Genomic DNA, 50,292 nt, shown 5'->3' with positions numbered 1-50,292 from the left:
CCCGCCCCCTTCGCTGCGCCCCGCGGGGTGGGGGTCGTGTGCGGCGTCCCGCACCCCGTTTCGCATGCCCGGGCGAACAGCCCGCGCACGGCCTCCGTGTGGGGTTCTGCACACTCTCCCCGCGCAGGTCAACGGCAAGTTGACGGCCCCGGAAGGGGCGTGGTGGACTGCCGGAGCCATGTACGACGGCAGAAGAGGAAGCCGGTGAGAATCCGGCGCGGTCCCGCCACTGTCACCGGGGTAGGTAGCCCCGGGAGCCAGGAACTCTCGCCGCCGGTCTCGTCGAACCAGGGCGTGGACACCCTGAGTGAGGACATATCGCCATGCTCGCCTGCCGTTTGAGTGCCTGCCGCGGGCAGGCTCTCAGGTACAGCCCAGGATCGCTGCCCGACCCCACGGCCGGCTGAGCCGATGCGAGCCGATCGCGTCTTCGCGTACGGCGCCGCCGCCGGACTCCTCGGTGACCTGCTCCTCGGCGATCCCCGCCGGGCGCATCCGGTCGCCGCGTTCGGGCGGGCCGCCGGCGCCGTGGAGCGGGTGCTGTGGCGGGACCACCGGGGGTGGGGCGCCCTGCACACCGCCGTGTGCGCCGGTGGCGCCTTGGCCCTGGGGGCCGCCGCCGAGAAGGTCGTACGCCGCTCCCCCGCCGGTTCCGTCGCCCTCACCGCCGCCGCCACCTGGGCCGTGGTCGGCGGGACCTCGCTCGTCCGGGAGGCCCGCACCATCGGGCGCGCCCTGGAGGCGGGTGACGTCGAGGGGGCGCGGGCCCGGCTGCCGCATCTGTGCGGGCGGGATCCGCAGGCGCTCGACGCCGACGGGATCGCACGGGCCGTCGTGGAGTCCGTCGCCGAGAACACCTCCGACGCCGTCGTGGGCGCCCTGGTGTGGGGTGCCGTGGGCGGAGTGCCGGGGCTGCTCGGGTTCCGGGCCGTCAACACCCTGGACGCGATGGTGGGTCACAAGTCGGCCCGCCACCGGCGGTTCGGGTGGGCCTCGGCCCGGCTCGACGACCTCGCCGGCTGGCCGGGGGCGCGGCTGACCGCCGTACTCGCCGCGGTGACCGGGGACGATCCCCGAGGCGCCGTACGGGCCTGGCGCCGGGACGCGGACCGGCACCCCAGCCCCAACGCCGGACCCGTCGAGGCCTCGTTCGCGGGGGCCCTCGGGGTGCGGCTCGGCGGGACGCTGGCGTACGGGGGCAGGGTCGAGCACCGGCCCGTGCTCAACGGGGAAGGACGCGCGGTCGCCACGGGCGACATCGAGCGGGCCGTACGACTCTCCCGGCGCGTCGGTCTGCTCGCGCTCGGCGTCTGTGTCGCCGGGCGACTCATCGCAAGGGGGCGCAGGTCATGAGCGGGGGTCTCCTCGTCGCCGGTACCACCTCCGACGCCGGCAAGAGTGTCGTCACGGCCGGGATCTGCCGGTGGCTGGTCCGCCAGGGGGTCGAGGTCGCGCCCTTCAAGGCGCAGAACATGTCGCTGAACTCCTTCGTGACGAGGGAGGGCGCCGAGATCGGGCGGGCGCAGGCCATGCAGGCGCAGGCCTGCCGTGTCGAGGCGACCGCGCTGATGAATCCCGTGCTGCTCAAGCCCGGTGGCGAGCAGAGCAGCCAAGTGGTGCTGCTCGGCAGGCCGGTGGGCGAGCTGAGCGCGCGGGGCTACCACGGGGGGCGGCAGCAGAAACTCCTCGGGACCGTTCTCGACTGTCTCGCCGAGTTGCGGGGCACGTATGACGCGGTGATCTGTGAGGGGGCCGGTTCTCCCGCCGAGATCAATCTCCGGCGGACCGACATCGTGAACATGGGGATCGCCCGCAACGCCGGGCTCCCGGTCCTCGTCGTCGGCGACATCGACCGCGGCGGGGTCTTCGCCTCCTTCTTCGGGACCGTCGCACTGCTCTCCCCCGAGGACCAGGCGCTCGTCGCCGGGTTCCTCGTCAACAAGTTCCGGGGGGACGTCTCGCTCCTGGAGCCGGGGCTCGACATGCTCCACGGGCTCACCGGGCGGCGGACGTACGGCGTGCTGCCGTTCCGGCACGGGCTCGGCATCGACGAGGAGGACGGGATGGGGGTCCGGAACTCCCGGGCCTCCGCCCCGGTCGGCGAGGACGTGCTGCGGGTGGCTGTGTGCGCGATCCCGCTCATGTCGAACTTCACCGACGTCGACGCGCTCGCCGCCGAGCCCGGTGTCGTCGTGCGGTTCGTGGACCGGCCGGAGGAACTGGCCGACGCCGACCTCGTGGTCGTACCGGGCACGCGCGGGACCGTCCGGGCCCTGGAGTGGCTGCACGAGCGGGGGCTCACGGACGCCCTGCGGCGCAGAGCCGCCGAAGGCCGGCCCCTCCTGGGTGTCTGCGGCGGCTTCCAGATCCTCGGCGAGCACATCGAGGACGAGGTGGAGAGCCGGCGGGGCCACGTCGACGGGCTCGGCCTGCTGCCGGTCCGGGTGCGGTTCGCCCGGGAGAAGACCCTCACCCGGCCGGTGGGGAAAGCCCTCGGCGAGACCGTCGAGGGGTACGAGATCCATCACGGGGTCGCCGACGTACAGGGTGGTGAGCCCTTCCTGGACGGCTGCCGGGTCGGGCAGACCTGGGGCACCCACTGGCACGGCTCGCTGGAGTCCGACGGGTTCCGGCGGGCGTTCCTGCGCGAGGTGGCGGCCGCCGCGGGCCGCCGGTTCGTGCCGGCCCCGGACACCTCGTTCGCCGCGCTGCGCGAGGAGCAGCTCGACCGGCTCGGCGACCTGATCGAACAGCACGCGGACACGGACGCGCTCTGGCGGCTCATCGAGTCGGGCGCGCCGCAAGGACTGCCTTTCATTCCACCGGGAGCGCCCGCATGAGCACTGTGTTGTTGTTGTCGACCGCCGACACCGATCTGCTGGCGGCCCGGGCCGCCACCGGCGCCGGGTACCGGATCGGCAACCCGACCCGCGTCGACGTCACGGACGAGCTGCCCGGTCTCCTGGACGGCGCCGACCTCGCCGTCGTACGGCTGCTCGGCGGCAAGCGGGCCTGGGAGGACGGGCTCGCCGCGCTGAAGGCGTCCGGGATCCCGACCGTGCTGCTGGGCGGCGAGAGCGTGCCGGACGCGGAGCTGATGGCCGAGTCGTCGGTGCCGGCCGGTGTGGTCGCGGAGGCCCTGCGGTACCTGGTCGAGGGCGGGCCCGACAACCTGACCGAGCTGGCGCGGTTCCTGTCGGACACCGTGCTGCTGACGGGTGAGGGGTTCGTCGAGCCGCGGAAGATGCCCGAGTACGGGGTGCACGGCTCCCGTGCGCGGGAGAGCGGCCGGCCGACCGTGGGCGTGCTCTTCTACCGGGCCCACGAACTGAGCGGCAACACCGGCTTCGTGGACACCCTGTGCGACGCGATCGAGGCGCGCGGCGCCAACGCCCTGCCCGTGTACTGCGGTTCGCTGCGGGGCGCGGACGCCGGGCTCTACGAGATCCTCGGCCGGACGGACGCCCTGGTCGCCACCGTCCTCGCCGCCGGCGGCACGCACGCCTCCGAGGCCTCGGCCGGAGGGGACGAGGAGGCCTGGGACATCGGCGCGCTGGCCGACCTCGACGTGCCCGTGCTGCAGGGTCTGTGCCTCACGTCGTCGCGCGCGACCTGGGACGAGTCGGACGCCGCCCTCTCCCCCATGGACGCGGCGATGCAGGTCGCGATCCCGGAGTTCGACGGGCGGCTCATCACCGTGCCGTTCTCCTTCAAGGAGCAGGGGCCGGACGACGTTCCGGTGTACGTCGCCGACCCCGAGCGGGCCGCGCGGGTCGCCGGAATCGCCGTACGGCACGCGCAGTTGAAGCACAAGGCGAACGCCGACAAGAAGCTGGCGCTCGTCTTCACCGCGTACCCGACCAAGCACTCGCGGGTCGGCAACGCGGTCGGGCTGGACACGCCCGCGTCGGCGGTGCGGGTGCTGGACGCGCTCAAGGACGCCGGCTACGACCTCACCGCGTACCCCTCCGAGGGCGACGAGCTGATCCACCGGCTGATCGAGGCCGGTGGTCACGACGTCGAGTGGCTCACCGAGGACCAGCTGGCCGCCGCGCCCGCGCGGGTGCCGCTCGCCGACTATCAGGCGTGGTTCGACAAGCTCCACCCCGAGCTGCGGGACGGGATGCTGCAGGCGTGGGGCGAGCCGCCGGGCTCGCTGTACGTCGACGGGGACGACATCGTGCTCGCGTCCCTGCAGTTCGGGAACGTCGTCGTGATGATCCAGCCGCCGCGCGGGTTCGGCGAGAACCCGATCGCGATCTACCACGACCCCGACATGCCGCCGTCGCACCACTACATGGCCGCGTACCGGTGGCTGGAGAACTCGTTCGGCGCCGACGCCGTCGTCCACATGGGCAAGCACGGCACGATGGAGTGGCTGCCCGGTAAGGGACTCGGGCTGAGTGGTGGCTGTGCTCCGGACGCCGTGCTCGGTGAGCTCCCGCTGATCTACCCCTTCATCGTCAACGACCCCGGCGAGGGCACCCAGGCCAAGCGGCGCGGGCACGCCACCGTCGTCGACCATCTGGTGCCGCCGATGGCCCGCGCCGACACGTACGGCGACCTGGCGAAGCTGGAGCAGCTGCTCGACGAGTACGCGCTCGTCTCCGACCTGGACCCGACGAAGGCCCCTGCCGTGCGGGCGCAGATCTGGACGCTGGTGAAGGCGGCCGAGCTCCACCACGACCTGCATGTGGACGAGCAGCCGGGCGAGGACGACTTCGACGAGTTCGTCATGCACATCGACGGCTATCTGTGCGAGATCAAGGACGTGCAGATCCGCGACGGGCTGCACATCCTCGGCGGCGGGCCGGTCGGCGAGCCGCGGGTGAACCTGGTGCTGGCCGTGCTGCGCGCCGCGCAGGTGTGGGGCGGGCAGGCGAACGCCCTGCCGGGGCTGAGGGCCTCGCTGGCCGCCCATTTCGGGCTGGTCGAGAAGGAGTTGCTGGCCGAGCCGGGCGCGCCGGTGAAGGTGCCGGTCGAACTGTCCGACCTCGTCGAGGGCCCGGCGCGGACGGCGGCCGACGCCATCGACCTGCTGGAGCAGCTGTGCCGGCGGGTCGCGGAGGGGATGGAGGAGCGCGACTGGACGGTCGCGGAGAGCCGTTCCCTCGCGCGTGAGGTGCTGGGCGCCGAACTCCCGGACGCGGTCGCCGTGCTGGAGTTCGCGTGCCGCGAGGTGGTGCCCCGGCTGGCGAGGACCACCGACGAGATCGGCCACATCCTCAAGGCCCTCGACGGCGGTTACGTCCCCGCCGGCCCCTCCGGCTCGCCGACCCGCGGTCTGGTCAACGTCCTGCCGACCGGCCGGAACTTCTACTCCGTCGACCCGAAGGCCATTCCGTCCCGGCTGAGCTGGGAGGTCGGGCAGTCGCTCGCCGACTCGCTGGTGCAGCGGTATCTGCAGGACACGGGCGCGTATCCGAAGTCCGTCGGGCTGACGGTGTGGGGTACGTCGGCCATGCGGACCCAGGGCGACGACATCGCCGAGATCCTCGCCCTGCTGGGCTGCCGTCCCGTGTGGGACGACGCCTCGCGCCGGGTGACCGGCTTCGAGGTGGTCCCCCTGGCCGAGCTGGGGCGCCCGCGGATCGACGTCACGGTCCGGATCTCCGGCTTCTTCCGGGACGCGTTCCCGCATGTGGTGGGGCTGATCGACGACGCCGTGCGCACGGTCGCCGAGCTGGACGAGCCCGCCGAGAGCAACTTCGTGAAGGCGCACGCCGACGAGGACACCGCCGAGCACGGCGACCGGCGGCGCGCGACGGCCCGGGTCTTCGGCTCCAAGCCGGGGGCGTACGGGGCCGGTCTGCTGCCGCTGATCGACGCCCGCAACTGGCGCTCCGACGCCGACCTGGCCGAGGTGTACGCCGTCTGGGGCGGCTACGCCTACGGGCGCGGGCTCGACGGGCGGGCGGCGCGCGGGGACATGGAGACCGCGTTCAAGCGGATCGCCGTCGCCGCCAAGAACGTCGACACCCGTGAGCACGACCTCGTCGACGCCGACGACTACTTCCAGTACCACGGCGGCATGGTCGCCATGGTCCGGCATCTGACCGGCGCCAGCCCCGAGGCGTACGTCGGCGACTCCGCCGTACCGGACCAGGTGAAGACCCGCACGCTGGGCGAGGAGACCCACCGGGTGTTCCGCGCCCGGGTGGTCAACCCGCGCTGGATGGCGGCCATGCGCCGACACGGCTACAAGGGCGCCTTCGAGATGGCGGCGACCGTCGACTACCTGTTCGGCTACGACGCGACGGCGGGCGTGGTCGACGACTGGATGTACGAGAAGCTCAGCGCCGAGTACGTCTTCGACCCGGAGAACCGGGACTTCATGAAGAAGTCCAACCCGTGGGCCCTGCGCGGGATCACCGAACGCCTGCTGGAGGCCGCCGAGCGCGGGCTGTGGGCGGAACCGGACGCCGACACCCTGGAGCGGCTGCGGGCCACCTATCTGGAGCTGGAAGGCGACCTGGAGGGCGACCAGTGAGCAGCAACCCCTTCCCCTTCACGGCCGTCGTCGGCCAGGACGACCTGCGGCTCGCGCTGCTGCTGAACGCCGTGTCACCGGCGGTCGGCGGGGTGCTGGTGCGCGGCGAGAAGGGCACCGCCAAGTCCACGGCCGTACGCGCCCTGTCGGCGCTGATGCCGACGCTGGACGTGGTCTCCGGCTGCCGGTTCTCCTGCGACCCCGGCTCCCCCGACCCGGCCTGCCCGGACGGGCCGCACGAGCCGGGCGCCTTCGAGACCCGGCCGGCGCGGATGGTCGAGCTGCCGGTCGGCGCCTCGGAGGACCGGCTGGTGGGCGCGCTCGACATCGAGCGGGCGCTCGCCGAGGGCGTCAAGGCCTTCGAGCCGGGACTGCTGGCCGACGCGCACCGCGGGATCCTCTACGTCGACGAGGTCAACCTCCTCCACGACCATCTGGTCGACCTGCTGCTGGACGCGGCGGCGATGGGCGCGTCGTACGTGGAACGCGAGGGTGTCTCCGTACGGCACGCCGCGCGGTTCCTGCTCGTCGGGACCATGAACCCCGAAGAAGGCGAACTGCGGCCGCAGTTGCTCGACCGGTTCGGGCTGACCGTGGAGGTGGCCGCCTCGCGCGAGCCCGACCAGCGGGTGGAGGTCGTACGGCGGCGGCTCGCGTACGACGACGATCCCGCGGGTTTCGCCGCGCGGTGGGCGGACGAGGAGGCCGCCGTACGGGCGCGGATCGTGGCGGCGCGGAAGCTGTTGCCGTCAGTGCGGCTGGGCGACGGGGCGCTGCGGCAGATCGCGGCGACCTGCGCGGCCTTCGAGGTGGACGGCATGCGGGCCGACATCGTGATGGCCCGGACCGCGACCGCGCTGGCGGCGTGGGAGGGGCGGACCGAGGTGCTGGCGGAGGACGTGCGCCGGGCGGCGCTGCTCGCGCTGCCGCACCGCAGGCGCCGCAACCCCTTCGACGCGCCGGGGCTCGACGAGGACAAGCTGGACCGGACGCTGGAGGAGTTCTCCGGGGAGGACGAGGACGACACGGATCCCGACCCCGACGGGCCCGGTGGGGGCGGCGGACAGCCGACGCCGGACGCCGGTCCGCAGGGCGGGGACTCCGGCGCGCGGCCCGAGGCGGGTGAGGACGGGCAGCCGCAGCCCTCCGGCGCGGGCGAGCAGTCGGCCGTACGGGCCGCCGAGCCGTTCCGCACCAAGGTGCTGAGCGTGCCCGGGATCGGGGAGGGGGCCGCCGGGCGGCGGTCGCGGGCGCGGACCGAGCACGGGCGGACCACCGGGGCCCGGCGGCCCCGGGGCACGCTGACCAAGCTGCATCTCGCGGCGACCGTGCAGGCCGCCGCCCCGCACCAGCGGGCGCGCGGTCGGTCCGGACCGGGACTGGTGGTGCGCCGGGACGATCTGCGGCAGGCGACCCGGGAGGGGCGCGAGGGCAACCTCGTGCTGTTCGTCGTCGACGCCTCCGGATCGATGGCGGCGCGGCAGCGGATGAGCGCCGTGAAGGGCGCCGTGCTGTCGCTGCTGCTCGACGCCTATCAGCGCCGGGACAAGGTGGGGCTGGTGACCTTCCGGGGGGCGGCGGCGGACGTCGCCCTGCCGCCGACCTCCTCGGTCGACGCCGCCGCGGCGCGGCTGGAGTCGCTGCCCACCGGGGGGCGTACACCGCTCGCCGCCGGGCTGCTCAAGGCGCACGACGTGCTGCGGGTGGAGCGGCTGCGGGATCCCGCGCGGCGGGCGCTGGTCGTGGTCGTGACGGACGGGCGGGCCACCGGCGGTCCGGAGCCGGTCGCGCTGGCCTCCAGGGCGGCCCGGCTGTTCGCGGCCGACGGGGTCGCGTCCGTGGTCGTGGACTGCGAGTCGGGGCCGGTGCGGCTGGGGCTCGCCGGAGAGCTCGCGGGTGAACTGGGCGGGACGGCGGTGACGCTCGACGAACTGCGGGCGGACTCCATCGCCGGGCTGGTGAAGGACGTACAGAGGAGGGCCGCGTAATGCCGCAGGGACAGCCGAGTGTCGTGCCCGATGACGGTCTGACGACCCGACAGCGGCGCAACCGGCCGCTCGTCGTGGTGCACACCGGGATCGGGAAGGGGAAGTCCACCGCCGCCTTCGGGCTCGCGCTGCGGGCCTGGAACCAGGGGTGGCCCATCGGGGTGTTCCAGTTCGTCAAGTCGGCGAAGTGGAAGGTCGGCGAGGAGAACGCGCTGCGGGTGCTGGGCGCCTCCGGCGAGGGCGGGTCCGTCGACTGGCACAAGATGGGCGAGGGCTGGTCCTGGGTGCAGCGCGACCTCCAGGGCGACAACTTCAGCAACGAGGAGAAGGCCCGGGAGGGCTGGGAGCAGGTCAAGCGGGACCTCGCCGCCGAGACGTACCAGCTGTACGTGCTCGACGAGTTCGCGTACCCGATGCACTGGGGGTGGGTGGACACGGACGAGGTCGTCGACGTGCTGCGGAACCGGCCGGGGACCCAGCATGTGGTCATCACCGGGCGGAACGCGCCCGAGAAGCTCGTCGAGTTCGCCGATCTCGTCACCGACATGTCCAAGGTCAAGCACCCGATGGACGCGGGGCAGAAGGGGCAGAGGGGCATCGAGTGGTGATGTCGTCCATCCCCCGGCTGGTCGTCGCCGCGCCGTCGTCCGGCAGCGGCAAGACCACCGTCGCCACGGGGCTGATGGCCGCGTTCGCCGCGCGGGGGCTCGCCGTGTCCCCGCACAAGGTCGGGCCGGACTACATCGACCCCGGGTATCACGCGCTCGCCACCGGGCGACCGGGGCGCAACCTCGACGCGTACCTGTGCGGGCCGGAGCTGGTCGCTCCGCTGTTCCTGCACGGGGCGCGCGGGTGCGACCTCGCGGTCGTCGAGGGCGTGATGGGGATGTACGACGGGGCCGCGGGGGAAGGAGAACTGGCGTCCACCGCTCAGGTCGCGAAACTGCTGGGGGCGCCGGTGGTGCTCGTCGTGGACGCGTCTTCGCAGTCGCGGTCGGTGGCGGCGCTGGTGCACGGGTTCGTCTCCTGGGATCCCGGGGTGCGGGTGGGGGGCGTGATCCTGAACAAGGTCGCGTCGGAGCGGCACGAGGAGTTGCTGCGGGAGGCGTTGGAGTCGGCGGGGGTGCCGGTGCTCGGTGCCTTGCGGCGGGCCGCGCAGGTGGCGACGCCCTCTCGGCATCTCGGGTTGGTTCCTGTTGCCGAACGGCAGTCGGCTGCGGTGGAGGCTGTCGCCTCCATGGGGGCGCAGGTTGCCGCGGGGTGTGATCTCGGCGCGTTGGAGGCGCTTGCCCGGGGTGCCGGTCCCGTACCAGGGGTCTCTGCCCCCTGGACCCCCGGCTTGCCCACCCACGGCCACCCGTCTCGGTTGGGCGAGAAGGCGGCCGACCAAGAGCGCAGGCCCGTTGTCGCCGTTGCCGGTGGGGCCGCGTTCAGTTTTTCCTATGCCGAGCACACCGAGCTGCTCACCGCCGCCGGCGCCGACGTCGTCCTCCTCGATCCGTTGCGGGACGAGCGGCTGCCCGACGGGACCGCCGGGCTGGTCATCGGGGGCGGGTTCCCCGAGGTGTACGCCGCCGAGCTGTCGGCGAACGAGCCGTTGCGGAAGGCCGTCGCCGCGCTCGTGGAGGCGGGGGCCCCCGTCGCCGCCGAGTGTGCGGGGCTGCTGTATCTGTGCCGGGAGCTCGACGGGCAGCCGATGTGCGGGGTGCTGGACGCCACCGCCCGGATGTCGGAGCGGCTGACCCTCGGCTATCGGGACGCGGTCGCCGTGAGCGACAGTGTGCTGGCGGCCGCCGGGACACGGATGCGGGGGCACGAGTTCCATCGGACGGTCGTGGAGCCGGGGGCCGGGGCGACCCCCGCGTGGGGCGTACGGACCCCGGAGCGGCGCGTCGAAGGCTTCGTACAACAAGGTGTGCACGCGAGTTATCTGCACACGCACTGGGCGGCCGAGCCCGGCGTGGCCCGTAGGTTCGTGGAGAGGTGCCGGACGTCATGAGCGAGCGCAGCAGGCTGGTCGGGGTCGGGGTGGGTCCCGGGGATCCGGAGCTGGTGACCGTGAAGGGCGTCAACGCGCTGCGGGCCGCCGATGTCGTCGTCGTGCCCGTGATGGACACCGGGGAGCAGGGGCGCGCCGAGGCGACCGTGCTGCACTACGTGGAGCGGGAGAAGGTCCTGCGGGTGGTGTTCGCGCTGAACGAGCGGACCGACCGGGGGCGGCGGGAGGCGGCCTGGGACGCGGCCGGGGAGCGGGTCGCCGAGCTGTTGCGGCGGGACGGGAGCGTCGTGGCGTTCGCGACCATCGGGGATCCGAACGTGTATTCCACGTTCACGTATCTCGCGCAGACGATCGCCGAACTGGTGCCGGGGACGGACATCGAGACCGTCCCGGGGATCACCGCCATGCAGGACCTCGCCGCGCGCTCGGGCGCCGTGCTCACCGAGGGCACCGAGCCGCTGACGCTGGTGCCGGTCACCGCCGGGTCGGCCGTGCTGAAGGACGCGCTGGCCGGGCCGGGGACGGTCGTGGCGTACAAGTTCGGGCGGCAGGCCGCCGAGGTCGCCGAGGCGCTGCGGGAGACCGGGCGGATCGAGGACGCGGTGTGGGGGTCGGCGCTGGGTCTTGAGCAGGAGTCCATCCGGCCGGCCGGTGAGCTGGACGGGGAGCCGCTGCCGTATCTCTCGACGCTGATCGCGCCCGCGCGGCGCGAGGGCGGGCGGGGCGGCAAGCTGTGAGAGCGGGCAGCTCAGGCCGCCAGGCCCACCACCAGCCAGATGAAGGCCGCGCCCGCGATCGTGCACAGCACGGTCGAGCGGGCGGGGTGTTCGTGGTGGGCCTCGGGGAGGATCTCGGCGGCCGCGAGGTAGAGCAGCGCGCCGCCGAAGAGGCCGAGATAGCCGCCGAGCAGTTGCTCCGGGACGGTGACGACGGTCGCCGCCGCCGCGCCGGCCACGGGTGCCGCCGCGTCCGCGAGCAGCATGAGCTGGGCTCGTCGGCGCGCGTTCCCGTACAGGCTCGTGATCGTGTAGGTGTTGAAGCCGTCCGCGAAGTCGTGGGCGATCACCGCCACGGCCACCGCGAGGCCCATGCCGCCGCCGACCTGGAAGGCCGCGCCGATCGCCACGCCGTCCATGGCGCTGTGGCCGACCATCGCCGCCGCGGCCGTCAGGCCCACCTCGGGGGTGCGGCCGTCGTGTTCGTCGGCGCCGTGCGCCGCCTGCCGCACGGCGAGCAGGCGTTCCACCAGATGGGCCAGCAGGAAGCCCGCCACGAACAGCAGGAGCGCCGCCGGGACGCCGAAGACCTCGGTGCCGGCCGCCTCCAGGGCCTCCGGCAGCAGGTCCAGGCCGACGACGCCCAGCATCAGGCCGCCGGCCAGGCCGAGGACGAGGTGGCGGCGGTCGGTGACACGTTGTGCCGTCCAGCCGCCGGCCAGCGTCATGAGGAACGCGCCGAGCGCGACGAAGACCGCCATGGGCCCTTCGTATCCGATCACCCCCCGGCCGCGCACATCCGGCCACTGCCCTGACCCGCCCGACGCCCCGTTGTGCCCCGTAGTGCCCCGTTATGAGTCGTGACCTGTGATGAGAGGACCCGAAACCATGGCCGATGCCCCCGCCGGCAAGGTGACCTTCGTCGGTGCCGGCCCCGGCGCCGCCGATCTGCTGACGTTCCGCGCCGCGCGCGCCATCGCCGAGGCGGACGTCGTGATCTGGGCCGCGAGCCTGGTGCAGGCCGAGGTCCTGGACCATGCGCGGGAGGGTGCGGAGATCCTCGACTCGGCGGCGATGTCCCTGGAGGACGTGGTGGCCGTGTACGAGCGGGCGCTGCGGGACGGGCTGAGGGTGGCCAGGATCCACTCCGGCGACCCCGCCCTGTGGGGCGGTACCCAGGAGCAGCTCGACCGGTGCGACGCGCTCGGGATCGCGACCGAGATCGTGCCGGGCGTGTCGTCGTTCTCGGCGGTGGCCGCGCTCGCCCGGCGGGAGCTGACGATCCCCGAGGTCGCGCAGTCCGTGGTCCTCACCCGGCTGGGCGGCGGCAAGACGCCGATGCCGCCCGGTGAGGAGGTGCGGGAGTTCGCCCGGCACGGCACCACCATGGCGGTGTTCCTGTCGGCCGCGCGCAGCGGGCAGCTGGTGCGGGAGCTGCTGGAGGGCGGCTATCCGACGGACACCCCGGTCGTGGTCGCGTATCAGGCGACCTGGCCGGAGGAACTGGTCGTGAAGTGCACGATCGGGACGCTGGAGGAGACGGTCAAGGAGCACAAGCTCTGGAAGCACACCCTCTTCCTGGTCGGCGCGGCCCTGGACGCGCACGGCACCCGCTCCCACCTGTACCACCCGGGTCACTTCCACGGCTTCCGCAAGGCCGACCCCGAGGCGCGGCGGGCGCTGCGCGAGCGGGGGGCGAGTACATGATCACGGTCATCGGCACGGGTACGGGCGCCCCGCCGGGCCCCGGGGAGCTGGCCGGCGCCGAGCTGGTCGTCGGCGGGCGGCGCCATCTGGACGCCGTACGGCTGCCCGCCGGGGCCGAGCGGATCGTCCTCGGTCCGCTCGCGCCCGCCCTGGAGACGATCGCGGAGTACGACGCGAAGGACCGGCCGGTGGTGGTGCTGGCCTCGGGCGATCCGGGGTTCTTCGGGATCGTGCGGGCGCTCGCCGAGCGGTTCGGGCCGGCCCGCCTCGAGGTGCGTCCCGGGGTGTCGTCGGTCGCCGCCGCTTTCGCCCGGCTGGGGCTGACCTGGGACGACGCGGTGGTGGTCAGCGCCCATGGGCGGGATCTGCGCACGGCGGTCCATGTGTGCCGGGCGCATCCGAAGGTGGCCGTGCTGACCGGTCCCGGCGCCGGGCCCGGTGAACTCGGGGCCGCGCTCGCGCGGTCGGGGCGGACGCTCGTGGTCGCCTCCGCGCTGGGCGACCCGGAGTGCGAGCGGGTGGTACGGGTCTTTGCCGCCGAGGCCGCCGAACGGGAGTGGGGTACGGCGGTGAGTGTCGTCCTCAGCCTGGACGAGAGCCGGGTCCTCTCTCCCGTGCGGACGCTCGCCGGGCCCGCCGTCCGCCCGGCCGGGTGGGCACTGGCCGAGGACGGCTTCGCGCACCGCGACTCGATGATCACCAAGTTCGAGGTGCGGGCGCTGGCCCTGGCCCGGCTCGGGCCGCGCCCCGGCGACCTGGTGTGGGACGTCGGCTCCGGCTCGGGCTCGGTGGCCGTGGAGTGCGCCCGGCTCGGGGCCGCCGTCGACGCGGTGGAGCGGTCGGCGGACGGGGTGGAGAGGATCCGCGCCAACGCCGACGGGCACGGGGTGTACGTCGACGTCGTGCACGGCAGCGCGCCGGACGCGCTGGCCGCCCTCGACGATCCCGACGCCGTGTTCGTGGGCGGCGGGGGGCGTGAACTGGCCGACATCGTGGGCGTGTGCGCGCGGCGGGCGCGGCGGACGGTGGTGGTCGCCCTGGCCGCACTGGACCGGGTGCCGGCCGCGCGGGCCGCGCTCCTCGACGCCGGGTACGACGTCGACGGCGTCCTGCTCCAGTCCGCGCGGCTCGCTCCCCTGCCGGGGGACGTGACCCGGCTAGCGGCGACCAATCCCGTTTTTCTGCTGTGGGGTGTGCGCACCCCCGTGTCCAGTGAAGGAGTTGCTCTGTGATCGGCCTCATTTCCGCCACCGCGGCGGGAGCGGCGGCGCGGGACCGGCTGGCCGTGGCGTGGCCGGACCGCACGCGCGTGTACGACGGGCCCGTGGGGGACGCCGTCCGGCGGGCGTTCGCGGAGTGCGGGCAGCTCGTGTGCTTCCTCGCCACGGGGGCCGTGGTGCGGCTCGTCGCCCCGCTGCTCGGCGACAAGGCCGCCGACCCGGGCGTGGTCTGCGTCGACGAGGGCGGACGGTTCGCCGTGCCGCTGCTCGGCGGGCACGCGGGCGGCGCCAATGACCTCGCCGTCGAGGTGGCCGAGGTGCTGGGCGCCCTGCCGGTGGTGACCACGGCGACCGACGCCGTCGGCATCCCCGGCCTGGACACCCTCGGGCTGCCCGTGGAGGGCGAGGTCGCCGCGGTGACCCGGGCCCTGCTGGACGGGGAGCCGGTGGCGCTGGAGGCGGAGCTGGCGTGGCCGCTGCCGCCGCTGCCCTTCACGGAGTCCCCCGCTCCGGGCGGGTACACCGTGCGGGTCACCGACCGTGCCCTCGCACCCGGCGCCCGGGAGGTGCTGCTGCGGCCGCCGTCGCTCGTCGTCGGCGTCGGCGCGTCCAGGGGCGCCCCCGCCGAGGAGGTCCTGGAGGTGATCGGGGGCACCCTGCGGGAGGCGGGACTGTCCCCTCGTAGCGTCGCCTCGCTCGCCACCGTGGACGCCAAGGCCGAGGAGCCCGGCATCCTGGAGGCCGCCGCGCGGCTCGGGGTGCCCGTGGTGACGTACTCCGCCGAGGACCTGGCCGCCGTGGCGGTGCCGAACCCCTCCGACGCGCCGCTCGCCGCCGTCGGCACGCCCTCCGTCGCCGAGGCCGCCGCCCTGCGCGAGGGCGGCGAACTCCTCGTGCCCAAGCGGAAGTCGGGCGGCTCCCCCGCGATGGCGACCTGTGCCGTCGTACGGCGTCCGGGGCGCGGGCGGCTCGCGGTGGTCGGGCTCGGGCCGGGCGCCCGGGACCTGCTCACCCCGCGCGCGAAGGACGAGCTGCGGCGCGCCTCCGTGCTCGTGGGACTCGACCAGTACGTCGACCAGATCCGCGATCTGCTGCGGCCCGGCACCCGGATCCTGGAGTCGGGTCTCGGCGCCGAGGAGGAACGCGCGCGCACGGCCGTCGCGGAGGCCCGCAAGGGCCACGCGGTCGCGCTGATCGGCAGCGGGGACGCCGGGGTGTACGCCATGGCCTCCCCGGCGCTCGCCGAGGCCTCCGCGGACATCGACGTGGTCGGCGTGCCCGGGGTGACCGCCGCGCTGGCGGCGGCCGCGCTGCTCGGCGCGCCCCTCGGCCACGACCATGTCTCGATCAGCCTGTCCGATCTGCACACGCCGTGGGAGGTCATCGAGCGGCGGGTGCGGGCGGCGGCCGAGGCCGACCTCGTCGTGACCTTCTACAACCCGCGTTCGCGGGGCCGCGACTGGCAGCTGCCCAAGGCGCTCGCGATCCTCGCCGGGCACCGGGAGCCGGGCACGCCCGTCGGGGTCGTGCGCAACGCCTCCCGCCCGGACGGCACCGCCCGGGTGACGACCCTGGCCGGCCTGGACCCGGCGACGGTCGACATGATGACCGTCGTGACCGTGGGCAACACCGCGACCCGCACCGTCGCGGGCCGCATGGTGACGCCCCGCGGCTACCGCTGGCAGGAGGAACCGAAGTGACCGGCCCGCTGCCCGACCAGACCCTTTCGAAGCACCCCGTTCCCGCTGAGGAGAAACAGTGACCACCCCGCCGCCCGCCCTGCTCATCGCCGGCCACGGCACCCGGGACGAGGCCGGAGCCGAGGCGTTCCGCGACTTCGTACGGGAGCTGGGGCGCCGCCACCCGGAGCTGCCCGTCGCGGGCGGATTCATCGAGCTGTCGCCTCCCCCGCTGGGCGAGGCCGTGACCGAGCTGGTGGAGCGCGGGGTGCGCCGGTTCGCCGCCGTCCCGCTGATGCTGGTGTCCGCCGGGCACGCCAAGGGGGACATCCCGGCCGCGCTGGCCCGCGAGAAGGAACGGCACCCGGGGATCTCGTACACCTACGGCCGTCCGCTGGGCCCGCACCCGGCGCTGCTGAACGTCCTGGAGCGACGGCTCGACGAGGCGCTGGGAGCTGCGGCGGGGCGCACCCCCGACGACCGGTCCGACGTCACGGTCCTGCTGGTCGGGCGTGGTTCGACGGACCCGGACGCCAACGCCGAGGTGCACAAGGCGGCCCGGCTGCTGTGGGAGGGGCGCGGATACGCGGGCGTGGAGACGGCGTTCGTGTCGCTGGCCGCGCCGGACGTGCCGAGCGGCCTGGACCGGTGCGTACGCCTGGGCGCACGCCGGATCGTCGTCCTGCCCTACTTCCTCTTCACCGGCATCCTGCCGGACCGGGTGCGCCGGCAGACCGAGGGCTGGGCGGCCGCGCACCCGGAGGTGGAGGTCCGCTCGGCGGACGTCATCGGGCCCGAACCGGAGCTGCTCGACCTGGTGATGGAGCGGTACGAGGAGGCGCTCAAGGGCGATCTGCGGATGAACTGCGACTCGTGCGTGTACCGGATCGCGCTGCCCGGGTTCGAGGACAAGGTGGGCCTGGCGCAGCAGCCGCACTTCCACCCCGACGACGACGGCCACCACCACGGGCACCACCATCACGGCGGACACGCCCATGCGCACTGACGGGCACGACCTCCGCCACCACGGGGACGCCGAGGTGCGCGACGACGGCTCCGCGCTGGTCGACCTCGCGGTGAACGTGCGCGCGGACACGCCCCCGCACTGGCTGCGCGAGCACATCGCCGCCTCCCTGACCGGCCTCGCGGCCTACCCGGACGGGCGGGCCGCGCGGGCGGCGGTGGCGGCGCGGCACGGGCTGCCGGTGGAGCGGGTGCTGCTGACGGCGGGCGCGGCGGAGGCGTTCGTGCTGCTGGCGCGGGCGTCGAAGGTGCGCCGGCCGGTGGTGGTGCACCCGCAGTTCACGGAGCCGGAGGCGGCGCTGCGGGACGCCGGGCACAGCGTGGACCGGGTGGTGCTGCCAGCCGAGGACGGTTTCCGGCTGGATCCGGCGGCCGTGCCCGAGGAGGCCGACCTCGTGGTGATCGGCAACCCCACGAACCCCACCTCGGTGCTGCACCCGGCGGAGACGATCGCCCGGCTGGCCCGGACGGGGCGGACGCTGGTGGTCGACGAGGCGTTCATGGACGCGGTGCCCGGCGAGCGCGAGGCCCTCGCCGGGCGCACGGACATACCCGGGCTCGTCGTGCTGCGCAGTCTCACCAAGACCTGGGGGCTGGCCGGGCTGCGGATCGGATACGTCCTCGCCGCCCCGGAGACGATCGCCGCGCTGGAACGCGCCCAGCCGCTGTGGCCGGTGTCCACGCCGGCGCTGGCCGCGGCGGAGGCGTGCGTCTCCCCCCGGGCGCTGGCGGAGGCGGCCCACGCCGCGCACCGGGTCGCCACGGACCGGGCCCATCTCGTCGCCGGCCTCGAGGAGTTCGCCTCCGACGGGGTGCGGGTCGCCGGACCGGCCGAGGGCCCCTTCGTGCTGATCCGGCTGCCGCGCGCGTCCGCGGTGCGCCGGCACCTGCGGGATCTGGGGTTCGCGGTCCGGCGCGGGGACACCTTCCCCGGCCTCGACGAGGAATGGCTGCGCCTCGCGGTCCGGGACCGGACGACGGTCAACTCGTTCCTCCAGGCCCTGGACCGATCGATGACCCTGGCGGACCGCTGACGGAGCCGGGGCTGGGGCCGGGGCCGGGGAGACCGGGCCGGGGCCGGCAAGACCGAGGCCGGGGCCAGGAAGACCGGGGCCGGGGCCGGGGGGAGCTCGTCCTGGCTCTCAGCCGCGGTGTCGGCGGGTCAGGGCCGTCGCTGCCGCGCCCGCCGCCAGCAGCGCCGCCGCTCCGCCCGCGAGGTAGGGGGTGAGCGGGCTGCCGCCGGTGCTGGCGAGGTCGGCCCCGGCGGGCGCGCTCTGCGGCTTGACGTCGGGCTCGGGGGCCGCGGGCGGGGCCTCGCAGCGCGCCTCCGCCAGGGTCACCGTGCCGGTGACCTCGGCGACGTTCAGCTTCAGCGGGTTGACGGAGACGGTGAGCCGCAGGGCGGTCGCGGCGGCCGTGCGCGAGGTGGTCTCGCGCTGGGACCACGCGAGCCGGACCTCGCCCACGCCGGGCACCTTCACGTCCGTGGGGCCGCCCGCGGTCACCGAGACCTTCTTGCCGAGGACCGTCACCGAGCCGGGGAGGCGGGAGGTGGCCACCGGGGTCCTCCCCGCCTCGCAGGTCGCCGTCGAGGTGACCGCGTCGACCTCGATCAGGGAGAGCAGGGGCAGACCGGGGACGTGCAGCCGGGCGCGGGCGAGCCGGGTGGAGGCCTCGGCCTTCGTGTCGTCGACGGCGGCCCTCGCCTCGGCGACGTCGGCGCGCAGGACACCGAAGGACTCTCCGCCGTCGACGCCGTCCAACCGGGCCGTCAGCGCGGTCTTCTCCTCGGTCCTCGCGGTGCGCTGCGGTGCGCGTACTTCGTTGAGGGAGACGGCGAGGGGCATCTCGACCGTTCTGTCGACCAGGGCCACGTCGAGGCCGGTGCGCAGGACGGCGGCGCTCGCGCTGCCCTCGGCGGCGGTGGCGTGCGCCGGGCCCGCGCCGGCGAGGGCGGCGGCCGCCGCGACGGCGGCGAGACGGAGTGCGGGCATGCGGAAGGACAGGGTGCTCATGGGCGGGACCCCCGGAAGAGACGCTTCGGGACCCCGCAAGAATTACGTACGAGGGGTGAACGGTCAGCGAGCCGACGGGAGTTCACTCCAACGTGAGTTTGTCGTACGTGTCTTCGACTCGCGTGACACGGATGTTCAGCCCACGACCCTGCCGTTGACCACCACCCGGCGGGGTGCCGCGAGGACGCGGACGTCGGCGCGCGGGTCGGCGTCGTAGACGACGAGGTCGGCCGGGGCGCCCTCGTCGAGGCCGGGGCGGCCCAGCCAGCGGCGCGCGTCCCAGGTGGTCGCGGCGAGCGCCACCAGGGGCGGGAGGCCGGCCCCGGTCACCAGCTCCGCCACCTCGGCGGCCACCAGCCCGTGCGGAAGGGTGCCGCCGGCGTCGGTGCCGACGAAGACCGGGATGCCGGCGTCGTGGGCGGCGCGCACGGTGTCGTAGCGGCGCTCGTGGAGCCGGTGCATATGGGCCGACCAGCGCGGGAACCTGGCCTCGCCGCCCGCGGCGAGCTGGGGGAAGGTCGCGATGTTGACGAGGGTGGGGACGATCGCGACGCCGTGTTCGACGAAGAGCGGGATCAGCTCCTCGGTGAGGCCCGTCGCGTGCTCGATGCAGTCGATGCCCGACTCGACGAGGTCGCGCAGCGAGTTCTCGGCGAAGCAGTGGGCGGTGACCCGGGCGCCCAGACGGTGTGCCTCCGCGATGGCCGCCTCGGCCGCCTCCCGGGGCCAGCTGGGGGCGAGGTCGCCCGCCTCGCGGTCGATCCAGTCGCCGACGAGCTTGACCCAGCCGTCGCCGCGCCGCGCCTCCTGGGCGACGTACGCGACGAGGTCCTCGGGCTCGATCTCGTGGGCGTAGCCCCGGATGTAGCGGCGGGTGCGGGCGATGTGCCGGCCGGCCCGGACGATCTTCGGGAGGTCGTCGCGGTCGTCGACCCAGCGGGTGTCGGAGGGCGAGCCGGCGTCGCGGATCAGCAGGGTGCCGGCCTCCCGGTCGGTCAGCGCCTGCTTCTCGGCGACGTCCGCCGCGACGGGGCCCTCGGGTCCGAGGCCGACATGGCAGTGGGCGTCGACCAGGCCGGGCAGGGCCCAGCCCTGGACGGTCCGCACGTCGCGGGCGCCGGCCGGACGGTCGTAGGAGATCCGGCCGGCGACGACCCACAGTTCGTCGCGGATGTCGTCGGGTCCGGCCAGGACCCTGCCCTTCACGTGCAGCACCGCGTGATCGCTCATGGGCGTCAGCCTAGGACGACGGGCAGTCCCTCATCGATACGGGCCAGCAGTCGGCCGCCGTGCACCCTCGGGGCGTCGAAGCAGCGCAGCTCGTCGGTATCGTCCTCGCCGTCGGCGCGGAGCACCTCGGGGACCAGGAGGGCGGCCGGGTCGACGTCCTGGGCGAGGTCGAGGTAGGCGGGCGCGAGGACCGGGCCGTGCAGGGTGCCGCCTATCAGATCGGGTTCGAACTCGCTCGACAGCACGGTCACGGCGGCCTTCAGATCGCCCTCGATCATCACCAGCTTGTCGGTCATGTTCCCGATGAAGGCGCCCTCCACCGTGACCGAGCCCAGCACCAGCAGCTTCACATCCCCTTCGAGGTAGACGTTGGCCGCCTTGAGGTCGCCGAGGACGATCAGCGCGGGGCAGCCGTCGTCCGTGTTGAGGAGATTGCCCTCGACGGTGAGGTCGCCGTCGACGACGACGCCCGTGTCCTCCGTCCAGCCCTCCGCGTCCAGGTCGAGCGCGCCCCGGATCGTCAGCGGGCCGGGGCGCAGTTCGTAGGTCTCGTCGTGGAGGTTCTCGTACGACGACTCGGGCAGGCCCCGGCGCTCGAACACGGCGACGGTCTCGTCCCATTCGAGAGAGGTGATCTCGGTCATGCTCCGCAGCCTGTCACAGAGCACTGACAATCGGCCCCCGTCAGGACTTTCCCTCCTCCACCTCCGCCATCGCCGGGTCGAGCAGCCGGGAGAGGAAGTGACGCGTGCGCTCGTTCCGCGGGCTGCCGATGACCTGGGCGGGGGTGCCGTCCTCGACGACCACGCCGCCGTCCATGAAGACGACCCGGTCGGCGACCTCGCGGGCGAAGGTCATCTCATGGGTGACGACCATCATGGTCATCCCCTCCCGGGCGAGCATCCGCATGACCGCGAGGACGTCCCCGACCAGTTCCGGGTCGAGCGCCGAGGTCGGCTCGTCGAACAGCATCACCTCGGGGCCCATGGCGAGCGCGCGGGCGATCGCGACGCGCTGCTGCTGGCCGCCGGAGAGGGAGGCGGGGTAGGCGTCGGCCTTCTCCGAGAGCCCGACGCGTTCGAGGTTCTCCGCGGCGGTCCGGGCGGCACTCGCCTTGTCGCGCCGCAGCACCCGGCGCTGCGGCAGGGTGAGGTTCTCGGTCACCGTCAGGTGCGGGAAGAGGTTGAACTGCTGGAAGACCATGCCGATCCGGCGGCGTACGGCGTCGATGTCGACGTCGGGATCGGTGAGTTCCGTGCCGCCGACGAAGACCTGGCCCTTGCTCGGCTCCTCCAGCAGGTTCACGCACCGCAGCAGGGTCGACTTGCCGGAGCCGGAGGGGCCGATGACGCAGACGACCTCGCCCTGGGCGATCTCCAGGTCGATGCCGCGCAGCACCTCGTTGGCGCCGAAGGACTTGTGCAGGCCCTTTACCTGGATCTCCGGTCGGCTCATCGCACGGCCTCCTGGGCCTTGGCCTCCATACGGCGCACGACGAAGCCGAGCGGGATGGTCACCAGCAGGTAGCACAGGCCCGCGACCAGGATGGGGGTGGAGTTGGCGGTGGTGCTGGCGAGGTCGCGGCCGTACTTGGACAGTTCGCGCTCCTCCAGGGTGACACCGAGGAACAGCACCAGCGAGGAGTCCTTGAAGAGCAGGACGAGTTCGTTGGTGAGCGGCGGCAGGATGATCCGGAAGGCCTGCGGGATGATGATCGAGACCATGGCCCGGGCGGGCGAGAAGCCCAGCGAACGGGCCGCCTCCAGCTGTCCCTTGGGGACGGCCTGGATGCCCGCGCGGATCGTCTCCGCCATGTAGGCGGCGGCGACCAGGCCGAGCGCGAGGGCGACCTTGCCGTACGTCCCGCCGACGATCTCCGTGCCGGGGAAGGCCAGCGGGACGGCCACCCCGATGAAGATGAAGATCAGCAGGGCGGGCAGTCCGCGGAAGATCTCGATGTAGATCCCGGCCAGCCAGCGGTAGGGGCCGACGGAGGACAGCCGCATCAGTGCGATCAGCATGCCGAGCGCCAGTCCGACGGCGAAGCCGGACACCGTGTACAGCACGGTGTTCTTCAGGGCCAGCGTGATGACGTCCGGGAACATCTGCTGCGCGATGTCCCACTGGGCGAACTGGTTCTGCAGCCGGTCCCAGTCCGCCGAGACCGCGAAGGCGATCACGGCGGCGACGAAGACGACGTACTGCGCGCCCCGGGACAGTCTGCGCTTCTGGCGCCGGGTCAGGCCCTTCTTCTTCGGCTGGAGCGGTACGTCCGCGGCGGTCATGACGCGGACGGCGACGCGGCCGACTCGTCGTAGGGGCCGATCCACTGCTCGTAGAGCTTCTTGTACGTGCCGTCCGCCTTGGCGTCGGCGAGCGCCTTGTCGATGGCGGCGAGCAGCTTGGTGTTGCCCTTCTTCACCGTGAAGCCGTACTGCTCCCCCGTGTTGAGGTTGTCGACGACGGTGAAGGCGTCCGCGTTGGCCTTGTCCTTCAGCCAGCCCTGGACCACCGGGTAGTCGATGACGACGGCCTTGACCTGGCCGGTGCGCAGTCCGTTGAGGACGGCGTCGGAGGACTCGAAGGAGACCGGGTCGAAGCCCTGCTCCTTGGCGTAGTCCTCGCCGGTGGTCTGCGCCTGGGCGCCCAGCTTGACGTTCTTGGACTTCACGTCGGCGAGGGAGTTCACCCCGGCGTTCTTGTCGACCAGGACGGCCTGGGTGGCGTCGAAGTACGGGTCGGAGAAGTCGACGTTCTTCTTGCGCTCCTCGGTGATGGTCATGCCGGCCGCGGCCAGGTCGCACTCACCGGCGTTGAGGAAGGCGCCCGTCTTGAAGTTCTCGAACGGGGTGTCGAGGATCTGCTGCTTCACTCCGAGGTCCTTGGCGACCAGGTCGATCAGCGAGACGTCGAAGCCCTGCACCTTGCCGTCGATCTCCGACTGGAACGGCGGGTACGGGAGGTGGGTGCAGGTGGTGAGCTGTCCGGCCTTGACCAGCTCGACCCCGCCGGCGGCGGTCTTGGAGCCGCTCGAGCCGTTGTCGCTGGAGGTGCAGGCGGACACGAGCACCAGCCCGGCCGTCGCGGTGAGGGCGGCCAGGACGCGGGGCAGGGCGCGGGCCCGGCGGCCGGGGACGGTGTTCACGAGGACCTCCTGTGAGGGAACTATGGGTTCCGATTATAAGGAGATGTTTGGGTCTCTCAAACCAAACCGATGGCTACGGGGCCGTTCGGCCTGAGAAGTCATCGGTCGGGGGTCGGGGTGGGGTCGCGGTTACTCTCGTGACCTCATACCCCGTGAGTGAGAAGAGAGCACCGCCGTGACGCACCCGTTCCTGGACCTGGCCCCGCTGAGCGCCGCCCGTTTCGCGTCGATCGAGGACCGGGTGGCGCGGCTGCTGGGCACCGAGCAGGACGTCGTGATCATGCAGGGCGAGGCGCTGCTGCCGCTGGAGGGGGCGATCCGGGGGACGGCGGGTCCGGGTACGACCGCGCTGAACGTGATCACCGGTCCGTACGGACAGACCTTCGGCGACTGGCTGCGGGACTGCGGCGCCACGGTGATCGATCTGGCGGTGCCGTTCCACACGGCGGTGACGGCGGCGCGGATCCGGGAGGCGTTCGCCGAGCACCCGGAGATCGACTTCGTGTCGCTGGTGCACGCGGAGGCCGCGACCGGCAACACCAACCCGGTCGCGGAGATCGGTGAGGTGGTGAAGGAGCGGGGCGCGCTGTTCTATCTGGACGCCGTGGCCTCCGTGGGGGCCGAGCCGGTGCTGCCGGACGCGTGGGGCGTCGACCTGTGCGTGATCGGCGCGCAGAAGGCGATGGGCGGGCCCGCGGGCGTGTCCGCGGTGTCGGTCAGTGAGCGGGCGTGGGCGCGGATGGCGGCGAACCCGCGGGCGCCGCGGCGGTCGTACCTCTCGCTGCTGGACTGGAAGGCGCGGTGGATCGACGGCGGACGCGCGGCGCTGCCGCACGCCCCGGCGCAGCTGGAGATGCTGGCGCTGGAGGCGTGCGTGGAGCGGATCGAGGCGGAAGGGCCGGAGACCGTGATGCGCCGGCACGCGAGAGCCGCGGCGGCGACCCGGGCGGGGGCGGTGGCGCTGGGCGGGGGTCTGGAGCCGTACGTCGACCGGGCGGCGGAGGCGGCACCTGTCGCCACGACCCTGCGGGTCCCCGCGGGTGTGGTGGCGTCGGAGCTGGTGGGCCGGGCGCTGGCGGTGGACCCCGCGCTGCCGCTGGCGGCGGGCGGGGGTGCGCTGGCCAAGGAGATGGTCCGGGTCAACCACTACGGGGTGGACGCGACACGGGGTGCGGTGCGGGGAGGCCTGGTGGCCCTGGGCACCGCGCTGACCGAGTCGGGCCTCGAGGTGGACATGACGGCGGCGCTGCGGGCGGTGGAGGAGGCCTGGGCGTAGCGGGGCCTGACGAGTACGCCCGGCACAACGGTCACGCGGACATTCTCCGGGAATATATCGACGGAGTTACCGGCGTCTGAATTCAGGGAATTCCCAAGTTCTTCTGCCCGCATTTCCCCTTGCTAAACCCGGGAGTTTTTTCACCCCTTCGACTTGCGTGACGTATTGCACAGGCAGGGCGTTTTGCGGCTTTTTTCCTATCGCAAAAGCCGCAAAACAGCTTCGCACTCCGGCTGCATCACGGAATCCCCACGGCCTCTCCATGCGTTATTGAATTCGCCTGGGTAAGTTCCTTCCGCATGACTGCCGCACCAGCAGACCTCCTCATCGACCGCCCGTCCGTGGCCGACGGCGCCGCACTCTGGCGTATTGCCAAGGAATCCGGAAGCCTGGATCTGAACTCGTCCTACAGCTATCTGCTGTGGTGCCGCGACTTCGCCGGCACCTCGGCGGTGGTGCGTGCGGAGGGCGGGGAACCGGTCGGGTTCGTCACCGGGTACGTCCGGCCGGCGGACCCCCGCACCCTGCTGGTCTGGCAGGTGGCCGTGGACACCGCGTACCGGGGCCGCGGTCTGGCCGCCGCGCTGCTCGACGGACTGACGGCGCGGCTCGCGGCCGAGGGCCCGATCACCGCCGTCGAGACCACCATCACCCCGGGCAACACCGCCTCCGAGCGGCTGTTCACCTCGTACGCCGCCCGGCACGGCGCCCAGGTCGGCCGCGAGGTGCTGTTCGGCGCCGGGCTGTTCCCGGACGGGCCGCACGATCCCGAGGTGCTGTACCGCATCGGCCCCCTGTCCCACCCCCACCCCCACCCCCACCCCCACCTCCACCCCCACTCCCACTCCCGCTGATCCCTCAGTCCCCCACACCGAGGAGCGATTCGTCGTGACCATCACCCAGCCCGACCTCAGCGTGTTCGAGACCCTCGAGTCCGAGGTGCGCAGCTACTGCCGCGGCTGGCCCGCCGTCTTCGACCGTGCGCAGGGCAGCCTCATGTACGACGAGGACGGCCACCGGTACCTCGACTTCTTCGCCGGCGCCGGATCCCTCAACTACGGCCACAACAACCCCGTACTGAAACGGGCGTTGATCGACTATCTGGCGCGGGACGGGGTCACCCACGCGCTCGACATGTCGACCGTCGCCAAACGGTCGTTCCTGGAGACCTTCCAGCAGTTGGTGCTGCGGCCCCGCGACCTGCCGTACAAGGTGATGTTCCCGGGGCCGACCGGCACCAACGCGGTGGAGTCCGCGCTGAAGCTGGCGCGGAAGGTGAAGGGGCGCGAGGCGATCGTGTCGTTCACCAACGCCTTCCACGGCATGTCGCTCGGATCGCTGGCCGTCACCGGGAACGCCTTCAAGCGGGCCGGGGCCGGGATTCCGCTCGTGCACGGCACGCCGATGCCCTTCGACAACTACTTCGACGGGACCGTCCCGGACTTCCTGTGGTTCGAGCGGCTCCTGGAGGACCAGGGGTCCGGGCTCAACAAGCCGGCCGCGGTGATCGTGGAGACCGTGCAGGGCGAGGGCGGCATCAACGTGGCCCGGACCGCGTGGCTGCGCGCCCTCAAGGAGCTGTGCGAGCGGCAGGACATGCTGCTGATCGTCGACGACATCCAGATGGGGTGCGGGCGCACCGGCGCGTTCTTCTCCTTCGAGGAGGCCGGGATCACGCCCGACATCGTCACCGTCTCGAAGTCCATCAGCGGGTACGGGCTGCCCATGTCGCTGTGTCTGTTCCGGCCGGAGCTGGACGTGTGGGAGCCGGGCGAGCACAACGGCACCTTCCGCGGCAACAACCCGGCGTTCGTCACGGCGACGGCCGCGCTCGAGGCGTACTGGGCCGACGGGCCGGTGATGGAGAAGCAGACCCGGGCGCGCGGCGAGCAGGTGGAGGAGGCGCTGATCTCGGTCACCGAGGAGAACCTCGCCGATGTGAAGGAGTACCGGGGGCGCGGTCTCGTGTGGGGGCTGGAGTTCCATGAGAAGGAGCGGGCCTCGCGGGTCGCGCGGCGCGCCTTCGAACTGGGGCTGCTGATCGAGACCTCCGGCCCGGAGAGCGAGGTCGTCAAGCTGCTGCCGGCCCTGACCATCACCCCGGAGGAGCTGGACGAGGGGCTCAGCGTCCTCGCCCGGGCCGTCCGGGAGACCGTCCGGCGGGGAGGGACACGATGATCGTCCGTTCGTTCGAGGACATCGAGGACACCGACCGGCATGTGCGGGCCGCGTCCGGCACCTGGGAGAGCAAGCGGATCGTGCTGGCCCGGGAGCGCGTCGGATTCTCCCTGCACGAAACGATTCTGTACGCCGGCACCGAGACGTCGATGTGGTACGCCAACCACATCGAGGCCGTGGTCTGTGTGGAGGGCGCCGCCGAGCTCACCGACCACGAGACCGGGAGGTCGTACACGATCACCCCCGGAACCATGTACCTCCTGGACGGGCATGAGCGGCACACGCTGCGCGCCCTGGAGGACTTCCGCTGCCTCTGCGTGTTCAACCCGCCCGTGACGGGCCGGGAGGACCACGACGAGAACGGCGTCTATCCCCTGCTCACCGAGCCCGAGCCCACCGCACCCGAGGAGGTGTGACCGTCATGACCACCGTCACCGATCTCTATCCCACCCGCGGCACCACCGAGGTGTCCGTCCCCCGCCGGGACCCCGTCGTCTGGGGCTCCCCCAGCACCCCGGGCCCGATCCCGGCGGCCGAACTCCAGACGTACGAGCGCGACGGCTTCCTCACCGTCGAACAGCTCATCAGCGACGACGAGGTGGCCGTCTGCCGGCACGAGCTGGAGCGGCTCGTCACCGACCCGGAGATCCGGGCCGACGAGCGGTCGATCGTGGAACCCCGCTCCAAGGAGATCCGCTCGGTCTTCGAGGTGCACCGGCTGAGCCCGGTGTTCGCGGCGCTGGTGCGGGACGAGCGGGTCGTCGGGCGGGCCCGGCAGATCCTCGGCTCGGACGTGTACGTCCACCAGTCCCGGATCAACGTCAAGCCGGGCTTCGGGGCCGGCGGCTTCTACTGGCACTCCGACTTCGAGACCTGGCACGCCGAGGACGGGCTGCCGGGCATGCGGACGGTGTCCGTGTCGATCGCGCTGACCGAGAACCTCGACACCAACGGCGGCCTGATGATCATGCCGGGCTCGCACCGGACGTTCCTCGGCTGCGCGGGCGCCACCCCGAAGGACAACTACAAGAAGTCGCTCCAGATGCAGGACGCGGGCACCCCGTCGGACGAGGCGCTGACCGCGCTGGCGGGCGCGTACGGCATCCGGCTGTTCACCGGCCGGGCGGGTTCGGCGACCTGGTTCGACTGCAACGCGATGCACGGCTCGGGCGACAACATCACGCCGTTCCCGCGCAGCAACGTCTTCATCGTGTTCAACAGCGTGGAGAACGCGGCGGTGGAGCCGTTCGCGGCGCCGGTGCGGCGGCCGGAGTTCATCGGCGCCAGGGACTTCACACCGGTGCAGTGAGGGCCGGGGTCACAGCCACGCCAGCGACGCCGTCCGCTCCAGTACGTTCCGTACGGCGGCGGCGTCGCCCGTGGCCGTGTGCACCGCCGTGGCCGGGGCGCGTCGGCCGCCCGCCAGGAAGCAGAACTCGACCGGTTCCAGGGCGAGTTCGGCCCGCACCTGACCGGTGCCGGCGTCGGCGCCGCCCAGGGTCCACTCACCGATGCCGGTGACCGTGAGGCGCACGGGCGGCGCGGCGGGGCCCAGGATCTGGCCGAGGGCGCCCACCGCCAGCCCTACCAACCACGCCAGCTGCGGCGCGGGCGGCGGCGGAACGTGCAGGCCGAGGGCGCGGCCGATGTCGTCGGTGTGGATCCAGGTCTCGAAGGCCCGGACGGCGAAGTGCTCGGCGACGGGCAGCCGCATCCCCATCAACTCCACCGGCCGCGCCGCGCGTTCGGGGTCGTGGGCCTCGGGTGCGGCGAGCAGCGCCGCCGCCTGGGCCTGCCAGGCGGCGCTCGTGTGCTCGGGTGGGTACCGGAGTTCATGGCGGACGGTGTCGGCCGTGCGCCGGTTCCAGTACGTCTCCCAGTGCTCGCCGTCCACGAACGGTGACGGCGGCACCCGCGGCTCCACTCCGAGCCGCACCGCGAGCTGTTCGTCGGCGGCGAGGAGATGGGCGAGGGTGGCCTGGACGTTCCAGTCGTGCACGACCGGGACCTTCCAGCGGCCGGGTCCGCCGGTACCGTCCACCTCGGGCAGCAGTGCGGTGAGGGCGGCCACGGCTCCGGCGTAGGCGGCGGCGTGCTCGGCCACCGGCGTGGCCGGCGGGCGGGACGTACGCCCCGGGCGACGACGGCCGTGAAACAGCCCGGCCACCACGTCGTCGGCCACTGTCCCGGCCCCGGTCCCGGTGCCGTCCCCGGGCGGCACGTCCAGGAGGCGTACGGTCTCGCGCAGCCGGTCCGCCTCGGCCGCGCACTCGGCGCAGTCGCCCAGGTGCCGCGCCATGCTCTCCCGCTCGGCGGGCGTGACGGCGTCGAAGGCCGCGGCGGCCACCAGGTCGCGCAGCGCGTCGTGGTCGTCTGCGTCGTCGTGGTCGTATGCGTCGTCCTGCCCGCTGTGGGTGCTCACCGGTCGCCTCCTTCCGCCGTCTCGGCCCTCTCGGCCGTCTTCGCCATCTCCAGGGTCTGCGCCGTCTCCACGGCCTGCGCCGTCCGCGCCGTCGCCCTCATGCGCCTCGCTCCAGGGACGGTTCGGGCGGGTCGGCCAGGGTCTCGGCCAGTCTGCGCAGGGCCGTGCGCAGCCGGGTCTTGGCGGTGCCCTCGGGGATGCCCAGTTCGGCGGCGGCCTCGCGGTAGGTGCGGCCCGCGAAGTAGGCGAGGTGCACCACCTCCCGCTGGGGCGGCGGGAGTTCGGCGAGCGCGGAGTGCAGCAGCAGGGAGCGCTCGCGGTCCATGACCGTCTCGTCGGGGCCGGGCGCCCCGTCCGGGAGGGTGTGCAGGGCGCTGTCGTCGGCGGGGCCCGCCTTGCGGTGCCGTGCCTCGTGGCGCACCCAGTCCACGGCCCGCCGGTGCGCGAGCATCGACAGCCAGGTGCGCAGGCTGCCCCGGCGCGCGTCGTAGGCGTACGGCCTGGACCACAGTTCCGTGAAGACCTCCTGGGCGATGTCCTCGACGGCGGCGGGGCTGCGGGTGACGCGCAGGGCGATCCGTCGCACCAGCCCGCCGTACACGGCGTACGTCTCGGCCAGCGCGGCCGCGTCCCCGTACACCAGCCGCCGGTGCAGTTCCGCCCCGGCGGCCGGCGGCAAGGACGTACCGTCCGTCTCCGTGTCCGTGTGATCCACCGGCACCACCACCCCTGGTGCCTTCCTAGCGTCCCGGGCGCGTGGGCGGCAAGGGGGTCTTCACCTGCTGGCCCTTGAGATCGAGTAAGTGAGCGTAACCATGCATGAGTGAGTGTCGTTGTCGGAGTGTGAACCTGACGGAATGGGCGAAGACGCAGGGCGTGCATCCGCAGACCGCGTATCGCTGGTTCCGTGAGGGGACGTTGCCGGTACCGGCTCAGCGGGTCGGGCCGCGCACGATCCTGGTGAACATCGAGACCGGCACCGCTCCGGAAGCGGTGGGTGGCCTGGGGCTGTATGTCCGCGTCTCCTCGCACGACCAGAAGGGCGATCTGGAGCGGCAGTTGGCCCGGTTGTCCGGATGGGCGGCCAAGGCGGGCGGCAAGGTCGTCCGGGTCGAGTGCGAGATCGGCTCGGGTATGGACGGCAGTCGCAGCAAGGTCCGTCGCCTGTTGGCCGATCCGGACGTGACCTGCGTGGTCGTGGAGCACAAGGACCGGCTCGGCCGCATGAACGTCGAACTCGTCGAGGCTGCCCTGTCCGCACACGGCCGCCGTCTCGTCGTCCTGGATGACGACGAGGCCGAAGACGACCTCGTGCGTGACATGGTGGAGGTGCTGACTTCGCTCTGCGCCCGCCTGTACGGCCGCCGGTCGGCGAAGAACCGTGCCCGCAAGGCGTTGGAGGCCGCCGAGCATGGCTGACTTTGCACTCCGCGAGATCGCGCCGTCGTTCGTGTCCCTCGGCCCTGCCGGTGTGGCGATCCGGGACCGGCTGGGGCACCTGGCCGCCGAGGATGAGGAAGTTCTCCGTCTGGTCGGCGCGCACATGGGTTCGCTCGCGTCGAAGGACCTCGTGGCCCGCTGCCGGGATGGTCTGGAGCACTCCACCGATACGTGGGCCGCGCGGAAACGCTCGCTGACGCCGAAGTCGTCGGCGCGCTGGGCCGGCGCTGTCACCAAAGCCACTCACGATCAGTGGGCGCTCTCGCGTCGCGGCCAGCTCGCGCACATCCAGAATCTCGAAGCCGGGATCAGGACGATCGCGCACCGCCTGTCGCAGCCGATCGGCGCGAAGGCCACGAAGAAGGCCCCCGGCGGCTACCGTTCCCAGGGCGAGTGGTTCCACAAGAGGCGCCGCCTGCGTGTGCTCGAAGACCGGCTGGAGCGCGAACGCGCCGACCGTGGACACGGCCGCGTGCGCGTGGTGCGGGGCGGCAAGCGGCTTGCCCGGGGCAGGCACAACCTGGCTGCCGCCCAGCTCACCGCCGAGCGGTGGCGGGAACGCTGGGAGGCGGAGCGCTGGTTCCTGGCCGCCGACGGCGAGAGCGGGAAGCGGTTCGGCAACGAAACGATCCGCATCACCCCGGACGGGGAGGTGTCGATCAAGCTGCCCGCCCCGCTGGCTCATCTGGCCAACGCCCCACGCGGCCGGTATGTCCTCGCGGGCAAGGTCTCCTTCCCGCACCGCGGCCCCGAGTGGGCCGACCGCGTCGAAGCCAACCGGGCCATCGCGTACCGCATCCACTTCGATGCGGACCGGGGCCGCTGGTACATCACCGCGTCCTGGCAGTACGCCCCGACGAAGACCATCCCGATCACGTCCGCCCTGGCCGACGGGGTGATCGGTGTCGACACCAACGCCGACCACCTCGCCGCCTGGCGCCTCGACACCCACGGCAACCCGACCGGCCGGCCGCGCCGCTTCTCCTACGACCTGTCCGGCAATGCCGACCACCGCGACGCCCAAGTCCGCCACGCCCTGACGCGCCTGCTGAACTGGGCCAAGGCCTGTGGCGTGAAGGCCATCGCCGTCGAAGACCTGGACTTCACCGCCGAGAAGACCCGCGAGAAGCACGGCCGCCGGCGCCGCTTCCGACAGATCATCTCCGGCATCCCCACCGGAAAACTTCGCGCCCGCCTGACCTCGATGGCCGACCGGACCGGTATCGCGATCATCGCCGTGGACCCGGCCTACACCAGCCGCTGGGGCGCCCAGCACTGGCAGCAGCTCCTCACCTCGAAGAACCGAAAGACCACCCGTCACGATGCCGCGAGCATCGCGATCGGACGACGCGCCCAAGGGCACCCGATCCGGCGACGGACGGCACCGCCCCCGCACGACCAGAGTGATCGTGCGGGGCATCGGACCGTCCAGGCCCGACCGGCCACCCCAAGGCGTGAGGGAACCCGCCCCCGTATTCCCGGACCACGGACACGATCCGTGCAGCCAGATACAGAGCGAAAGCGGGAGACCAGGACATCCAGAACCGTTCGGGATGTCCGCAGTGCACAGGCTTGGGTCCAAGACTCACTCCTGCTCACTGATTAGGAACGGTCTCAGCCCGAGAGCGCGTCCAGCAGGCGGTCGACGTCGGCGGGCGTGTTGTAGAGGTGGAAGGAGGCGCGCAGGTTGCCCGCGCGGTTGGACACCTCGATGCCGGCCTCGCTCAACTCGGGCTGACGCGCGCCGAGTCCGGGCACGGAGACGATCGCGGAGCCGGGGGCGGGCACGGGCTCGTGGCCCAGGGAGGCGAGTCCGGCGCGGAAGCGGTCGGCGAGGGCGAGGTCGTGGGCGCGTACGGCGTCCACGCCGAGTTCCTCGAGGAGTTCGAGGGAGCGGCGCAGGCCGGCGTAGGTGAAGAGGGCGTGGGTGAGGTCGAACCGCCGTGCCGAGTGGGCGAGTTCGGTCACGGGTCCGTAGCAGCTGTCCCAGGGCCGCTCGCCCGCGACCCAGCCGGCCAGCACCGGGGTCAGCCCGCCGAAGTCCTCCGGGAGGACGAGGAAGGCCGCCCCGTGCGGGCCGAGCAGCCATTTGAAGGAGACGCTGGCGGTGTAGTCGTACGCGCCGGCGTCCAGGGGCAGCCAGCCGGCGGCCTGGGAGAAGTCGACGTAGGTGCGGGCCCCGTGGTCGCGGGCCGCCTCGCGCAGCGCGGGCAGGTCGGCGATCCGTCCGTCGGCGGACTGGGCGGCGCTGACGGCGACGAGCGCGGTGCCCGGGCGGACGGACTCGGCGATCCGCTCGAGGGGGACGGAGCGCACCTTGAGGTCGCCGCGGACATGGAACGGGTTGAGGACGGAGGTGAAGTCGTCCTCGGCGGTGAGCACCTCGGCGCCGGCGGGCAGCGAGGCGGCGATCACCCCGGTGTGGGCGGCGACCGAGGCCCCGGCCGCGACCCGCTCGACGGGGACGCCGGCCAGCCGGGCGTAGGCGGCGCGGGCCGCCTCGACGTCGGCGTACAGCGAGGTCAGCGGCCTGCCTTCGGCCCGCACCAGGGCGGCCTCGTGCAGGGCCGCCACGGTACGGGCCGGCAGCAGCCCGTTGCTCGCGGTGTTCAGGAAGGTGTTCTTCGGGGCGAACTCGGACCGGACGAGGCTCTCGAAGGTTTCCATGGCACCACTGTGCGGCCGGGCGATGTCCAAGTCCATTGCGGATTTCTGCGCGGAACTCCTAAGGAACGCTTATACGTCCGCCCCGACCTGCGTTTCTCAGTGCCGGGGCACCGCGCACCCGTCCGGGCCGCAGGCCTCGGCGCCGCCGTCGTCGATCAGCTTCAGCGGGGAGCGGTCGCCCCAGGCCTGGGTGAGCGCCTGGGCGAAGACCTCGGCGGGCTGGGCACCGGAGACGCCGTAGGCGCGGTCCAGGACGAAGAAGGGGACGCCGTTGGCGCCGAGCTGGGCGGCCTCGCGCTCGTCGGCGCGGACGTCGTCGGCGTACCTCGTCCGGTCGGTGAGGACCTCGCGGGCGGCGTCGGCGTCCAGACCGGCCTCGACGGCCAGCTCCACGAGCCGCTCGTCGCCCTCGGTGAAGACGGACCGCTCCTCGGCGAAGTTCGCCCGGTAGAGGAGCTGGATCAGCTCGTCCTGGCGGCCCTGCTCCTTGGCGAAGTGCAGCAGGCGGTGCATGTCGAAGGTGTTGCCGTGGTCACGGTCCCGGGTCCGGTACGCCAGCCCCTCGGCGGCGGCCTGCGTGCCCAGGTTCTCCTCGCCGGCCTGGGCCTGCTGCTCGCTCATGCCGTACTTCTTGGTGAGCATCGTGATCACGGGCTGGACGTCGCCCTTGGCGCGTCCCGGGTCGAGCTCGAAGGAGCGGTGCACCACCTCGACCTGCTCGCGGTGCGGGAAGGCGGCGAGGGCCTTCTCGAAGCGGGCCTTGCCGACGTAGCACCAGGGACAGGCGATGTCCGACCAGATCTCGACGCGCATCTTCTCGGCTCTCTCCAGCTCGTACGGGGGACGGAGACTCCCTCCGCCGAGTGCATGAACGTTCAAGCAGCAGGGTTCATTCCCCGCCCCGCCCCCCTCCCACGGAGAAGCGCAGGTACAGGTGGTGGTCGTCCTCCGCGGGCGGGTTCTCCGGGTCCGGGACCCAGTCCTGACGCGCGTAGAAGGCCTGGGCGCGGCGGTTGTCCACATGCACGTCGAGCACGGCCGTACGGCGGCCGTCGGCCCGCCACTGCTCCACACAGGCGGTGTGCAGGGCCGTACCGACGCCCGCCCGCCAGTGGTCGGGGTCGACATGGAACTGGAACAGCTTGACCGTGTCCGCGCCGGCGCCCTCCGGCACCCGGAAGGAGGCCAGGGCGACGATCCGCCCCTGCTCCACGACGCACAGCACCTGTCCGTCGGGCCGGGCGAGGGCGGTGCGCCAGGTGGCGAGCCAGTCGGTGCCGTCCTGCGGGACGCCGTCGGGGTAGTAGGTGGCCCGGGCCCGCGCGTGCAGCGCGGCGACGGCCTCCGCCTCGGCGGGCACGGCGGTGCGGATGACGCGGCTCGGGGTGGGGGTTTCTCCGATCATGCCCCGGAGGACGTGGCGGCGGCCGGACCGGTTCCGCCCCCGCTCAGCTGCCGTCCCGGAGATCGTCCGGCCAGCTGTCCCGGAACTCGATGTGGTCGTATGTCACCACACAGCCCTCGCCCATCGGCGACTGGGTCATGAAGCCGACCAGGGCGGCGCCGGTCTCCTTCTCGTCGCCCAGCGTGAACAGCCGGACGAAGGTCCAGCGCTTGCCGTCCCGGGAGGCGTGGAAGGCGAAGGCCCGCCCGGTCCTGCTCACCCGCAGCCAGACCGAACTCCCGTCCACGGTGAAGGAGTTGGCGTCGTCGGAGTGCCCCCGGGTGACGACCGTGCAGACGGTCGCCACATCCGGCGAGTACTCCAGACAGAGCTTGGCCCAGGCGCGTTCGCCGACCTGGACGTACAGCACCCCCGCGTCGAACGCCCAGTTGAACCCCACGGTGACCCGGGCGATCAGCTGGAAGTCCCCCTCGGGCGCCCCGAGCAGCCGGGGCGCGTCCCCGGCGGGCTCCAGCGCCTCCCCGGTGGGCGTGACGAACCGATCCTGCCGGGGCCCGGCCCAGGCACTGAGCACCCCGTCCTCATGGGCCCAGTGCCCATCGGGACCGTACGTACGGAGGGGGAAAGGCAGTTCGGGAAGCGAGACGTCCATGATCTGATTATCCAGGCGACCGGAGTACCTCAGGGGCGCGGGGAACTGCGCGACCGGCCACAGCCGGCCCGCAGCCCGCAAGCGACCGCACCCCTACGGCGTCATCGTTCCAAACTCCCGTTGAACCGCCGCGGCAGCCCCAGCTCGTTCTCGTCCCGAAGCTCCACCGGCAGCAGCGCGGCCGGGGTGTTCTGGTAGACGACGGGCCGCAGCCACCGCTCGATCGCGGTGCCGCCCACGGAGGTGGACGTGGACGTCGTGGCCGGGTAGGGCCCACCGTGGTGCTGGGCGGCGGCGACGGCGACGCCGGTCGGCCACCCGTTCACCAGCACACGCCCCGCCAGCGGCGTCAGCTCGGCGAGGATCTCCCCGCCGCGCCCCTCCCCGGCGGCCTCCTCGTCGGACAGCTGCACGGTCGCCGTGAGGTTGCCCGGCAGTCGCGACAGCACCGCCCTGACCTCGCCGTCGTCCTCGTAGCGGGCCACCACGGTGACCGGCCCGAAGCACTCCTCCAGCAGCAGGTCGTACGCACCCTCCTCGGCCAGCCGCGCCGCCGGCACCGTGAGGAAGCCCGCGCTGACGGTGTGCTCCGAGCCCGCGCCGGGCGTCACCGGCGACTCGACCTCGGGCAGCTCCGCCCGCTCGGCCACCCCGGCGATGAAGTTGTCCCGCATCCGGTGGTCGAGCAGCACGCCCGCCTCGGTGGCGCTCACCGCGTCCGTGAGCGACTTGACCAGCCCGTCGCCGGCCGCGCCGGACGGTACGAGGACCAGTCCGGGCTTGACGCAGAACTGGCCGACGCCCAGGGTCATCGAGCCGGCGAGGCCCGTGCCGATGGCCTCCGCGCGCTCGGCGGCGGCGGCCTCGGTGACCACGACGGGGTTCAGCGAGCCCAGTTCGCCGTGGAAGGGGATCGGCGCCGGCCGGGCCGCCGCCGCGTCGAACAGCGCGCGTCCGCCCCGGATGGACCCGGTGAAGCCGGCCGCGGCGACCAGCGGGTGCTTGATGAGCTCGACGCCGGCCTCGAAGCCGTGCACGAGACCGAGGACGTCCTCGGAGATGCCGTGCGCGGCTGCGGCCGTGCGCAGGACCTTGGCGACCAGCTCGGACAGGGCCGGGTGGTCGGGGTGCGCCTTGACGACGACCGGGTTGCCCGCCGCGAGCGCGCTCGCGGTGTCGCCGCCGGCGACGGAGAAGGCGAAGGGGAAGTTGGAGGCCGAGTAGACGGCGACGACGCCCAGCGGCACCTTGTAGCGGCGCAGGTCCGGGATCGGCGGGGTCGCGGTGTCGTCGGGGTGGTTGACGACGACGTCGAGGAAGGCGCCCTCGTCGACGATCCCGGCGAACGCGCGCAGCTGGTAGCAGGTGCGGGCCAGCTCGCCGTTCAGCCGCACCGGGCCGAGCGCGGTCTCCGCGTCGGCGACCTCGACCAGCTGTTCCCTGGCCGCCTCCAGCTTGTCGGCGGCGGTGCGCAGGAAGGCGGCGCGGACGGCACGGTCGGCGAGGGAGCCGCGCGTGGCGTGCGCGGCGCGGACGACGGTGTCCACCTCCTGGGCCGTGGCCTCCACCGCAACCTGTTCACGCTGCTTCCCGGTTCGGGGGTCGACACTCCAGACTGGTGCTGCTGCCACCGCGGGTCCCTCCACGCTTGCTACTGGCCACGTTTGGTACTGGCTGATTCACCAGGGATGTTCGATATACTGAACAGCGTTTCTCATGGTGAATATGCTGTCGGAGACTATTTCCCGTCGAACGAAGGGGTCAAGGGCGATGTCGGCTGGCGAGACGGGGGGCGGGGCGCAGGTCAAGTCCGCGGTGCGGACGGTTGAGCTGCTGGAATACTTCGCCGGCCGCCCCGGGATGCACTCCCTCGCGGCGGTCCAGGAGGCCGTGGGTTACCCCAAGTCCAGTCTCTACATGCTGCTGCGCACACTCGTGGAGCTCGGCTGGGTGGAGACGGACGCGACGGGCACGCGGTACGGCATCGGGGTGCGGGCGCTGCTCGTCGGCACCTCCTACATCGACGGCGACGAGGTCGTGGCCGCCGCCCGGCCGACCCTGGACCGGCTCTCGGACGACACCACCGAGACCATCCACCTGGCCCGGCTCGACGGCACGAACGTGGTCTACCTCGCCACCCGCCAGTCCCAGCACTATCTGCGCCCCTTCACCCGCGTCGGCCGCCGGCTGCCCGCCCACTCCACCTCCCTGGGCAAGGCGCTGCTGAGCACGTACACCGACGAGCAGGTCCGCAAACTGCTCCCGGAGACGCTCCCGGCGCTCACCGAGCACACCCTGACGGACCGCGAGGAGCTCATCGAGGAGCTGCACCAGGTGCGCGAGCAGGGCTTCGCCGTGGACCGCGAGGAGAACACGCTCGGCCTGCGCTGCTTCGGCGTGGCGATCCCGTACCGCACCCCGGCCCGGGACGCGATCAGCTGCTCGGTGCCGGTGGCCCGCCTCACCCCGGCGCACGAGCAACTGGTGAAGGACGCCCTGTTCGACGCGCGCGACCGGCTCACGCTCGCCACCCGCCGCCTCTGACCCCACCGTCGCCCCCGGTCGGCGTAGGCTCGGACGATGGAGATCGCCCTGCGCCCCGTCCACGACAGCGATCTGCCGGTGTTCTACCGGCAGCTGAACGACCCCGAGGCCCTGCGGATGGCCGCGTTCACCCCGGAGGACCCCGCCGACCGGTCGCGGTTCGAGGACCACTGGAAGCGGGTCAGGTCCTCCTCCGCGCTGGTCCGGACGGTCCTCACCGACGGGGACGTCGTCGGTCACGCGGCGGTGTACGGGGAGCCGGGCGAGCGCGAGGTGACGTACTGGGTGGACCGCGCGTACTGGGGCAAGGGCATCGCGACGGCGGCCCTGCGGGCGCTGCTGGCGGAGGTGCCCGAGCGTCCCCTGTACGCCCGGGCGGCCGCCGACAACGCCGGTTCGCTCCGGGTGCTGCACAAGTGCGGCTTCCGGGTCACGGCGCACGCCTCGGGCTTCGCCCCCGCCCGTGGCGAGGAGATCCCGGAGGTCGTCCTCAAGCTGGACGCATGAACGTACGATGAGAAAACCGGCCGAAGGGAACGATTCGCTTCGGCCCGTTCGTCTTTCCGATCGCAATGAACAAGACGATCAGGCGTGCCTCGGTCTTCTCGCTGCTGCTGGTGTTCGCCCTGCTGATCCGGGCGACCTGGGTGCAGTTCTACGAGGCCCGGGCTCTCGCGGACGACACGGACAACCGGCGCAACGCGATCGAGACGTACTCGCGGCCGCTGGGGAACATCATCGTGGCCGGAAAGGCGGTCACCGGCTCGGCCCGGACCACGGGCGGCGACCTCAAGTACAAGCGCACGTACACGAACGGCGAGCTGTACGCGGCGGTGACGGGATACGCCTCGCAGGCCTACGCCCCGACCCAGCTCGAAGGCATCTACGCCGACCTGCTCAACGGGACGGACACCCGGCTGAAGACCGTGATGGACACGGTCACCGACCAGCGGGCCGACCCGGGCGATGTGCTCACGACGATCGATCCGGCCGTGCAGAAGGCGGCGTACGACGCCCTCGGCGACAAGAAGGGCGCGGCCGTCGCGATCGATCCGAAGACCGGCAGGATCCTGGCGGTCGTGTCGACACCGTCGTACGACCCCACCTCGCTCACCGACGCCAACACGGCGGGTACGGCATGGAAGAAGCTCACCGCCGACTCCGACAAGCCGCTGGTCAACCGTGCGCTGCGACAGCCGCTGGCACCGGGCTCGACGTTCAAGCTGGTGGTGGCGGCGGCCGCGCTGGAGGACGGGCTGTACACGTCGGTGGACGAGAGGACGGACAGCGAGGACCCCTACACACTCCCCGGCACCCGGACGGTCCTGAGCAACGAGAACACCTCCGCCCCCTGCGAGAACGCCTCGATCCGGGTGGCGCTCCAGTACTCCTGCAACAACGTCTTCGCGCACATGGCCGTGCAGCTCGGGCAGGACAAACTCAGGGCGATGGCCGAGAAGTTCGGCTTCAACGACGACGCGCTGGACGTGCCGGTGCGGGCGTACGCGAGCGTGTACCCCTCCGACATGGACGAGTCGTCCACCGCCCTGACCGGCATCGGCCAGTTCGACGTCACCGCGACCCCGCTGCAGATGGCCATGGTGTCGGCCGCGCTCGCCAACGGCGGCGAGCTGGTCTCGCCGCACATGGTCGCGCAGATCACCGACAGCGGCGGTGACGTGCTGAAGGACTACGACGACGAGGCGAGCTCGAAGCGGATCGTCAGCGAGTCCACGGCCGAACAGCTCCAGTCCGCGATGCAGACCGTCGTCGAGAAGGGCACCGGCACGAACGCCCGCATCGACGGGGTGACGGTGGGCGGCAAGACGGGCACGGCCCAGAACGGCGAGAACAACAGCAAGGCCCCGTACGCCTGGTTCACGTCCTACGGCAAGACGGACGGCAAGGAGGTGGCGGTCGCGGTGGTGGTCGAACAGTCCGACGCGGCCCGCTCGGAGGTCAGCGGCAACGGCCTGGCGGCCCCCGTGGCCAAGGCGATGATGCAAGCAGCGCTCAAGTAGCCCCCCTGGAAAAGGGGCGCGGGGCCGCATCGATATGCGGCTCCGCCGCGTGGGCGCGACCAGCCACGACGAACCCGCACTGGCCGCGCAGCGAACGAACCCCTACTTCACACCCAGCACCTGCTCGATCGGGTCGATCGCGAAGTACACCACGAACAGCCCCGAAGCCCCCCACAACAGCCAGTGCACGTCCCGCGCCTTCCCCAGCACCGTCTTGATCACGACGTACGCCAGGAACCCGGCCCCGATCCCGTTGGTGATCGAGTACGTGAACGGCATCACGGCGATGGTCAGGAAGGCCGGGATGGCGATCTCGTAGCTGTCCCAGTCGATGGACTTGACCTGGGTCATCATCAGGAACCCGACCGCCACCAGCGCCGGCGCCGCCGCCTGGAGCGGCACGATCGTCAGGACCGGGGTGAGGAACAGCGCGAGGGCGAACAGAGAGCCGGTGACGAGGTTGGAGAAGCCGGTGCGCGAGCCCTCGCCGACGCCGGCCGCGGACTCGATGTAGGAGGTCGCGGAGGACGAGGAGGCCGCGCCGCCGGCGACCGCCGCCGCGCCGTCGATGAGCAGCACCCGGCCGAGGTTGGGCACCTCGCCCTTCTCGTTCAGCAGTCCGGCCTCGGCGCTGATGCCGACGACCGTGCCCATCGTGTCGAAGAAGTCGGACAGGATGAGGGTGAAGACCAGCAGGACGACGGTGACGGCACCGGTCTCGCCGAACGCGCCGAACAGGCTGAAGTGACCGATCAGCCCGAAGTCGGGGGCGTCGACGAGCGTGTCGGGCCAGGCCGGGGTGGTCAGGCCCCAGCTCTTCACGTCGGCGACCGAGTCGATGACGATCGCGAGCACGGTCATCGCGACGATGCTGATCAGGATGGCGCCCTTGACCTTGCGGGCGAGCAGCGCGACGGTCAGCAGCACCCCGAGGCAGAAGACGAGGACCGGCCAGCCGGTCAGGATGCCGGCGCCGCCGAGCTGGACCGGGACGGTGGTGTTCGCGGCGTCGGGGATCCGGCTGACGAAACCGGCGTCGACGAAGCCGATGAAGGCGATGAACAGACCGATGCCGACGCTGATCGCCTGCTTCAGCGGCTGCGGGATGGCGTGCATCACGGCCTCGCGCAGACCGGTCAGCACCAGGACGCAGATCAGCAGACCTTCGAGGACGATCAGGCCCATCGCGTCGTCCCAGCTCATCAGCGGGGCGATCTGGAAGGCGACCACCGCGTTGAGGCCGAGTCCGGCGGCGAGCGCGAGCGGCAGGTTGCCGCCGACGCCCATGACGATCGTCATCACTGCGGCCACCAGGGCGGTGGCGGTGGTGAGTTGGACGCTGTCGAGGGTGTGGCCGAACTTGTCCTTCGCATTTCCGAGGATGATCGGGTTCAGCACAAGAATGTAGGCCATGGTGAAGAACGTGGCGAAGCCGCCGCGTATCTCCCGGCCGAAGGTGGAACTCCGTTCGGAGATCTTGAAGAACTGGTCGACTCTGTCCACGTGTGACTCCCTGGTGCCTGTTCGAACGTGTGCGGATGCTGGCTGGATTGTTGCGTCGTTGAACCTTGCTCAGGTTTTCTGCGTGTTACGGATTCGGGCTCCCGGGCGGCTCCGGGCGGCCACTTGATGTTCGAACCCCAGTACCAAACCAACTGGATGATCACTGCTACGCTTCCGGATCTCGTCCCAGCCCCTCCCCGGGACATCCCCATGTCATTCACATGACACGCACAGCAGCCACCGAGAAGAGGTCACCCGTGGGCACAGTCGTCGACGACGCCGCCTCCGTGGAATTCCATGCCTTCTTCGACCGCCACTACGCCGAACTGGCCCGGCTCGCCCACCTTCTGACGGGTGAGGCGGACGCCGCCGACGACCTGGCGGCGGACGCGCTCCTCGCCCTGTGGAACCGCTGGGACCGGGTGCGCGCGGCCGAGCATCCGGTGGCGTACGCCCGTGGCGTCGTCGCCAATCTGGCCCGCACCCGGATCCGCAGCGCGGTCCGCGAGCGCCGCAGGATCGCCCTGTTCTGGTCGCAGCGCGAGGAGAAGACCGAGAACCCCGATGTCGCCGGCGTTGTGGACGTACAGTCCGCGCTGCGTAGACTCCCCTTCCGCAAACGAGCCTGCGTGGTGCTCCGGCACGCCTTCGACCTCTCGGAGAAGGACACCGCGCTCGCTCTGGGGGTCTCGGTGGGTACGGTGAAGAGCCAGACCTCCAAGGGAATGGCCGAGTTGCAGAAGCTGCTCGGCGCAAGGGGAGCTCCGCTCAAGGTGCACGTGATGGCGCGCACCCGCGAGACCTCGGGAAGGAACCGATGACGATGCAGCGGGACGTGCACGACGAGCTGCGCGCCCGGCTGCACCAGGCGGCCGAGGCTTACGAGCCGGACCGGGCGCGCATCCTGGCCCGGGTCGAGCGCGGCATGGCGGGCGAGACCCAGGTCCAGGACCGGCGCGCGCACCGCGCGACCCGGCCGCTGGTCTGGGGCTGGACGCGGGTCGTGGGTGCCACGGCCGCGGTCGCGGGCATGCTCGCGGTCGGCGGTTACGCGGTGGCGTCCGCGGTGAAGGACGACACCCGGGTGGAGCAGACGGTCTCCGTCTCGCCGACGCCGGTGCAGTCCCCCGACGCGACGAGCCGGCCGCCGGCCTCCCCGAAGGCCACCGCGACCTCGGGGTCCGGCGGTGGCGAGTCGAAGGAGCCGCAGAAGCCGAGCGGTTCCCCGACGCCGTCCGCCACCTCGTCCCCGACGGCGTCGGCCGTCGTGCTCCTGCCGGGCACCGACGACGATGACGACGGGCCGCTCTGGTCGGACGGCTCGGTGGATCCGCACAGCAACGACTTCTGGGCGCAGAGCAACATCACCATCAGGCTGAAGCAGGTGGCCACCGCGCTCACCGTGCAGCTGAGGGTCGCCCAGACCGGCGGGGTGTCCGACGCCGGGGCCTGGCGGTCGCTGCCCGAGCAGGACTTCGACCTCACGGTCACCGAGCAGGACGGCTTCCTGGTCTACACCTGGGTGCTCAAGGAGGGCCGTACGGTCCCCGTGGGCGAGTGGGTGTTCGCCGGGCAGTACGACCACGACCGCGGGGGCCGGGACGCCGGCCGCGACAGCTATGTCATCACGGGCCAGTCGGACGGCAAGGCCCGTGTCCTGGGCGGCGACTTCGCCACCCAGGACACCTCCGAGGGCGACTCGTAGGCGGCCCGGACAGGTCCCGGAAAAAACTTCCGGAACGGCGGCAACCCTTTCCTCACCGGTGGCGACCACACAGCGCAAGAGTCACCACCACCTGAGGATTCGGCACATGACTGCTTCCGCAGAACCGCGCAACCGGCACCGCCGCAGGGTCACCGGGCGGCGGGCGCTGATCGCGGGCTCCACCGCCCTGGGCATCAGCGGCGCGGCTCTCGTCACCACGACGCTGCTGTCGTCGGCGGGCGCCGCGACCGCCTGGCCCACGGCGACCGGCAGCAAGGCCGTCTCCTCGACGATCAAGGTGTCCGGGACGTACGACGGCAAGCTGAAGAAGTTCTACGGCAAGGGCGCGCTCGGCACCTCCGACCAGGACGAGTCGCAGGGGGCGCTCTTCGAGCTGGCGGACGGCGCGGTCCTGAAGAACGTGATCATCGGGTCCCCGGCGGCGGACGGCGTCCACTGCAAGGGCTCCTGCACCCTGCAGAACGTGTGGTGGCTGGACGTCGGTGAGGACGCGGCCAGCTTCAAGGGCAAGTCGTCGTCGGCCGTGTACAAGGTCATCGGCGGTGGCGCGAAGAACGCCGACGACAAGGTGCTGCAGTTCAACGGCGCCGGCAAGCTGACCGTGACCGGTTTCCGGGTGGAGAACTCCGGCAAGCTGGTGCGCTCCTGCGGGAACTGCAAGACGCAAGTCAAGCGCACGATCGTGCTGAGCGACATCGACGTGGTGGGGCCGCTGAAGGCGATCGTCGGCGTCAACGCCAACTACGGCGACACCGCCACCCTGTCGAAGATCCGCATCCAGAACGACCCGAAGAAGAAGGTCAGGATCTGCGTGCGGTTCAAGGGCAACAACACCGGCAAGGAGCCGACCGAAATCGGGTCGGGTGCGGACGGAACCACCTGCAAGTTCTCGTCATCTGCCCTCACGTACAAGTGACACGAACCGCACAGAGCGACGGAGAACGGCCCTTGAGCACGCACAGAAGACGAACCCTCACGCGGCGACGTGTGCTCGGCGCCTCGGCGATCGGGGTCGCCGCCACCGGCGCCGCCGTCGCGGGCGGCGCCGGCCTGCTCTCGTCCGCGTCCGCCGCGGCCTTCGGCTACCGGGACGACGGCCGGAACTACGTCGTGGACACCGGGTCCTCGCTGGTCTTCAAGGTCTCCAAGACCACCGGCGACCTCACCTCGCTGGTCTACAAGGGCAAGGAGTACGAGGGCTACGGCGGCAAGCACTCGCACGTGGAGTCCGGCCTCGGCGCCTCCACGGTGACGATCAGGCAGTCGGGGTCCACGATCCTGGTCAAGGTGGTCCACGGCGCGATCACCCAGTGGTACGCGGCCCGCAGCGGCCAGAACAACGTCTACCTCTGGACGAACAAGGCGGACGCCTCCTTCACCGCGACCCGCTACATCGTCCGCCTCAAGCCCGGCATGTTCCCCAACACCGGCTCGGACTCCTGGATCGAGGCCTCGGACACGATCATCGAGGCCGGGGACGTCTGGAAGCGCGCGGACGGCACCACCCACTCCAAGCACTACTCGGGCAAGCGGACCATCGACTACGACCACGTCGGATTCACCACCGGCTCGGTCGGCCTGTACCTGGTCCGCTCCAACCACGAGAAGGCCTCGGGCGGCCCCTTCTACCGTTCGCTGCTGCGCCACTCCAACGACAAGGGCGCGGGCCTGTACGAGATCCTGCACTACAACGAGGCGCAGACCGAGGCGGAACGTTTCGGCCTGCAGGGCCCGTACGTCCTGGCCTTCACGGACGGCGGCGCCCCCGCCTCCTCCCTCTTCCACTCCAACCTGGACACCTCCTGGGTGGACGGCCTCGGCATCACCGGCTGGGTCGGCAGGGCCGGCCGCGGCAAGGTGGCGGGCGTGGGCCTGAAGGGCATGGACGCGTCGTACCCGTACACGGTCGGCTTCGCCAACAAGGACGCCCAGTACTGGGCGAAGGCGGCGACCGGTACCGGCGCGTTCTCCTGCAAGGGGATGCTGCCGGGGACGTACACGCTGACGGTCTTCAAGGGCGAACTCGCGGTCCTGACCCGGGAAGTGAAGGTGACCGCGGGCGCCACGACGAGCCTGCACACCCTCTCGATCACCGGCGACCCCTCCACGGCGAGGACGGCCTGGCGCCTCGGCGACTGGGACGGCACGCCCGGGGAGTTCAAGAACGCCCGGCTCATGACGTACGCGCATCCCTCCGACGCCCGCGCGGCGAAGTGGACGGGCAACGTCACGATCGGCGGCAGGGACCCCGCCCCGTCCTTCCCGGCGTACCTGTGGAAGGACGTCAACGACGGCGTCCTGATCTACTTCCGCCTCACCGAGGAGCAGGCGGCGGCCGCCCACACCCTGCGCATCGGCGTCACGGACGCCTTCGCGAACGGCCGCCCGCGGGTGAGCGTGAACGACTGGGTCTCCCCGGTCCCGGCGGCCGTCACCCAGCCCTCGACCCGCTCCCTCACGACGGGTTCCTACCGGGGCAACAACCACACCTTCACGTACAACGTCCCGGCGACCGCCTGGAAGACGGACGTCTCGCAGTACAACGTCCTCAAGCTGACCATCGTGAGCGGCTCGTCCGGCACGGCCTATCTGAGCCCGGGAACTTCGTTCGACTGCATCGACCTCCTCGCCTGAGGCTTGCCGGCCTCAGCCCCTCTGAGGTCGGCAACAAGGAAAGGCCCCCGTCGCTGGAACCCGACGGGGGCCTTTTCCGACTTCATCAGTTCATGGTGGAACCGATGGTCGTGGAGCCGGTCGTCAGAAACGTCGTGGCCGGCAGAGAACCATCGCCCTTCCGAGCTCCATAAGCAGAACTCGCGTCCGTGGAAAGGAACTTGGGCGTGGACACCCCGCTGTCCCAGTTGTTCGCGGCGGATACCGCCGACGAACCCGTCTTCGACAGCCCGCCCTTGTTGCCCACCGCGAGATTGCGGGCGAGCCGCGCCTTGCCGGTGGCGAAATAGAATCCCGCCTCCGCATTGGAGTACGCGGTGTTGCGGTTCAGGATGATCGCGCCCGTGTTGGAGTTCTCGGTGAACCCGTTGAGCGTGTTGTCCCAGGCCGCGTTGTTGTTGACGACGTGCGCGACGGCGACGCCCCCGCCGCCCAGCTTGAACCCGTTGCCGTTGCCCTCGAACGCCGAGTCGCCCCAGCGGTTCTTGCCGTTGCCGAAGGCCCAGCTGTGCTCGATGGTGACGGGCGTGGAGAACTGCCAGAGGTCGATCCCGTCGTCCGAGTTGTTGTACAGCCGCGCCCCGGTGATCTTGTTGCCGGTGCCGGAGCCGAACTTGACGGCGATGCCGTCCGCGTTCTGCCCGTGCCCGGCGGCGTCGTAGTTGCCGTGACTGTCCAGGTTCTGCACGAGGTTGTTGACGGTGTTGTCGCCGCGCAGGGTGAACCCGGAGTCGCCGTTGTTCGCGGTGACGAGGTTCTTGAAGACGCCGCCGGTGGAGGAGGTGACGACGAAGCCCTGGGCCGGGGAGTTCTGGAAGGTGAGGTTCTGGACGGTCCAGTAGCTGCCGTAGATGCCGGTCAGCCAGGAGCCGTCGGGCAGCTTGGAGCCGTCGATCTTCACCTTCTCGCCGCCGTAGGCCTGGAGCGTGATGCGCGCGGCACTCGTGCCGCCGGCCGTGGACTTGAGGGTGGCCGTCGGGTAGTACGTGCCGGCGCGGACCTGGATGACCGTGCCGGCGACCGCGTTCTTCACGGCCGACTCCAGCTGTGCGGTGGTGGAGACGGTGACGGTGGTGGACGCGGCCTGGGCGCCGCCGCCCGACAGACCGAGGTAGACGCCGCCGCCCCCCGCCGAGAGCGCCACGGCGGCGGCGATCGAGAGGGTGCGCGTCCTGCGGTGGCGTCCGGTGCTCAAACGCACGGGCGTTCCTTTCAACGTGAGGCTGCCGGGAGGAAACGGGCCGGAGGGGCCGCCCCGGCCCGTTTCCTCACATCAGTCGCCACCGTGGCCGGAAAGGGTTGCCGCGCCGGAGAAAAGACCGGCGAAACTTTCGCCCGGCAGGCCGGCGCCGCCGGGGCTCAGCTCACGAAGTACGTCGGGTTCGGCAGCTTGTACCTCCGGTCGGCGTAGCCGCCCTCGAGGTCCGAGTACTGGTCGCCGAAGTTGGCGATGATCTCGTACCCGAGGTCGTTCTCGATGTGCTTGCGGGTGCCCGCCTTGTACTGGACGGTGGTGCAGGTCCAGGTGTTCGGGGTGGCGCAGGCGCTCAGGTAGGACGGCGGGTTGGCCGCGTCCTTGAGGAACATGTGGCCGGCGTCGAGGTTCACGTCGGCGCCGATCTTCTTCAGGTTCTCGACGGCCGAGACGCGCTGCGTCTCCTTCAGGCCCGAGTTGTAGAAGACCTCGACGCCCTTGGACTTCGCGTACTGCACCAGCTCGGGGCTGCCGAAGACCGCCGGGCGGTCCGCCTTCGCCACGTACTCGGCCCAGGTGGTCGAGTTGTAGGTGTAGTTGGTCTTCTTCTCGTAGTCGAGGCTGAGCAGCAGCGTGTCGTCGATGTCGAAGACGACCGCGGGCTTCTCGCCGTGGTGGCGGGCCTTGCGGGCCGCCTGGTCGATGTACTTCCGCGCGGACTTGTCGATCGCCGCGAGGTCCTTGGCGTACGGGCTGGTCGGCGAGGCCTGGTACACGCCGTTCGCGTCCGCCGCGGTGCCGTAGTAGGTGTCGATGTCCTTCACCAGGAGCCCGATGTTGTAGGGCTCGTGGGTGGAGTTGGCCGTGGACTGGCCGGCCGTGGCCGCGCCGGCGCCGTAGAGCGCGGCACCGGCGACGGCACAGGCGGCGACGGAGGCCGCGATGCGCAGTGACTTATGCATGACAGGTTTCTACGCGCGTCACGTGGTCGGGCGCGAGACCCGTTGCCCGATCGATACCCGTTCGGCGGGCAAAAATCGGGTCAAGCGCCCGGTTGGCTCAATGGCCGGTCAGTCCATCGTCGCCCCGATCGTCGTCGAACCCGTCGTCAGGAACGTGGTGGCGGGCAGGGTCCCGCTGGAGCTGCGGGCGTTGTACGTCGTCGAGGCGTCCGTCGACCTGAAGGCGGGCGTCGAGATGCCGCTGTCCCAGTTGTTGCCGGCCGAGGTGACCGACGAGCCCTTGTTGACCGAGCCGCCGCCGTTGCTCACGGCGAGGTTCTTGCCGAGCTTGGCGGAGCTGGTCGCGAAGTAGTAGCCCCACTTGCTGTTGGCGTAGGCGGTGGTGCGGTTGATGACGATCGCCCCGGTGTTGGAGTTCTCGGTGAAGCCGTTGCCCGCGTTGCCCCAGGCGGCGGAGTTGTTGACGACGTGCGCGACGACCTCGCCGTCGCCGCCCAGCTTGTAGCCGTTGCCGTCGCCCGCGAAGGCCGAGTCGGACCAGCGGTTGACGCCGTTGCCCATGGACCAGGTGTGCTCGATGGTGACGGGCGAGGAGAAGGACCAGAAGTCGATCCCGTCGTCCGAGTTGTTGTAGAGGCGGGCGCCGGTGATGAGGTTGCCGGTGCCGGAGCCGAACTTCACGGCCACCCCGTCGGCGTTCTCGCCGTGGTTGGCGGCGTCGTAGTTGCCGTAGGAGTCGATGTTCCTGACGGTGTTGTTGACCGTGCCGTCCCCGGTGAGGGTGAAGCCGGAGTCGCCGCCGTTGATGGTCTTGATGTTGTTCCAGACCGAGCCGGTGCAGGACTGGCAGACGACCGCGCTGTCCGGGGAGTTCTGGAAGGTGATGTTGGAGACGTTCCAGTAGTCGGCGGTCAGCTTGAAGATCCAGTCGCCGTCGGGGAGCGAGGAGCCGTCGATCTTCACGGTCTCCGAGCCGTACGCGGTGAGCGTGATCGGCGAGGAGGAGCTGCCGTTGGCGGTGGACTGGAGGGTCGCCGTCGGGTAATAGGTGCCGCCCCGGACCTGGATGACCGTGCCCGCGGTGGCGTTCTTGATGGCGTTGGACAGATCGGTGGAGTTGCTCACGACCACGGTGGCGGCCTGCGCCTGGGTGGGCAGGGCCACGGCGAGTCCGGCGCTCAGGGACAGCGCCGCGAGGGCGGTGAGAGCGGTGCGACGAGACATGGAGTGCGGGTCCTTTCGTCGAACGGGGGAAGGATGGTCAACCGCGCGCTCTAGCGCGGATACGGAGCGTCCCGACGAGTTACATTCGGTGCGCACCGAACGAGAGCCAAGGTCGGTGCAGTGCAACGCCTTTCTCTTTCAGGGCACCGGGCAGGTTCCGTCCCGGCTGGTGTTGATCGCGTCAGACTTGACCGCTCGTCGAGCGGGAGAGCAGCGTGAGCCAGGAATCCCCGCCGCTCCCGGCGGAGAGGGTTCAAAGGACGCGGTCGAGCCACAGAAGCGCCCGCTTTGCATGCAGTCGACGAAGGCACGGCCGAGTTCTGGCCGTGCCTTCGTCGTATCCGCTCCATGAGGCCGGTCATCCAGCAGACCGGGGCAAGCGCGCGCACGGCGTCGGTCAGGGCCGCGGTCTGCCAGGCCCGGTAGGCGCCCATGGAGAAGCCGACGGCCGCGACCCGGCGGGCGTCCACCCGGTCGAGGCCCGCCAGGAAGCCGGCGGCACGGGCGTCCTCGCGGGCCATGAGGCCGGCGAGCGAGGAGCCGAGGTGGAAGAAGTTCGAGGCGAGGGCCTGCTGCTGGTCGTAGGCGAGGGGGCCGCGGTCGCCCCAGCCGAGGGCGTCCGCGCACAGCACGACATACCCGCGCCGCGCCGGTTCGTCGCCGACGAACCGCCCGCTGAAGTACTTCTCCGCCCAGCCTCGCGCCGAGGCGAGCCGGACGTCGTCGTCCCAGGGCCGGACCAGCTTCTCCTTGCCGATGTCGAACTTCGCCCCGTGGTCGTGCAGCAGCACCGCCGGGAAGGGGCCCGGGCCGTCGGGGGTGAGCAGGGCGGCGCGGACGCGTGCGTACCGGGTGAGGGAGAGGGTGACCGACTGGGCCCGGTAGCCGTCCCGGGGCACCGGCTCACCGAACTCGGGGGCGTACGGGGTCCCGTCCTCCCGGTCGACGATCTGCAGCTCGTCCACCTTGGCCCGGGCGGCCCGACGCCAGACCCGGAAGTCCCGCACCGGGGAGGTGCCCCAGGCGAGGGGGAAGGTCAGCGCGGCCTTGAGGGCGGGGTGAAAGTCGGGAAGGGGGCCGTCGACGACGGCTGTCCGAATGAGGGCGGTGTCGGCGGAGGGGGTGTCGGCGGCAGCGGTGTCGGCTGAGGCTGTCTCGGCGGCAGCGGTGTCGGCGAAGGCTGTCTCGGCGG

46 protein-coding genes and 1 riboswitch are annotated in these 50,292 nt (G+C 71.9%); of the genes, 27 read left to right on the top strand and 19 right to left on the bottom strand.

What is annotated here, in order from left to right; all coding sequences use genetic code 11:
• Positions 1-154: 154 nt before the first annotated feature.
• A riboswitch (cobalamin riboswitch) is annotated at positions 155-290 on the top strand.
• A 121-nt stretch (positions 291-411) separates the two neighbouring features.
• From ABZ464_RS35145 to cobI, 7 genes are read left to right on the top strand one after another with little or no spacing between them, the layout of a single operon-like run.
• The gene (locus tag ABZ464_RS35145) at positions 412-1,353 is read left to right on the top strand and encodes a cobalamin biosynthesis protein (protein ID WP_359283996.1); all 942 of its coding nucleotides are present in this window, start codon (positions 412-414) and stop codon (positions 1,351-1,353) included.
• Positions 1,350-2,840, top strand: coding sequence for a cobyric acid synthase (locus tag ABZ464_RS35140; RefSeq protein ID WP_359283993.1), 1,491 nt, complete (start codon positions 1,350-1,352; stop codon positions 2,838-2,840). Before ABZ464_RS35145 ends, ABZ464_RS35140 begins: the two co-directional genes overlap by 4 nt.
• The gene (cobN, locus tag ABZ464_RS35135) at positions 2,837-6,490 is read left to right on the top strand and encodes a cobaltochelatase subunit CobN (RefSeq protein ID WP_359283990.1); all 3,654 of its coding nucleotides are present in this window, start codon (positions 2,837-2,839) and stop codon (positions 6,488-6,490) included. Before ABZ464_RS35140 ends, cobN begins: the two co-directional genes overlap by 4 nt.
• Positions 6,487-8,478 (top strand): putative cobaltochelatase, encoded by a 1,992-nt coding sequence (locus ABZ464_RS35130; RefSeq protein ID WP_359283987.1) that lies wholly within the window; start codon positions 6,487-6,489, stop codon positions 8,476-8,478. Before cobN ends, ABZ464_RS35130 begins: the two co-directional genes overlap by 4 nt.
• Complete coding sequence (gene cobO / locus ABZ464_RS35125; RefSeq protein ID WP_359283984.1) at positions 8,478-9,086, top strand: cob(I)yrinic acid a,c-diamide adenosyltransferase; 609 nt, start codon at positions 8,478-8,480, stop codon at positions 9,084-9,086. The genes ABZ464_RS35130 and cobO overlap by 1 nt, the downstream gene beginning before the upstream one ends.
• Complete coding sequence (locus ABZ464_RS35120; RefSeq protein WP_359283982.1) at positions 9,086-10,477, top strand: cobyrinate a,c-diamide synthase; 1,392 nt, start codon at positions 9,086-9,088, stop codon at positions 10,475-10,477. The genes cobO and ABZ464_RS35120 overlap by 1 nt, the downstream gene beginning before the upstream one ends.
• Positions 10,462-11,214 carry a precorrin-2 C(20)-methyltransferase gene (gene cobI / locus ABZ464_RS35115; protein WP_359283980.1) on the top strand — a complete coding sequence of 251 codons (753 nt, stop codon included), beginning with the start codon at positions 10,462-10,464 and terminating at the stop codon, positions 11,212-11,214. The genes ABZ464_RS35120 and cobI overlap by 16 nt, the downstream gene beginning before the upstream one ends.
• Before the next feature lie 11 nt (positions 11,215-11,225).
• Here cobI and ABZ464_RS35110 read toward each other — a convergent pair whose 3' ends face one another.
• Complete coding sequence (locus ABZ464_RS35110) at positions 11,226-11,954, bottom strand: ZIP family metal transporter (RefSeq protein WP_359283979.1); 729 nt, start codon at positions 11,952-11,954, stop codon at positions 11,226-11,228.
• A gap of 127 nt (positions 11,955-12,081) precedes the next feature.
• Here ABZ464_RS35110 and cobM point away from each other — a divergent pair, with 127 nt between their 5' ends.
• From cobM to cobC, 5 genes are read left to right on the top strand one after another with little or no spacing between them, the layout of a single operon-like run.
• Positions 12,082-12,900, top strand: coding sequence for a precorrin-4 C(11)-methyltransferase (cobM, locus tag ABZ464_RS35105; RefSeq protein ID WP_359283977.1), 819 nt, complete (start codon positions 12,082-12,084; stop codon positions 12,898-12,900).
• Positions 12,897-14,132, top strand: a complete 1,236-nt coding sequence (cbiE, locus tag ABZ464_RS35100) for a precorrin-6y C5,15-methyltransferase (decarboxylating) subunit CbiE (protein ID WP_359283976.1) — start codon at positions 12,897-12,899, stop codon at positions 14,130-14,132. The genes cobM and cbiE overlap by 4 nt, the downstream gene beginning before the upstream one ends.
• Complete coding sequence (cobJ, locus tag ABZ464_RS35095; RefSeq protein ID WP_359283973.1) at positions 14,129-15,820, top strand: precorrin-3B C(17)-methyltransferase; 1,692 nt, start codon at positions 14,129-14,131, stop codon at positions 15,818-15,820. The genes cbiE and cobJ overlap by 4 nt, the downstream gene beginning before the upstream one ends.
• A gap of 58 nt (positions 15,821-15,878) precedes the next feature.
• Positions 15,879-16,805 carry a sirohydrochlorin chelatase gene (locus ABZ464_RS35090; protein ID WP_359283971.1) on the top strand — a complete coding sequence of 309 codons (927 nt, stop codon included), beginning with the start codon at positions 15,879-15,881 and terminating at the stop codon, positions 16,803-16,805.
• Positions 16,795-17,856 (top strand): Rv2231c family pyridoxal phosphate-dependent protein CobC, encoded by a 1,062-nt coding sequence (gene cobC / locus ABZ464_RS35085; RefSeq protein ID WP_359283968.1) that lies wholly within the window; start codon positions 16,795-16,797, stop codon positions 17,854-17,856. The genes ABZ464_RS35090 and cobC overlap by 11 nt, the downstream gene beginning before the upstream one ends.
• A gap of 108 nt (positions 17,857-17,964) precedes the next feature.
• On the opposite strand, the gene ABZ464_RS35080 is transcribed toward cobC, so the two are convergent.
• The 6 genes from ABZ464_RS35080 to ABZ464_RS35055 form a co-directional block, all read right to left on the bottom strand.
• Positions 17,965-18,837 (bottom strand): SCO1860 family LAETG-anchored protein, encoded by an 873-nt coding sequence (locus tag ABZ464_RS35080; RefSeq protein WP_359283967.1) that lies wholly within the window; start codon positions 18,835-18,837, stop codon positions 17,965-17,967.
• Positions 18,838-18,972: 135 nt separating this feature from the next.
• A complete protein-coding gene (locus tag ABZ464_RS35075; protein ID WP_359283965.1) occupies positions 18,973-20,067 on the bottom strand; it encodes an amidohydrolase family protein in 1,095 nt (364 codons plus the stop codon).
• Between the two features lie 5 nt (positions 20,068-20,072).
• Positions 20,073-20,711 carry a hypothetical protein gene (locus ABZ464_RS35070; protein WP_359283963.1) on the bottom strand — a complete coding sequence of 213 codons (639 nt, stop codon included), beginning with the start codon at positions 20,709-20,711 and terminating at the stop codon, positions 20,073-20,075.
• A 40-nt stretch (positions 20,712-20,751) separates the two neighbouring features.
• A complete protein-coding gene (locus ABZ464_RS35065) occupies positions 20,752-21,522 on the bottom strand; it encodes an amino acid ABC transporter ATP-binding protein (RefSeq protein WP_359283962.1) in 771 nt (256 codons plus the stop codon).
• Positions 21,519-22,352 (bottom strand): amino acid ABC transporter permease, encoded by an 834-nt coding sequence (locus ABZ464_RS35060; RefSeq protein ID WP_359283960.1) that lies wholly within the window; start codon positions 22,350-22,352, stop codon positions 21,519-21,521. Before ABZ464_RS35060 ends, ABZ464_RS35065 begins: the two co-directional genes overlap by 4 nt.
• Positions 22,349-23,212: a transporter substrate-binding domain-containing protein gene (locus ABZ464_RS35055; protein WP_359283957.1), complete on the bottom strand. Its 864-nt coding sequence runs from the start codon at positions 23,210-23,212 to the stop codon at positions 22,349-22,351. Before ABZ464_RS35055 ends, ABZ464_RS35060 begins: the two co-directional genes overlap by 4 nt.
• Before the next feature lie 175 nt (positions 23,213-23,387).
• On the opposite strand from ABZ464_RS35055, the gene ABZ464_RS35050 reads away from it, so the two are divergent.
• The 6 genes from ABZ464_RS35050 to thpD all read left to right on the top strand — a co-directional run bounded on the left by ABZ464_RS35050 (position 23,388) and on the right by thpD (position 27,975).
• On the top strand, positions 23,388-24,488 hold the full coding sequence (locus ABZ464_RS35050) for an aminotransferase class V-fold PLP-dependent enzyme (protein WP_359283954.1): 1,101 nt from the start codon (positions 23,388-23,390) through the stop codon (positions 24,486-24,488).
• A complete protein-coding gene (locus ABZ464_RS35045; RefSeq protein ID WP_359284012.1) occupies positions 24,479-24,568 on the top strand; it encodes a DUF664 domain-containing protein in 90 nt (29 codons plus the stop codon). Before ABZ464_RS35050 ends, ABZ464_RS35045 begins: the two co-directional genes overlap by 10 nt.
• A gap of 219 nt (positions 24,569-24,787) precedes the next feature.
• Positions 24,788-25,342 carry a diaminobutyrate acetyltransferase gene (gene ectA, locus ABZ464_RS35040; RefSeq protein ID WP_359283952.1) on the top strand — a complete coding sequence of 185 codons (555 nt, stop codon included), beginning with the start codon at positions 24,788-24,790 and terminating at the stop codon, positions 25,340-25,342.
• Between the two features lie 34 nt (positions 25,343-25,376).
• The gene (gene ectB, locus ABZ464_RS35035) at positions 25,377-26,666 is read left to right on the top strand and encodes a diaminobutyrate--2-oxoglutarate transaminase (RefSeq protein ID WP_359283950.1); all 1,290 of its coding nucleotides are present in this window, start codon (positions 25,377-25,379) and stop codon (positions 26,664-26,666) included.
• Positions 26,663-27,082 carry an ectoine synthase gene (locus ABZ464_RS35030; RefSeq protein ID WP_359283948.1) on the top strand — a complete coding sequence of 140 codons (420 nt, stop codon included), beginning with the start codon at positions 26,663-26,665 and terminating at the stop codon, positions 27,080-27,082. The genes ectB and ABZ464_RS35030 overlap by 4 nt, the downstream gene beginning before the upstream one ends.
• Before the next feature lie 5 nt (positions 27,083-27,087).
• On the top strand, positions 27,088-27,975 hold the full coding sequence (thpD, locus tag ABZ464_RS35025) for an ectoine hydroxylase (RefSeq protein WP_359283945.1): 888 nt from the start codon (positions 27,088-27,090) through the stop codon (positions 27,973-27,975).
• Between the two features lie 9 nt (positions 27,976-27,984).
• On the opposite strand, the gene ABZ464_RS35020 is transcribed toward thpD, so the two are convergent.
• Positions 27,985-29,088 carry a maleylpyruvate isomerase N-terminal domain-containing protein gene (locus ABZ464_RS35020; protein ID WP_359283942.1) on the bottom strand — a complete coding sequence of 368 codons (1,104 nt, stop codon included), beginning with the start codon at positions 29,086-29,088 and terminating at the stop codon, positions 27,985-27,987.
• Positions 29,089-29,185: 97 nt separating this feature from the next.
• Positions 29,186-29,803: a sigma-70 family RNA polymerase sigma factor gene (locus ABZ464_RS35015; RefSeq protein ID WP_359283939.1), complete on the bottom strand. Its 618-nt coding sequence runs from the start codon at positions 29,801-29,803 to the stop codon at positions 29,186-29,188.
• 128 nt (positions 29,804-29,931) lie between these two features.
• Here ABZ464_RS35015 and ABZ464_RS35010 point away from each other — a divergent pair, with 128 nt between their 5' ends.
• The gene (locus ABZ464_RS35010) at positions 29,932-30,507 is read left to right on the top strand and encodes an IS607 family transposase (protein ID WP_359283937.1); all 576 of its coding nucleotides are present in this window, start codon (positions 29,932-29,934) and stop codon (positions 30,505-30,507) included.
• Complete coding sequence (locus ABZ464_RS35005) at positions 30,500-32,134, top strand: IS200/IS605 family accessory protein TnpB-related protein (RefSeq protein WP_359283935.1); 1,635 nt, start codon at positions 30,500-30,502, stop codon at positions 32,132-32,134. The genes ABZ464_RS35010 and ABZ464_RS35005 overlap by 8 nt, the downstream gene beginning before the upstream one ends.
• Positions 32,135-32,142: 8 nt before the next feature.
• Here ABZ464_RS35005 and ABZ464_RS35000 read toward each other — a convergent pair whose 3' ends face one another.
• The 5 genes from ABZ464_RS35000 to ABZ464_RS34980 form a co-directional block, all read right to left on the bottom strand.
• Positions 32,143-33,195 carry an aminotransferase class V-fold PLP-dependent enzyme gene (locus ABZ464_RS35000; RefSeq protein ID WP_359283933.1) on the bottom strand — a complete coding sequence of 351 codons (1,053 nt, stop codon included), beginning with the start codon at positions 33,193-33,195 and terminating at the stop codon, positions 32,143-32,145.
• 96 nt (positions 33,196-33,291) lie between these two features.
• Complete coding sequence (locus ABZ464_RS34995) at positions 33,292-34,008, bottom strand: DsbA family oxidoreductase (RefSeq protein ID WP_359284010.1); 717 nt, start codon at positions 34,006-34,008, stop codon at positions 33,292-33,294.
• A 76-nt stretch (positions 34,009-34,084) separates the two neighbouring features.
• A complete protein-coding gene (locus ABZ464_RS34990) occupies positions 34,085-34,600 on the bottom strand; it encodes a GNAT family N-acetyltransferase (protein WP_359283930.1) in 516 nt (171 codons plus the stop codon).
• Between the two features lie 43 nt (positions 34,601-34,643).
• Positions 34,644-35,252, bottom strand: coding sequence for a DUF1349 domain-containing protein (locus ABZ464_RS34985; RefSeq protein WP_359283928.1), 609 nt, complete (start codon positions 35,250-35,252; stop codon positions 34,644-34,646).
• Positions 35,253-35,353: 101 nt separating this feature from the next.
• Positions 35,354-36,883 (bottom strand): aldehyde dehydrogenase (NADP(+)), encoded by a 1,530-nt coding sequence (locus ABZ464_RS34980; RefSeq protein ID WP_359283925.1) that lies wholly within the window; start codon positions 36,881-36,883, stop codon positions 35,354-35,356.
• Between the two features lie 139 nt (positions 36,884-37,022).
• On the opposite strand from ABZ464_RS34980, the gene ABZ464_RS34975 reads away from it, so the two are divergent.
• The 3 genes from ABZ464_RS34975 to ABZ464_RS34965 all read left to right on the top strand — a co-directional run bounded on the left by ABZ464_RS34975 (position 37,023) and on the right by ABZ464_RS34965 (position 39,817).
• On the top strand, positions 37,023-37,796 hold the full coding sequence (locus ABZ464_RS34975) for an IclR family transcriptional regulator (protein ID WP_359283924.1): 774 nt from the start codon (positions 37,023-37,025) through the stop codon (positions 37,794-37,796).
• A gap of 36 nt (positions 37,797-37,832) precedes the next feature.
• Positions 37,833-38,303: a GNAT family N-acetyltransferase gene (locus ABZ464_RS34970; RefSeq protein WP_359283921.1), complete on the top strand. Its 471-nt coding sequence runs from the start codon at positions 37,833-37,835 to the stop codon at positions 38,301-38,303.
• A 65-nt stretch (positions 38,304-38,368) separates the two neighbouring features.
• On the top strand, positions 38,369-39,817 hold the full coding sequence (locus ABZ464_RS34965; protein WP_359283918.1) for a penicillin-binding transpeptidase domain-containing protein: 1,449 nt from the start codon (positions 38,369-38,371) through the stop codon (positions 39,815-39,817).
• Positions 39,818-39,919: 102 nt separating this feature from the next.
• On the opposite strand, the gene ABZ464_RS34960 is transcribed toward ABZ464_RS34965, so the two are convergent.
• Positions 39,920-41,320: an NCS2 family permease gene (locus tag ABZ464_RS34960; RefSeq protein WP_359283915.1), complete on the bottom strand. Its 1,401-nt coding sequence runs from the start codon at positions 41,318-41,320 to the stop codon at positions 39,920-39,922.
• A gap of 257 nt (positions 41,321-41,577) precedes the next feature.
• Here ABZ464_RS34960 and ABZ464_RS34955 point away from each other — a divergent pair, with 257 nt between their 5' ends.
• The 4 genes from ABZ464_RS34955 to ABZ464_RS34940 all read left to right on the top strand — a co-directional run bounded on the left by ABZ464_RS34955 (position 41,578) and on the right by ABZ464_RS34940 (position 45,680).
• Entirely contained in the window at positions 41,578-42,141 is a 564-nt protein-coding gene (locus ABZ464_RS34955; protein WP_359283913.1) for a SigE family RNA polymerase sigma factor, read from the top strand.
• The gene (locus tag ABZ464_RS34950; protein ID WP_359283911.1) at positions 42,138-43,025 is read left to right on the top strand and encodes a hypothetical protein; all 888 of its coding nucleotides are present in this window, start codon (positions 42,138-42,140) and stop codon (positions 43,023-43,025) included. The genes ABZ464_RS34955 and ABZ464_RS34950 overlap by 4 nt, the downstream gene beginning before the upstream one ends.
• A 106-nt stretch (positions 43,026-43,131) precedes the next feature.
• Complete coding sequence (locus ABZ464_RS34945) at positions 43,132-43,962, top strand: pectate lyase (protein ID WP_359283909.1); 831 nt, start codon at positions 43,132-43,134, stop codon at positions 43,960-43,962.
• Positions 43,963-43,994: 32 nt separating this feature from the next.
• Positions 43,995-45,680 (top strand): rhamnogalacturonan lyase B N-terminal domain-containing protein, encoded by a 1,686-nt coding sequence (locus ABZ464_RS34940; RefSeq protein ID WP_359283907.1) that lies wholly within the window; start codon positions 43,995-43,997, stop codon positions 45,678-45,680.
• A gap of 85 nt (positions 45,681-45,765) precedes the next feature.
• Here the strand turns inward: ABZ464_RS34940 and ABZ464_RS34935 are convergent, their stop codons facing one another.
• The 4 genes from ABZ464_RS34935 to ABZ464_RS34920 all read right to left on the bottom strand — a co-directional run bounded on the left by ABZ464_RS34935 (position 45,766) and on the right by ABZ464_RS34920 (position 50,200).
• Positions 45,766-46,920 carry a right-handed parallel beta-helix repeat-containing protein gene (locus ABZ464_RS34935; RefSeq protein WP_359283904.1) on the bottom strand — a complete coding sequence of 385 codons (1,155 nt, stop codon included), beginning with the start codon at positions 46,918-46,920 and terminating at the stop codon, positions 45,766-45,768.
• Between the two features lie 158 nt (positions 46,921-47,078).
• The gene (locus ABZ464_RS34930; RefSeq protein ID WP_359283901.1) at positions 47,079-47,876 is read right to left on the bottom strand and encodes an HAD family acid phosphatase; all 798 of its coding nucleotides are present in this window, start codon (positions 47,874-47,876) and stop codon (positions 47,079-47,081) included.
• A 108-nt stretch (positions 47,877-47,984) separates the two neighbouring features.
• A complete protein-coding gene (locus ABZ464_RS34925) occupies positions 47,985-49,100 on the bottom strand; it encodes a chondroitinase-B domain-containing protein (protein WP_359283898.1) in 1,116 nt (371 codons plus the stop codon).
• A gap of 50 nt (positions 49,101-49,150) precedes the next feature.
• The gene (locus ABZ464_RS34920) at positions 49,151-50,200 is read right to left on the bottom strand and encodes a dienelactone hydrolase family protein (protein WP_359284007.1); all 1,050 of its coding nucleotides are present in this window, start codon (positions 50,198-50,200) and stop codon (positions 49,151-49,153) included.
• Positions 50,201-50,292 lie beyond the last annotated feature (92 nt).

The organism is Streptomyces sp. NPDC005820, assembly GCF_040630255.1.
Taxonomy (GTDB): Bacteria; Actinomycetota; Actinomycetes; order Streptomycetales; family Streptomycetaceae; genus Streptomyces.
This window is presented reverse-complemented; position numbering and strand designations above follow the sequence as displayed.

Excerpts from the sequence above, each read along its gene's own strand:
- thpD (WP_359283945.1), top strand. The coding sequence starts at position 27,088 with ATGACCACCGTCACCGATCTCTATCCCACCCGCGGCACCACCGAGGTG.
- cobN (WP_359283990.1), top strand. The coding sequence starts at position 2,837 with ATGAGCACTGTGTTGTTGTTGTCGACCGCCGACACCGATCTGCTGGCG.
- cobC (WP_359283968.1), top strand. The coding sequence starts at position 16,795 with ATGCGCACTGACGGGCACGACCTCCGCCACCACGGGGACGCCGAGGTG.
- ABZ464_RS35145 (WP_359283996.1), top strand. The coding sequence starts at position 412 with ATGCGAGCCGATCGCGTCTTCGCGTACGGCGCCGCCGCCGGACTCCTC.
- ABZ464_RS34925 (WP_359283898.1), bottom strand. The coding sequence starts at position 49,100 with ATGTCTCGTCGCACCGCTCTCACCGCCCTCGCGGCGCTGTCCCTGAGC.
- ABZ464_RS34970 (WP_359283921.1), top strand. The coding sequence starts at position 37,833 with ATGGAGATCGCCCTGCGCCCCGTCCACGACAGCGATCTGCCGGTGTTC.
- ABZ464_RS35000 (WP_359283933.1), bottom strand. The coding sequence starts at position 33,195 with ATGGAAACCTTCGAGAGCCTCGTCCGGTCCGAGTTCGCCCCGAAGAAC.
- ABZ464_RS34975 (WP_359283924.1), top strand. The coding sequence starts at position 37,023 with ATGTCGGCTGGCGAGACGGGGGGCGGGGCGCAGGTCAAGTCCGCGGTG.
- ectA (WP_359283952.1), top strand. The coding sequence starts at position 24,788 with ATGACTGCCGCACCAGCAGACCTCCTCATCGACCGCCCGTCCGTGGCC.
- cbiE (WP_359283976.1), top strand. The coding sequence starts at position 12,897 with ATGATCACGGTCATCGGCACGGGTACGGGCGCCCCGCCGGGCCCCGGG.
- ABZ464_RS35075 (WP_359283965.1), bottom strand. The coding sequence starts at position 20,067 with ATGAGCGATCACGCGGTGCTGCACGTGAAGGGCAGGGTCCTGGCCGGA.
- ABZ464_RS34995 (WP_359284010.1), bottom strand. The coding sequence starts at position 34,008 with ATGCGCGTCGAGATCTGGTCGGACATCGCCTGTCCCTGGTGCTACGTC.
- ABZ464_RS35120 (WP_359283982.1), top strand. The coding sequence starts at position 9,086 with ATGTCGTCCATCCCCCGGCTGGTCGTCGCCGCGCCGTCGTCCGGCAGC.
- ABZ464_RS35140 (WP_359283993.1), top strand. The coding sequence starts at position 1,350 with ATGAGCGGGGGTCTCCTCGTCGCCGGTACCACCTCCGACGCCGGCAAG.
- ABZ464_RS35005 (WP_359283935.1), top strand. The coding sequence starts at position 30,500 with ATGGCTGACTTTGCACTCCGCGAGATCGCGCCGTCGTTCGTGTCCCTC.
- cobO (WP_359283984.1), top strand. The coding sequence starts at position 8,478 with ATGCCGCAGGGACAGCCGAGTGTCGTGCCCGATGACGGTCTGACGACC.
- ABZ464_RS34950 (WP_359283911.1), top strand. The coding sequence starts at position 42,138 with ATGACGATGCAGCGGGACGTGCACGACGAGCTGCGCGCCCGGCTGCAC.
- ABZ464_RS35060 (WP_359283960.1), bottom strand. The coding sequence starts at position 22,352 with ATGACCGCCGCGGACGTACCGCTCCAGCCGAAGAAGAAGGGCCTGACC.
- ABZ464_RS34990 (WP_359283930.1), bottom strand. The coding sequence starts at position 34,600 with ATGATCGGAGAAACCCCCACCCCGAGCCGCGTCATCCGCACCGCCGTG.
- ABZ464_RS34965 (WP_359283918.1), top strand. The coding sequence starts at position 38,369 with ATGAACAAGACGATCAGGCGTGCCTCGGTCTTCTCGCTGCTGCTGGTG.
- ABZ464_RS34930 (WP_359283901.1), bottom strand. The coding sequence starts at position 47,876 with ATGCATAAGTCACTGCGCATCGCGGCCTCCGTCGCCGCCTGTGCCGTC.
- ABZ464_RS35030 (WP_359283948.1), top strand. The coding sequence starts at position 26,663 with ATGATCGTCCGTTCGTTCGAGGACATCGAGGACACCGACCGGCATGTG.
- ABZ464_RS35070 (WP_359283963.1), bottom strand. The coding sequence starts at position 20,711 with ATGACCGAGATCACCTCTCTCGAATGGGACGAGACCGTCGCCGTGTTC.
- ABZ464_RS35065 (WP_359283962.1), bottom strand. The coding sequence starts at position 21,522 with ATGAGCCGACCGGAGATCCAGGTAAAGGGCCTGCACAAGTCCTTCGGC.
- ABZ464_RS35110 (WP_359283979.1), bottom strand. The coding sequence starts at position 11,954 with ATGGCGGTCTTCGTCGCGCTCGGCGCGTTCCTCATGACGCTGGCCGGC.
- ABZ464_RS34985 (WP_359283928.1), bottom strand. The coding sequence starts at position 35,252 with ATGGACGTCTCGCTTCCCGAACTGCCTTTCCCCCTCCGTACGTACGGT.
- cobM (WP_359283977.1), top strand. The coding sequence starts at position 12,082 with ATGGCCGATGCCCCCGCCGGCAAGGTGACCTTCGTCGGTGCCGGCCCC.
- ABZ464_RS34945 (WP_359283909.1), top strand. The coding sequence starts at position 43,132 with ATGACTGCTTCCGCAGAACCGCGCAACCGGCACCGCCGCAGGGTCACC.
- ABZ464_RS35080 (WP_359283967.1), bottom strand. The coding sequence starts at position 18,837 with ATGAGCACCCTGTCCTTCCGCATGCCCGCACTCCGTCTCGCCGCCGTC.